The organism is Microbacterium paraoxydans (assembly GCF_900105335.1).
Lineage (GTDB): Bacteria > Actinomycetota > Actinomycetes > Actinomycetales > Microbacteriaceae > Microbacterium > Microbacterium paraoxydans.
In genome coordinates this window covers 1,889,200-1,943,738 of record NZ_LT629770.1, presented here as the reverse complement: position 1 = coordinate 1,943,738, position 54,539 = coordinate 1,889,200, and the positions used below count along the sequence as shown (strand labels likewise).

Genomic DNA, 54,539 nt, shown 5'->3' with positions numbered 1-54,539 from the left:
CGTTGGAGATGCTGCCGGCGCGCTCGCCGCGTCGTGCCGGCCTCGTGACGCGGATCGAGCGCCTCACCTGATTCGAATCGCCCGATTGGCCCCATTTCGGCCGCGGATGCAGCACAGTGCGCGATTCGAACGGGGTGCAACCGGCTGCAACGTTGCGCAGCGGGAGTGCAACGGGCGACGGCCTAGCGTCGAGGGAACACCGCGGCATCGACGCCGCGGCGCCCCCGTCGAAGGAGACCCCCATGACCATCGTCGAAGAAGACGTGTCCCTCGCCTACGCGGCCCCCGGGCAGCCCGGAGCGGTCGCGAACTATCGGCCCCGCTACGGCCACTACATCGGCGGCGAGTTCGTCGAGCCCGCGAAGGGCCAGTACTTCGAGAACATCAGTCCCGTCAACGGCAAGCCCTTCACCGAGGTCGGCCGCGGCACCGTGGAGGACATCGACCGCGCCGTCGACGTCGCCTGGAAGGCCTTCACCGCCTGGGGCAAGACCAGCCCCGCGGAGCGCTCCGTGATCCTGAACCGCATCGCCGACCGGATGGAGCAGCACCTGGAGGAGATCGCGGTCGCCGAGACCTGGGAGAACGGCAAGCCCGTGCGGGAGACCCTCGCCGCCGACATCCCGCTCGCGATCGACCACTTCCGCTACTTCGCCGGGGTGCTCCGCGCGCAGGAGGGCGGCATCAGCCAGCTCGACGAGAACACCGTCGCGTACCACTTCCACGAACCGCTCGGCGTCGTCGGGCAGATCATCCCCTGGAACTTCCCGATCCTCATGGCCGTGTGGAAGCTGGCGCCGGCGCTCGCCGCGGGCAACTGCATCGTCATCAAGCCCGCGGAGCAGACGCCCGCGTCGATCCTGTTCCTGTTCGACATCATCGGCGACCTGCTGCCGGCCGGAGTCGTCAACATCGTGAACGGTTTCGGCATCGAGGCCGGCGCCCCGCTCGCCCAGCACAAGCGCATCCGCAAGGTTGCCTTCACCGGGGAGACCACGACCGGCCGCCTCATCATGCAGTACGCCTCGCAGAACCTGATCCCCGTCACCCTGGAACTCGGCGGCAAGAGCCCGAACGTGTTCTTCGAGGACGTGGCCCGATCCACGAGCGACCCGTTCTACGACAAGGCGCTCGAGGGCTTCACGATGTTCGCGCTCAACCAGGGCGAGGTCTGCACCTGCCCGTCACGCGCCCTCATCCAGCGCTCGATCTACGACGGGTTCCTCGCCGACGGCCTCGAGCGTGTGAAGAAGGTCGTGCAGGGCAATCCGCTCGACCCCGCGACCATGATCGGCGCGCAGGCCTCGAACGATCAGCTGGAGAAGATCCTCAGCTACATCGACATTGGGAAGCAGGGCGGGGCCCGGCTGCTCACGGGAGGCGAGCGCGCCGACCTCGGCGGCGACCTCAGCGACGGCTTCTATGTGCAGCCGACCGTGTTCGAGGGGACGAACGACATGCGGATCTTCCAGGAGGAGATCTTCGGTCCGGTGCTCTCGGTCACCTCGTTCGACGACTTCGACGACGCGATCTCGATCGCGAACGACACCCTGTACGGCCTGGGGGCCGGGGTGTGGAGTCGCAGCGGCGACACCGCGTACCGCGCAGGCCGGGCGATCGAGGCGGGTCGCGTGTGGACGAACACGTACCACCAGTACCCGGCCCATGCCGCGTTCGGCGGGTACAAGCAGTCGGGGGTGGGGCGCGAGAACCACAAGATGATGCTCGACCACTACCAGCAGACGAAGAACCTCCTCGTCTCGTACGCGGAAGGCCCGATGGGCTTCTTCTGATCGTCGACGCTGGGGTGCGGGACGGCGGGCCGCAGCTGCCGTCCCGCACCCCGGCATTACGCAAGGAGTCTCATGGCCAGTCCGATCACGCCCGCCCGCGTCGCGGTGACCGACCCCGCCGCCGCGCTCGTCCGGCAGCTCACCGCGCAGCACGGGCCGCTCATGTTCCACCAGTCCGGCGGCTGCTGCGACGGCTCCGCGCCCATGTGCTACCCGGTGGGGATGTTCCTCACCGGCCCCGGCGACGTGCTCCTCGGTGCCCTTGACCTGGGACTCGATGGTCCGGTCGAGGTCTTCATGTCGGCCTCGCAGTTCGAGTACTGGAAGTTCACGCACCTGACGATCGATGTCGTGCCGGGACGCGGCGCCGGGTTCAGCGTCGAAGGTCCGACGGGGATGCGGTTCCTCATCCGCTCGCGGATGTTCGACCCCGCCGAGCTGGCGGGCCTCGGCCTGGCCTGACACGTCCCTGCCGGCCGGTTCGCCGGGGAGCGATGGGCGCGCGGTGTTGATCGGCGCCGATCCCGTTCCGTAGGCTCGGGGAGCCGTGCCGCGGAAGGCCGGCCACGACGCCGAGTCCGATCCGAGGTGCACATGAGCTCGTCCCGATCTCCCCGGAGACGACTGCCGAGCGTCCTGGCCCCGGCCGTGGTTCTGGCCCTGGTGTTGGTCGGTTGCATGCCTGCCGCCCCGCCGTCTCCGACGCCGTCGTCGACCGATGTCGAGCTCTTCTCGGCAGAGGACGGCGTACGCTCCTCCGTCGATTTCGTCTTCGCGCTCCTCGCCGCCGGGGACGAGGAGAGCGCAGCCGAGAACCTCTACCCGGCGGTGGCTTTCGAGCAGCCGCTCGCTCTACTGCTCACCAGGAGCGGCGTCTACACGCAGATCGAGGACCGGCCGAAGATCCTCTCCGTCGACGACGTGACGGCGACGGAGGACGGGAAGAGCGGCACTGCGACCGTCACCTACGAGATGGCGGGCGCCGAGCACACCGACACGGTCGAGCTCCGACGGACGAGCGCGAACGAACGGGGTGCGGACGACTACGCCATCGTGACCTCCGAGGAGGACTTCGGGCTGGACGCGAGCGGCGTCGAGCTCCTCCCCGCTGACACGGTATACCGCATCCACGATGTGGACGTCAGCGCCGCGTTCCTCGCGGCCCGGGCTCTCGCGGATGGCGATAAGGTGCCGCGGATCCCCGCGTTCGGCGGTACCTATCCGCTGGAGATCACCGTGCCGGGTCCGAACGGGTTCACCGAGACGGTGACGCTGCAGACCTCGACCTTCCTCGGCGGCGACGGCACCGACGGCGTCCTGCGCGACTTCGCCGTCGAGCACGGGTACTGACTTCGAATCGCCCGATTGGTCCCATTTCGGCCGGAGATGCAGCCAATCAGGCGATTCGAACGGGATACGCTGGCCCCGTGAACGCACCGCACCGACCCTCCGTCCTCTTCGTCTGCGTCCACAACGCGGGGCGCTCGCAGATGGCCGCCGGCTTCCTCCGGCACCTCGCCGGCGACCGCATCGAGGTGCGCTCCGCCGGGTCGATGCCCGCTGCGGAGATCAACCCCGTCGCGGTGGCGGCGATGGCGGAGGTCGGCATCGACATCATGGCCGAGCAGCCGAAGGTGCTCACGACTGAGGCCGTGCAGGCGTCGGACGTCGTGATCACGATGGGCTGCGGTGACGCCTGCCCGTTCTTCCCCGGCACGCGCTACGAGGACTGGGTGCTCGACGACCCTGCCGGCCAGGGGATCGACGCCGTCCGGCCGATCCGCGACGACATCCGCGGCCGCATCGAAACCCTCGTGTCCGAGCTGCTCTGACCGGCGCTCAGCCGGCCCCGTCGAGCATCGCCTTCGCGGCACGCGTGCGGGCACGCAGGGCCTCGGCGAGCGCCGCGACCGCGGGGAGCCGCAGCGACTCGGGCCGCGCGACCATGTAGTACGGGAGCTTCTCGGCGAAGACCTCGGGCAGCAGGCGCACAAGATCCGGGTGCCGGTCCGCGGCGAAGCAGGGGAGCAGGCCGATCCCGGCTCCCGCGCGGGTGGCCTCGACGTGCACGAAGACGTTGGTCGAGGTGAGGCCGTCCTGCATGCCGGGGACGAGGCGGCGCGGAAGGTCGAGCGCATCCACCTGAAGCATCGAGTCGACGAAGTACACGAGTCGGTGCTGCTCCACCTCGGCGCGCGATGCCGGGGTGCCGGTCCGGTCGAGGTAGTCCCGCGAGGCGTACATACCGAGGGTGTACGTGCCGAGCTTCACGGCCTGCGCGCGGCGGGTCTGGGGCGCGCCCACGACCACCTCCAGGTCGAGCCCGGCGCGGTGCTCGGCGGCCCTCCGCGTGGCCGCGACGATCTCGACCGTCAGCCGTGGGTGTGCTCGGCGCAGCTCTGCGATCGCGGGGGCGGCGATGTAGGCGCTGAAGCCGTCGGTGGCGGACATGCGCACGACGCCGGCGATCGGGTCAGGAGTCTCGCCGGGGGCGGAGTCGAGCTGGGACAGCGCGGCCTCGATGCGTCCACCGGTCTCGGCGGCGGTGCGCCCGAGGTCGGTAAGTTCCCACCCGGACGCGGATTGCGCGACGACCCGTCCGCCGAGCGCGTCCTCGAGGGCGGCGATGCGGCGCGCCACCGTCGTGTGATCGAGACCGAGGTGTGCGGCGGCGCTCGTGTACCGGCCGGTGCGGGCGACGGCGAGCAGCACGAGCAGATCGTCGGCACGAGGCCTCTTCGCCGCATCCATGCTGCAATTATGCACAGCCGCTGCGCGCCACTGGGCATTGCTGCAAGTCGAGCCGGTGCCGACACTGGAACGGATGTGTCACCGTCGACACCGAAGGAGAGAAATGACCGCCCCCACCCGCGCCTCCGGTCACCCCGCCGCCGCCCCGTCCTCCTCGAAGCTCAAGCGCGTCGTCGCCGCCTCCATGGCCGGCACCGTCGTCGAGTGGTACGAGTTCTTCCTCTATGCGACCGCCGCCAGCCTCGTCTTCGGCACCTACTTCTTCCCGGCCACCGGATCGCCGCTCGACGGCATCATCGCCGCTTTCGTGACGTATGCGGTCGGCTTCATCGCGCGGCCGCTCGGCGGCATCGTCTTCGGTCAGATCGGCGACCGTTTCGGCCGCAAGCCCACGCTGCAGGCCACGATCATCATCGTCGGCGCCGCGACCTTCCTCATGGGGTGCCTCCCCGGCTTCCAGAGCATCGGCTACTGGGCGCCCGCGATGCTCGTCGCGCTGCGCTTCATCCAGGGCTTCGCTGTCGGGGGCGAGTGGGGCGGGGCCGTCCTCCTGGTCGCGGAGCAGAGCCCCGACCGGTCGCGCGCGTTCTGGTCGAGCTGGCCCCAGGCCGCGGTTCCCGTCGGCAATCTGCTCGCCACGCTCGTGCTCCTCGTGAGCTCGTGGGCGATGAGCTCGGCGGCGTTCCTCGAGTGGGGCTGGCGCATCGCCTTCTGGCTCTCCGCGGTGATCGTGCTCGTCGGCTACTACATCCGCCGCAACGTCGAGGAGGCTCCGATCTTCCTGGAGGCGAAGGCGCAGGTCGAGGCGGAGAAGGCCACCTCCTACGGCGTCGTCGAGGTGCTGCGCCGGTATCCGATCGGGATCGTTCAGGCGATGGGCCTCCGTTTCGCCGAGAACATCGTCTACTACATCGTCGTCAGCTTCACGATCGTCTACCTGAAGACCGTCCACGAGTACGACACCAGTCAGCTGCTGCTCGCTCTGCTCATCGCGCATGTCGTGCACTTCGCGATCATCCCGCAGGCGGGGCGGCTCGCCGACCGCTGGGGCCGCAAGCCCGTGTACCTGACCGGCGCGATCCTCAGCGCGACCTGGGCCTTCTTCGCCTTCCCGATGTTCGACACCCTGAACCCCGGGCTCATCGTGCTCGCGGTCACCATCGGCCTCTGCTTCCACGCGTTCATGTACGCGCCGCAGCCGGCGGTCATGGCCGAACTGTTCCCGACGCGGATGCGGTACTCCGGCGTCTCGCTGGGGTCGCAGGTCACGGCGATCCTCGCCGGGTCGCTGGCGCCGATCCTGGCGATCCAGTGGCTCCGGGACTTCGGCTCCTGGCTGCCGATCGCGCTCTACATCGTGTTCGCCTGCATCGTCACGGCGATCGCGGTGCTCTCGCTGCGGGAGACGAAGGGCGTGTCCCTGCAGGCCATCGACGACGCGGATGCCGCCCGCACGAACGCACGCACCGCGGCTGCGAGTGCCGCATGACGGATCTGCACGGACGTCGTGCTCTCGTCACCGGGGGAGCGAGCGGGATCGGTGCCGCCTGCGCGAGAGCCTTCGCGCAGGCGGGCGCCCGCGTGACGATCGCCGACATCGACGGTGACGCGGCCGAAGCCCTCGCCGACGAGATCGGCGGGGAGGCGTGGCAGGTCGACCTCACCGACCGCGATGCACTGGCCGCACTCCGCCTCGACACCGACATCCTCGTCAACAACGCGGGCGTGCAGCACGTCAGCCCGATCGAGGAGTTCGACCCCGCCCGCTTCTCGCTTCTCCTGCAGCTGATGCTCGAGGCGCCCTTCCTGCTGACCCGGGCCGTACTCCCGGGGATGTACGAGCGGGGTTTCGGGCGCATCATCAACATGTCGAGCGTCCACGGTCTTCGCGCCTCGCCGTTCAAGGCGGCCTACGTGGCGGCCAAGCACGGCCTGGAAGGGCTGTCGAAGGTGACGGCGCTGGAGGGTGCCGCGCACGGCGTCACGAGCAACTGCATCAATCCCGGATACGTGCGCACGCCTCTCGTCGAGCGCCAGATCGCCGACCAGGCGCGGGTGCACGGCATTCCGGAGAGCGAGGTCCTGGAGAAGGTGCTCCTCACCGAAGCCGCGATCAAACGCCTCGTGGAGCCGGAGGAGGTCGCGGGCCTTGCCGTCTGGCTCGCCGCCGACGCCGCCGGGATGGTGACCGGCGCGAGCTACACGATGGACGGCGGCTGGTCCGCGCGGTGAGTCGTCATGCCGACGGAGAGGCCGCGGCGAGTACAGCGCTCCGCAGCCAGGAGCGGTAGCGGTGCGGCGACCAGCCGGACTGCACGACGAGCTGCTGGTGGCTCTCCGGCGAGAGCAGGAACGACAGCACGTCGGCGAGGGCGTCGCCGTCGTGGTCCGGGTCGACGATGCCCCGGCGCTGAAGTTCCGCCGCGAACCCCCGGTAGTCCGCAGCCCGGTTCTCGAGGATGCGCTGGAGGGTGGCGTCGACGACCGGGTCGGAGAGCGCCGCGCCCAGGAGGACCGTCCAGAGCGCATGCCCCCGCGCGTTCGCGGCGGCGATCTGCGTGATGACCGCGTCGAGGAAGACGTCGTCGGGAAGGGTGGTCAGCCCGGAGCCGGCCTCGGTGTCGGCGAGGGTCTCGGCGGCCTCCGAGCCGGAGAAGGTGACCTCGAAGGCGGCGATGAGCAGCTCCGCCTTCGCCGCCGTGGTCTTCACCGTCTCCGCGGAGACGCCGGCCTCCTTGGCGATCGCCGAGATCGTCGTCGCCTGGTATCCCTGCGCGGCGAACAGGCGGGCGGCTGCCGCGACGATGCGCGCACGGGTCTCCTCGGCCTGTCGGGTCCGCAGGGCGGAGCGGTAGGGGCGTGCACTCGACGTCATTGACTTTCCTCAAGGGGTGGTGAATACTTCGACGGTACAACCAACCCTATCGAGAGAGCCGCCATGTCCCGTTACCTCCTCACCTGCACCCCCGCCCACGGGCATGTGCTCCCGCTGCTGCAGGTCGCCAGGCACCTCGTCGCGGGCGGGCACGAGGTCCTCTTCCTCACGAGCACCCGTTACGAGGCGCAGGTGACCGCGGCGGGAGCGCGGTTCCGCCCGCTGCCGACGGAGGCCGACGTCGACCTCGACGACGCGAACGGCGCGTTCCCCGAGCGCGAAGGCCTCACCGGGGTGGCCGCCCTCCGCTTCGACATGAGCACTCTCTTCATCCGCCCGGGTCGGGCTCAGCTCGAGGCCGTGCGCGCCGAGCTGGCGCGGAACCGCATCGACGCCGTCCTCACCGAACCGCTGTTCGTCGGTGCGGCGCTGCTGCAGCGGCTGCCGAAGGCCGAGCGGCCCCCGGTCGTGGTCCTCGGGATCTTCCCGCTCGGCGCCCGCAGCGTCGACACGGCCCCGTTCGGGCTCGGAGTCACGCCGATGCGGGGGCCGTTCGGACGGGTGCGCAACGCCTTCCTGCGTCTGGTGGCGGAGCGCGTGATCTTCGGGGGCGTGCAGAAGGAGGCCGACGCCATGGCGCGCGAGGCGGTCGGCCGCGATCTCGGCGGATTCGTGCTCGACTGGGCGGCCCGCGCCGACGCGTACGTGCAGTTCTCGGTGCCGGCGTTCGAGTACCCGCGCTCCGACCTCCCGGCGTCCGTGCACTTCGCCGGACCCCTGCCCGCGGCGTCGTCGAGCGTGCCACTGCCCGAGTGGTGGTCCGACCTGGACGGACGGCGGCCCGTGATCCACGTCAGTCAGGGCACCATCGCCAACGCCGACTTCGGTCAGCTCGTGCTGCCGACCATCGCCGGGCTCGCCGCGACGGACGCGCTCGTGGTCGTCTCCACCGGTGGGCGCCCTGTCGACGCGCTCCCGGCGGAGCTGCCGGCCAACGTCCGCGTCGCCGAGTACCTGCCCTACGACCGGCTGCTGCCGGAGGTCGACGTGTTCGTCACCAACGGAGGCTTCGGCGGGGTGCAGCAGGCCCTGGCCCACGACGTCCCGCTGGTGGTCGCGGGGCAGACGGAGGACAAGGTCGAGGTCTCCGCCCGAGTCGGGTGGACCGGGGTGGGCATCAACCTGCGGACGAACGCGCCGAAGCCCGGGCAGGTGGCCGAAGCCGTGCGCCGGGTGCTGGCCGAGCCGACGTTCCGGGATCGCGCGCGGCAGGTCGGAGAGGCGATGCGCGCTGCGGACGCCTGGCAGACGCTCGACGCGGTCCTGGCCGCGGAGACCGCGAGCGGGGCCGCGGCCGACAGCTCGATGCACCGCTGAGCGCCGCGCGGGAAAGTGCATTCCCGCGCATGAACGCAACCGGGTGCAACGTCCGCCGGTATACCATCCGGGTATCGCCACGCAGCGTCAGTCCCCAGCTGACCACGGGCGGGACGGTCGAACCGTCAATGCGGAGGGAACGTCGAATTCCTTTCGATCCCGAGGGGGGATGGGGTGGGCGTCGGTTCCCCAGAACGGCACCCACCCCCACATCGGGTTCGTCGTCAGTTCCAGCGGCTGAGCATCCAGAAGACCGCGAATCCGATCACAACGAGGATCGGCACCCAGGTGCCCGTGCGCTTGAGGCGCCGACCCTGCGGCGCGACACCCGGCGGTGGAGTGATCATCCCGGCCGGCGGAGCGAACGGGAGCGCGTGGCCGCCGGGCGTCGTGGCGGTGGCGAGACGGTCGTCGCGCCACCGCGCCCACTGGTCGAGCTTGGTCAAGAGCGCCCCCACCGTCCCGAACAGCCACGCCCAGGTCGCCGGATCGAGCGTGGAGGCGCGGCGGGGCGTGTAGAGGAACAGCCAGTCGTCGACGATCTCGACGTCGAGCTGCGCGGCGTTGTCGATGAAACGCGCCATGATGTCGGGCGTGAAGAGGTAGAGCGCGTCCTGCTCGTAGCCGTCCGGGCAGTACAGGGTGAAGTGCTGGTCGAAGTCGCCCTCGAGCGACAGACGCTGCGCCCGCTGGAACGAGGCCGGCAGGTTGGAGCCGAAGCCGTTGTTGCCCTTCGCGTCGAGCACGATGTTCGGCAGGGGCACGTCCAGCTTCACGGCCACGTAGCCCCAGCGATACGTCGTCGAGTTCTTCCCGGATTGCACCGTGTACTGGTAGTTGCCGAACTCCACGAAGCGCGGGTTCGTCCCGCGGACCAGGTCGGTGGCCAGCCGCGAACGGCCGAGGTGGAAGATCATGCCGGGCAGCGGTGGATCGTCGACGCGCGGCTCGTAGGTCATGCCGTTGGCCTGGGCGAACCGGTGCAGGCGGTACCGGGCGGTGCGCGCGTTGCGGACGCCCATCCAGATGAGGACCCCCACTCCCGCGGCCACCAGCAAGAGGAGCACGAGCGGGATCGCCGCTGCGGCGGGAGAGCCGCTGCTCGCTGCCAGCGCCACCACCACGGAAGCGAGGATCGGGAGCAGCACGACCCCGGCGATCGCCACGGCCACGATGGCGATGATCGACGACACCGCCATGCCGGTCGTCCGCCGGGACCGGAGCTCCGCCGTGAAGGCGCGGACGGCGGCCGGGTCGACCGGGTCGGTGAGGGGCCGCGCATCGAACGACGCCGACGCCTGCGGAGACGTCATCGGTTGACCTCGTCGGCGTCCCACGTGAGGTCGGCGCCCTCGCGAAGTGCCTTCGCCTCCAGCCGCTCGTCCGTGCAGATCGCGCGGATGAGGTCGGGCGAGCCCGCCACGATGGTGGAGTCGTAGTCGATCTCCGAGACCATCACCCAGGCGCGATCGGCGGGCCACAGGATGTTCGGGCTCTGAGCGGCGGGCGGGAAGCCGTGCTCCTCGCCGACCCGGTCGCGCCACGGCACGCCGAGCACCCAGTCCGGATCCGCGAAGGCCTGGGCGCCCCCGGAGAACAGCACGTAGTCGCGCCCGGGGAGCTCCAGTCGGGGCCCTTCGGAGATCTCGCGCGAGAGGATGCCGTCCTGCCAGGTGGGCTTCCGGAAGACGTTGTTGAAGGGGTCGTGCGTGCTGCGGTCGAGCATCGCCTGATGGTGCGGGTCTTCGCTGAACGTGAGGAAGACACGGGACGGCCCGTCTCCGAAGAAGCCGACCAGACCGCCGAACCCCTCCCAGAGTGCGACGACCCCGTCGTCCGGTGTCGCGGTGTGGGCGGCGAGGTGCCCGGCCAGGACCGTCACGAGGTCGCTGTCGAGCGCGCCCTCCATCGGTGCCGTGAACTCGCGGCCGTCCGGAGCGATGCGGGTCCGCCAGTCGGCGTCGACGGGAGTGCGCACGATCCGGTGCCACTGCGCCTCCGCGTGCATCGTCGTGCCGAAGGCGGCGGCGGTGTCCGCCCAGCTGACGCGCACGTCGGGATCCGCCGCCGTGGGACTCTCCCGCACCGTGGCGGGATGGAAGATCCGGGCGTACGCGGGGAAGCCGCGGGGGACGACCGCGTGCATGCTGCCCAGACCGTCGTCGAGGGTCTCCCGCAGCCACGCGCCGACGCCGGGGTCTGCGATCCACTCCATGCGACCACGGTACCGGCCGCGTCCGACGACGCGAGCCGCGGCCGTCGATCCCCCATAATCGAGGGGTGACTGCCACCGCCACTCTCCCCTCCCTCGACGGCCGACGCTTCCGCATGGTCTCGTCCACGACATCGGCCGTCGATCCCGATGCCCCCAGCGTCTTCGAGTACTTCGAACGCGACGGCGCGATCTGGGGCGGCTACGAGGGCGACACGGTCACCTTCGGGAAGTTCGTGGGTACGCGTACCGGCGACACGATCTGGGTCTCGTTCGTCCATGTGCTCAGGGCCGACGGCACCGTGGTCACCGGTGACGGCGAGAGCGAGCTGGAGCTGACCGAGGACGGCCGCATCCGCCTGGTGGAGCACTACGAGATGCACGGCCTCCCGCAGCTCAGCGTCGTCGAGGAGATCCCGGCCGCCTGACTCAGCGCGGCGGGAGCGCGTCCCGCCCCGGCGAGGCGGGCGTCCATCGCGTCATCCCGAGCGGAACCTCCGTCTGCCGCTCCGGCAGGTCGCCGGGAAGCAGGTAGGGCCGCCGGATGACCTCGTCGAGCACGACGACGCTGACCACCGTCCGCACCTCGGGAAGCTGCGCGATGACCCCCGTCGAGAACTCGTGCACGCCGCTCACGTCGACCGCGCGGATGAGCAGCATCGCGTCGTGCTCCCCGGTCGTGATCGCGCACCACTCCACGTCCGGCATCTCGATGATCCGCTCCCGGAACGACGCCCAGGCCTGCGGCATGACCGTCACGAAGACGAGGGCCCCGATCGACAGCCCCGCCTTGGCCTGATCCACGCGTGCGCTGAATCCGGTGATGACGCCGTCGTGCACGAGCGACTCGACCCGCGTGTACGCGCTGGCCCGCGAGATGCCCACCTTCTCGGCCAGCGCGGCGATCGAGACGCGACCGTTATCGCGCAGCACATCGAGGATTCTGTACGCCGTCTCGTCCAAGGGGGCGGCACTTCGTCCAGATTGCTTCGACGGATCCGCGTCCTTGCTGGACATATTGCTCCTCACATCCGAGGTTCTCGACAATGCGTGCCTGTGTGACGCGCACTTGCTGGACACATCGTCGCATATGATGCGAATCTGATCCCCGGTCGTCCACATCGGTGGCGGCCGCACCCGAATGTACTCCTCGCCCTTGGAGGCCCTGATGTCGTCACGCCGTATCACGCCGGTCATCGCGCTCGGAGCCGTCGCGCTCCTGGCGCTCGCAGGTTGCTCGGGGGGGAACTCCGCGAACAACTCCGAGTCGTCCCAGGGGTCCGACTCCCTCGTCATCGACACCGCGTTCTCCATCGAGACCACCGACCCGGGTCACACGTACGACCCGACCGGCAACATGATCGCGAAGGCGCTGTACGAGACCCTCGTCGACTTCGAGGGCTCCGACGTGTCCACTCCGGTCCCCGGCCTGGCGTCGTGGGAGCAGAACGACGAGGCGACCGAGTTCACCTTCACGCTCGAAGGCGACCGCGTGTTCTCCGACGGCTCGCCCATCGAGGCGAAGGACGTTGTGTTCTCGCTGCAGCGCATCCAGGGGATGGAAGACGCCAAGCCCAACTTCCTGCTCGGCGGCCTGAGGATCGAAGAGGTCGACGACAAGACCATCCGGTTCACCTCGGAGACGCCGCTGCTGCAGCTCCCCGCGATCCTCGCGAACCCGGCGCTCGGCATCGTCAACGCCGACGTCGTCATGGAGAACGGCGGGAGCACCGACGGCTCCGACAGCGCCCAGGGCTTCCTCGACGGCGAGTCCGCCGGATCCGGCCCGTTCGTGTTGGACACCCTCGACCTCAGCTCGCAGGTCGTCCTCACGCGCAACGACGAGTACAACGGCGACGAGGAGTCGGCCTACAGCCGCGTCGTCGTGCGCAACGTCTCGGAGAGCGCGACCCAGCTCGCCAACCTCAAGGGCGGCGACTCGATGGTCGCGATGGACCTCAACGGCGACCAGGTCGCCGGTCTCGGCGACGACATCAGCGTCGACTCGGTGCCGTCCGGCCAGACCATCTTCCTGCTGCTCAACCAGGGCGAGGCCGGCGGTGAGCTCGCGAACGTGAAGATCGCGGAGGCCATCCGCTACGCGCTCGACTACGACGCGCTGCTCGAGCTCGCCGGTGCCGGTGCGGTCCAGGCGACCGGCGTCATCCCGCCCGGCTTCGAGGGTGCCCTCGACAGCGGCGTGGAGCAGGACCTCGACAAGGCGAAGGCCGCGCTGGAGGAGGCCGGATACACCGGTCAGACCCTCAAGCTCCAGTTCCCGAACGACTACCCGGTCGGCGGCGTGGAGTTCACCCCGCTCGCCGAGCGCATCCAGGCGCAGCTCGAGGACGCCGGCATCGCGGTCGACCTCGCTCCGGCACCGTTCGCGACCGAGCTCGACGCGTACGTCAACGGCACCGAGGGCTTCGGCCTGTGGTTCTGGGGTCCGGACTACGCCGACTCCGCGAACTTCCTGCCCTTCGCCCCGGGTCTGAAGGTCGGCCTCCGCGCCGGCTGGGCGGCCGAGGCCAACCCGGAGATCGCGGGCATCGCCGCCGGTGCGGCCGCCGCGACCGACGCCGAGCAGCGCACCGAGGCCTTCACCGAGTTCGCCGAGGCCATGCAGGCCGAGGGCCCGTTCGTGCCGCTGATCGTCCCCGGTCGCAACATCTCCTCCGCCTCCAGCGTGTCCGGCGCCGTCTACAACTCCGTGTGGGAGATGGACATCGCCGAGATCCAGCCGGCCGGCTGAACGGATCGTCATGACGACAGTGGCCGTGCAGAGGCAGGCGCAGCGGCGCCGCTCGCCTCTCGTCGGATACCTGCTGCGGCGGGCCGGGACCTCTCTGCTCCTGTTGGTGGGCGTGACCATCGTCACGTTCGCGCTCACCAACCTGGTGCCGGGAGACCCGGTCTCGGCCGCGCTCGGTGAGGGCGCGTCGCAGAACCCCGCGACCCGCGAGGCGTTCATCAAGGCGAACGGACTCGACCAGCCACTGTTCGTGCAGTACTTCATCTATATGGGGAACCTGCTCCGCGGGGACCTCGGCACGTCGCTGGTGACCGGACGCCCGGTCACCAGCGACCTCGCCACCGCCGTGCCCGCGACGATCGAGATCGCGATCGGCGCGATCATCGTCAGCCTCGCGGTCAGCATCGTGCTCGGCACCCTCGCCGCGTACCGCCGCGGACTCGTCACCGACCAGGTCATCCGCGTCGTCACGCTCGTCGGGCTCAGCGTCCCGACCTTCTGGCTCGCGCTGGTCAGCTTCTACGTGTTCTTCCTGGAGCTGCGCATCGCCCCGGGCTCCGGACGCATCTCGCCGTCGATCACCCCGCCTCCCCGCGTGACCGGGCTCTACACGGTCGACTACCTCCTGAACGGCGACGCGGTGGGCTTCTTCGACGCCCTCGCGCACCTCGCGCTGCCGGTCATGGTGCTCTCGCTCGTGACCATCGGACTGCTCACCCGCTTCATCCGGACCTCGGTGCTCGAGGTCCTCGGCAGCGACTACGTGCGCGCGGCCCGGGCCAAGGGCCTGCCGGCGATGCGCGTCATCCTCGACTACGTGCTCCGCGGTGCCTCGCTGCCGATCCTCACGGTGGTGGGTGTCGCGTTCGGGGCCCTGCTCTCCGGAACGGTGCTCGTCGAGTCGGTGTTCGCCTGGCCGGGGCTGGGCACCTACGCCTACAACTCCGCCGCGAACCTCGACCTGCCCGGCATCATGGGGGTCGGTCTCGTGGTCGGTGTCATCTACCTCCTCATCAACTTCATCGTGGACCTGCTCTACGGCGTGCTCGACCCGAGAGTGAGGATCGCATGAGCCGCATCGCCGCAGCGACCCCCGCCGGACGCTTCCGCTTCCGCTGGCCGCGCGCCTGGCGCACCCCGCTCGGCATCATCGGCACCGTCATCGCCGGTGCGTGGATCATCGTCGCCTTCACCGCGCAGTGGTGGGTGCCCTACCCGCCGAACGCGCAGGTGCTGCCCCGTCTGCAGCCGCCGGGAATCGACACGATCCTCGGCACCGACGGCAACGGCCGCGACATCTTCTCCCGGTTGATGACCGGCGCGACGGTGAGTCTGCCGCTCGCGCTCATGCTCGTGATCGCCGCCCTCATCATCGGCACCCTCGTCGGCGCGGTCGCCGGGTACTTCGGGCGCGCCGTCGACGAGACGCTCATGCGCATCACCGACCTCTTCATGGCGTTCCCGACCGTGATCCTCGCCATGGTGGTCGCGGCCTCGCTCGGCCCCTCGCTGTTCAACGCCGTCATCGCCGCGATCGTGGTCTCGTGGCCGCAGTACGCCCGCGTCACCCGCAGCATCGTGCTCGGTCTCCGCGGGCAGAACTATGTGATCGCGGGCCGCCTGCTCGGCCACTCGCCGCTGCGCACGCTCTTCGTCGACATCCTGCCGAACATCGCCGGCCCGGTCCTCGTGCTCGCGACACTCGACATCGGCGCGGCGATCCTGCTCCTCTCGGGACTCTCCTTCCTCGGTCTCGGCGCGCAGCCGCCGACGGCGGAGTGGGGGTCGATGATCTCCGGGGCGATGCAGAACTTCGACGCCTGGTGGCTCGGAGTCTTCCCCGGCCTCGCGATCCTCACCGTGGTGCTCGCGTTCAACTTCCTGGGCGACGCGATGCGCGACGTGCTCGACCCGACCGCCGAGATCACACACGAGAAGCAGGCGGAGCACACCGCCTCCGCGACGGGGGTGCCCGCATGACCGCGCAGAGCACGGCGACGCTGAGCATCCGCGACCTCACGATCGACATCGGCCGTCCGCTCGTGAAGGGCGTGTCCCTGGAGCTCGAACCAGGGCGCATCCACGGCCTCGCTGGGGAGTCCGGCTCCGGCAAGACGCTCACCTCCCTGGCGGTGCTCGGCCTCCTGCCGCGACAGGCGAAGACCGGCGGCTCGATCCTGCTCGCGGGGGAGGAGCTCGTCGGTCGTAACCGACGCGGTCTCAACCGCGTCCGCGGGAAGCGCATCGCGATGGTCTTCCAGGACCCGTCGGCCTCGCTGCACCCGCAACTGCCGGTCGGTCGGCAGCTCACCGATCACATGCGCGTGCACCTCGGCCTCAAGGGCGCCGCTGCGCGCGAACGGGCGGTAGAGCTGCTCCAGACCGTGCAGGTGCCGAACCCGGTCGAGGCGCTGAAGCGGTATCCGCACCAGTTCTCCGGCGGACAGCGGCAGCGCATCGCGATCGCCTGCGCCCTCGCGTGCGACCCGGAGGTGCTGCTCGCGGACGAGCCGACGACCGCCCTCGACGTGACGGTGCAGGCCGGCATCCTGAAGCTCCTGCGCGACCTCGCGATCGAGCGGAATCTCGCCGTCCTGCTCGTGACCCACGACCTGGGTGTGATGAGTGCGATCGCGGACACGGTCGCCGTCATGAAGGACGGCCGCATCGTCGAGCTCGCCGATCGGGAGACGCTCTTCCGCGCCCCGCAGCACGAGTACACCCGCATGCTGCTCGCGGCCCTCCCAGGGTCGCGCATCGACGAGAGCCCCGAGGAGGCCGCGGATGAGTGAGGTCAGCGTCCTCGACGCGCGTGACGTGGCGGTGCGGTACCCGGGCACCCCGCCCGTGATCGCGGTGAACGGCGTCTCGCTGAGTGTCGCGGCGGGAGAGACGGTCGCCCTCGTGGGCGAGTCCGGCAGCGGCAAGTCGAGCCTGGCCCGCGCCGTCGTCGGCATCGAGAAGGCCGCCGCCGGGACGGTGTCGTTCCGCGGCGCCCCCGTCGCGCCGCTGGGGATCCGTCGTCGTGACACGGCGCTCACGGGCATCCAGATGGTCTTCCAGGACCCGGCGACCTCGCTGAACCCGCGCCGGCGGATCGGCGACCAGATCTCCGACGGCATCGCGACCGCCCGTGCGCGCGGTGCCGCCGGTTCCACAGTGGAGGAGTGGCTGGAGCGGGTCGGACTGCCCGCCGAGGTGCGCACCCGCTTCCCGCATCAGTTCTCCGGCGGCCAGAAGCAGCGCATCGCGATCGCCCGAGCGCTCGCGGCGCGGCCGTCGCTGCTCGTCGCCGACGAGCCCATCTCCGCCCTCGACGCCTCCACCCAGACGAGTGTCGCGGGACTCATGCGCGATCTCGTGGCCGAGTCCGGTGCGGGGATGCTCTTCATCTCCCACGACCTCGCCGTCGTGCGCCGCATCGCCGACCGCACGTTCGTCATGTTCGGCGGGAGGGTGCTCGAATCGGGGCCGACCGACGAGCTCTGGGCGGCGCCGCGGCACCCCTACACGCAGGCGCTGCTCGCTGCGATCCCGGAGCCGGACGGCACAGGCCGCATCCCTGATGCCCCCTCCGCCGACGACCGCGCGGTCTGGGCCGAGGTGCCTCCCTTCGCCTACTAGACGGGCACGACGAAGCCGATCCGGTGCTCCGTCAGTCGGAGTGCGTGCGTGACCGCGACCGCCGGTGGCGTCGGATCGACATCGCGATCCCGACGGCGATGGCGATCGCCAGCAGCGCCGCCATCAGTACCGAACTGGCGGTGTCGCTGATGAGACCCTGCATACGCAGGATGAGCACAGCGATGGCCACGATCAGCAGGGTCGCGGAGGCGATCCATCGTCCTGAGTGGAGCGTCATGATCCAGTCCTCTCGTTCATTGGGAGTAGCATCCGGTGATGATGCCGGCCCACTGGCGGAGCCGGATGCCCTTCCCGCTACGCGAGCAGCCGATCAACTGAGACTGGCTCCTCCCACGAGTACCCGCCGCATTCGTGCGCTGTAATGTTACATTGCGGTCGAGGGCGCGGCGATCTACACCGTGGTGCGTCGGGCCCGATCGAGGTCTTCGGCCCGGAGGAGCTTCGACGCCTGGAGGATCTCGACGCCGAGAAGATGCCCGTCGGCGTCGAAATCGAGGATGATCTCCCCTGCTCCGTGCGGGTTGCGTATCTCCGGTACCTGCGCGACGGATTCACCCGCGTGGAGCTCGCGCCCGACCGGGAGGTAGGCGGCGTCCGCTTCTGGGTCATATCTGAGGTGCATCGACGGCCTCCGTTCGTTCCTCCGCTACCGTCGTGGTGACGGCGAAGGGCCGGAGCGTGCGCTCCGGCCCTTCGCGTGTCCCGTGCGATCAGAGCGGCGCGACGATGTCCTGCTTCACGTCCCACTCGGTGATCTCGAGGGCGACGTCGACCGACTGTCCCTGCACGGTCGCGGAGCTGGTCGAGGCGAGGTTGACGTAGTCGTCGGTGACCTCGAACACGACCTCGACCGGCGTGCCCGCCTGCTCGACGGTGCCGCTGACGAGGTAGACCTTCTGGCCGAGGCGCTCGCCGGTGCCGGTCACGGTGAACTCGCCCGTGATGGCCTTCGCCGTCTCGGCGGGGTCCATCGCGGTGACGTCCTTCGCGGTGGTGCTGAGGCCGGCGATGATGGGGTCGCTCGACGACGGGTCGGCGGTCTGCCAGTCGCTCGACGGCGACTTCACCCAGACGTCGTCGCCGATCGCGACGATCGAGCCCATCGGCGAGAGCGACTCCAGCGCCTTCTCGGACGGGTTGAAGCGCGTGGTGGACTCCATGCCCATCACGACGGTCTTGGCGGCATAGCCGGCGGTGTCGGTCATGGCCTCGGCGATGCAGGCGCCGAGGGCCGAGCCGTCGACGGTGGCGCCGTCGGCCAGTTCGGGGCAGTCGGAGGACGGCGCTTCGGCCTCCTGCGATGCGGCCCCGCTCGGCTTCGACTCGGCCGGCTTGTCCGACGCTCCCGCCGAGCATCCGGTGAGCATGACGGCGGCGGCGAGCACGACGCCGACCCCCCACTTGTTGACGCGCATGGCGCCCCCCTCCAGGTCAGTGCCGATGACCGTCATCAGGCACGCCCTCCAGCATGCCAAGGACGGAGCGGATGTGCGGGAGGCGGTTCCGAGGAAACTCCGCTAGACTGTCGAGGTTGTCTGCCTTGCGGCGTCCATTCGGGATTCCACGGGCGGGCACGTGCACACACCCTCCTGCTCCCGGGAAATCCCCGAGAGCCGTTCTAGTCCGAAGGAGGTGGGTAAGTGACGCACCAGTACGAACTCATGGTCATTCTGACCCCCGAGATCGACGAGCGCCAGGTCGCCCCGACGCTCGACAAGTTCCTGAAGGTCATCACCAACGATGGTGGCTCTATCGAGAACGTCGACATCTGGGGCAAGCGCCGTCTCGCCTACGAGATCCAGAAGAAGACCGAGGGCATCTACGCCGTCGTCAACTTCACCGCGACCAGCGCCGCCACGCAGGAGCTCGACCGTCAGCTCAAGCTGAACGAGCAGATCATGCGCACCAAGGTGCTCCGCGCCGAAGAGGCTCAGGCGATGATCGCTTCCGAGGCCAAGCGCTCCGAAGAGAAGGCTGCCCGCAAGGCCGCCAAGGCTGCGAAGGCCTAAGTCTCATGGCCGGCGAAACCGTCATCACCGTGGTGGGCAACCTCACCGCCGACCCCGAGCTGCGCTACACGCAGAACGGGCTGCCGGTGGCGAACTTCACCATCGCATCGACGCCTCGCAACTTCGACCGTGCCGCGAACGAGTGGAAGGACGGCGAAGCGCTGTTCCTCCGCGCCTCGGTGTGGCGTGAGTTCGCCGAGCACGTGGCGGGCTCGCTCACCAAGGGCATGCGCGTGATCGCGCAGGGTCGTCTGCGCCAGCGTTCCTACCAGGACCGCGAGGGCAACCAGCGCACCGCGATCGAGCTGGAGGTCGACGAGATCGGCCCCTCGCTCCGGTACGCGACCGCGCAGGTCACCCGTGCGGCCTCGGGCGGTGGCGGCGGGGGACAGTCCCGTCCCGCGCAGCAGCAGCAGGTGTCGGAGGAGCCGTGGTCCACTCCCGGCTCGTCGACCAGCGCCGACGCCTGGAGCACTCCGGGCAGCTTCGGCGACGACACCCCCTTCTGAAAACACTTCTTCACGGGTGGGTCCCTGAGCTTGTCGAAGGGCCGCACCCCGCTCATCACTAAGGAAAAGCAATGGCTGGAAAGTCGAGCGGCGACCGCCGCAAGCCGCGGAAGGGCGCGAAGAACGCCGCTCCCGCGAAGTCCATCCGGGTCGGCGTCATCGATTACAAGGATGTCGCCACCCTCCGCAAGTTCGTCTCGGAGCGCGGCAAGATCCGCGCCCGTCGCATCACCGGTGTGTCGGTGCAGGAGCAGCGTCTGATCGCCACCGCGATCAAGAACGCGCGCGAGATGGCGCTCCTGCCCTACGCTGGCGCCGGCCGGTAAGGGGTACTGAGATGGCAAAGCTGATTCTCACGAACGAGGTCGCCGGGCTGGGTAGCGCCGGTGACGTGGTCGAGGTCAAGAACGGGTACGCCCGCAACTACCTCATCCCCCAGGGCTTCGCTACGGCGTGGACCCGTGGTGGCGAAAAGCAGGTCGCTTCGATCCAGGCCGCGCGTCAGGCACGCGCGATCCACGACCGCGACGAGGCTGTGGCCCTGAAGAACACCCTCGAGGGCACCAAGGTGCGTCTCGCGGTGAAGGCCGGCAAGGAAGGCCGTCTGTTCGGCTCGGTGAAGACCGCCGACGTCGCAGAGGCCGTCACGGCTGCGGGCCTCGGCTCGATCGACAAGCGCAAGGTGCACATCACCTCGCCCATCAAGGCGACCGGTGAGTACGAGGCGACCGTGCGTCTGCACGAGGACGTCACTGCCGTCATCACGCTGCAGGTCGTCGCCGCCAAGTAAGGCACCCGACGGGCGTACGCCTGTCGAACGGAACGCCCCCTGTCCCGGAGGACAGGGGGCGTTCGTGCATCCGGACGCGGTGAGGATCAGGCGACATTTCTCATACGCCGACGCAACATGCTGTGCTGTTGGCTCGATTCCATGGCGACACCACCCCCCTTCCCGACATCCAGAGCGCCCTGGGGCGATGCCGCGAAGGGGCTGCTGATCGTCCTCGTGGTGTTCTGGCACGTCGTGCTGAAGACCTACCTGCAGGTCGACTGGCGGCTCGGCATCCCCCTTCCCGGGGCCTGGGGCCTCGCGAGCGACCTCATCTGGCCGTTCCTCATGCCGCTGTTCCTGTTCCTGTCGGGGTACTTCGCCTCGGCAGCCTTGGCCCGGCCCTGGGCCGTCGTGTTCCGTCCCCGCGTGGTCCGCTTCCTGTATCTGTATCTGCTGTGGAGCCTCATCCACGCCGCCGCGATGTGGGCATTCCCGGACTTCCCGACGTTCGTGCCGAGGAGCGTCTCCGCGTTCGTGGAGGGGGTGACGATCAGCCCGCCGAACACCTGGTACCTCTACGCGCTCGCGCTGTACTTCGTCGTCGCGAAGGGCCTGCACCGACTGCCGCGCGGCGTTCTGTTGGTGGGCTCCGGCATGCTCTCGGTGGCGGTGGCCGCCGGACTGGTCGACGTGGTGAGCAACCGCGGATCGCTCCTCTACAACCTCTTCTTCTTCCTCGGAGGTGCGTATCTCGCGCCGCGCATCCGCCGCTTCACCGCGAAACCACGACCGGCACTCGCCGGGGCGCTGACCCTCGGGTATCTCGCTGCCTACGCCGTCATGCGCGTGACGGGCACGGAGACCGTTCCGGGGGTGTGGCCGGCGGTGTCCGTCCTCGGGGTGGCGATGGGAATCGCGGTCGCTCCGATCCTCGCGGGCCTCCCTCTGGTCGGGCGGGGCCTGCAGGCGCTCGGCGTCCGGACCCTGCCGATCTACCTCCTGCACATGCCGCTGCTCGCGCTCGCCGACGCCGCGCTCGTGGGGGTGCTGTCCGACGCGGGGCAGGCCGCGCAGCTGCTCGCGGCCGTCCTGCTCCCGATCGTGCTCACGGCGGGTCTGGTCGCCGCGTGCATCGGCCTCGATCGCCTCACCGCTCGCGACGGACTCACCTGGCTGTGGGATCTGCCTCGTCGGCGGACCGCGGCCGGCGGTGCTCCTCGCAGAGTCCCCTGGCGGACACCGGTCGCGGTGCTGACCCTGGTGGGGGTCGGCCTCGCCGTCAGCGCGGCGGCGGCGATCCCCGCCCGCCCCGCCGCGATCGCCGACCGCGCCGGCACCCTCGCGGGAGAGGTCAGCATCGGCGCCGTGGGCGACATCCTGCTGTACGACGCGTCTCGCGGGATCCCGGCGGATCGCGGACGATCGACCTTCGACGAGGTGCGCCCCTGGTTCACCGAGGACATCGTCACCGGCAACCTGGAGCAGGTGATCGCGGCGGACACCGGCGTCGACAAGTGCGCCGGGAGCGACCACTGCCTCGCGTTCCGCAGCGAGCCGGATGCCGCTGCGGCGCTGCGCGGCTTCGACGTGCTCAATCAGGCGAACAACCACAGTCACGACTTCGGCCGGGAGGGCGTCGACGAGACGAGGGCCGTTCTGCGCGCGGAGGGCATGGACGCCGTCGGGGACCGGAACGAGGTCGTCGTGACGAGGGTGGGGGAGACCACCGTGGCCCTGGTCGGCTTCGCGCCGTATGGGGGATTCAACCGGGTCACCGACCTCCGTCACGTCGGTCAGGTCGTGCGTGCGGCGGCGGAACAGGCCGATCTCGTCGTCGTCCACGCGCACATGGGCGCCGAGGGACCGGAGGCCGACGCGGTCACCGGGGGGACCGAGCTCAGCTTCGGGGAGAACCGGGGCGATCCGCAGGCGTTCGCGCACGCGGCCGTCGACGCCGGCGCCGATCTGGTGGTCGGGCACGGCCCGCACGTCGTCCGGGGTGCGGAGTTCTACCGCGGCCGCCTCATCGCGTACAGCCTGGGCAACTTCGCGGGAGGGGGCATCTTCGGGGCGGAGGAGGAGACCCGTTTCGGCGCCTACCTGTCGGTCCGTCTCGGTGCGGACGGCACCTTCCTCGGCGGACAGATCCGGTCCGTCCGTCTTGACGCAGAAGTCGGTGCCCCGGCGCCCGATCCGACCGGTCGCGCCGGCGCCCTGATGGACGAGCGCGGGCGGCGGGACTTCCCGGGCAGTGCCGTCGTCGTCGACGCCGACGGGTCGATCGTCCTGCCGTGAGGATAGGCTGCTGGCCATGACGGACGACGTTCGCAATGTGCACGAGGCCCTGTCCACCATCCACGAGCACTGGCAGCCGCACCGGCTGACGAGCGTCAACGACTACGACGTCAAGGTCGTGAAGCTGCAGGGCGAGTTCGTCTGGCACACGCATCTCGAGACCGACGAACTGTTCTTCGTGGTGAGCGGACGCCTGACGATCCAGCTCCGCGACCGCGACGTCGTCCTGAACCCGAACGACGTGTTCGTGGTGCCCCGGGGCGTCGAGCACTGCCCGAAAGCCGAGGAAGAAGTGCACGCGATCCTCTTCGAGCCGAAGGGCACGGTCAACACCGGAGACGCAGGCGGCGACATGACGGCAGATCTCCAGGAGCTCGGCTAAGCCCCCGCATCGCGTCCCGTGCGTCCGCAGAACGGGCGCACGGATGCCCCGCGGTGGGGGGACCACGGGGCATCCGCCGTTTGCGCGGCGGTCACGCTCGGCAGAGGAAGCGCAGCGAGGGCTGCACCGCACGTGCGGACGCTGCCGCGCACCGGCGGGGGCGAGGATCGTCCATTGAGTCAGTCCTCGACCACCAGGCGGCGATCCCGAGTATCGGTAGGGTCCCGGTTGGTGCCCCGGCGGCTCTGACTTGCAGCAACAGATCGCCTTGGACGTTGCGATTGATGGCATCCAGGGTTGCGCGGCCAGGCGGACCGACCCCCGCCGCGCGCCCGTGAGCAGTATCGCGAGCTCAAGGCTTATAGGTGACGTGTACGTCGATCTCGCGGCCGAGTTCGAGTTCGATGCGTTTGGCGAGGCTGCGGCCTTCTCTCTCCCATGCGTCGCGGTGTTTCTCCAACTCGTCTTCTGGCATGCTCGAGTACAGAAACTCTTCCCAACGGGTGTTCCATGCGAGGAGCTCCTGTACGAGACCATCCGAGAGCCCTGAATCTTCGGGATCGAGGTCACCTGCCTCGAGACCTGGTGTCTCCTCCCAAACGGGGAGGATGTTTCCGTAGTCCGGCGATAGGCGCAGAAGGCGTCGAGACATCTTGGTGTCCTTTCGTTGGCGGGCTACTAGCGGACCAAGTTGATTCCTGAGCACTGTCGACCAGGGTTCGCGGTGATGATTCTCTGACCTGTTTTTCCGAGGAACAGCCGGACATTAGTCTGATAGACCTTCTGCCCAGTCTTCTTGTTGTAGACGAAAACTGTCCGGGAGTAACAGAAGTTGGGACCGCTGGCGACGACTCGGTCGGGGTCGTAGAGCATCCAGGCGATGGACCAGTCGGCCATGTCGCGCCACTGCACCCCCACCCGTCCGCCAACGTTGGTCCACTCCCCTTGATGGCGCGCCTGAACATGCCGAAAGCCATAATCCCTGGCCGTTCCGCACCGGAGGGTCGCGACGGAACCAGAGAAACTGTTCCTCAGTCGCTTGCGATCGTAGCTTTTGACGTATTGCTCGTTCTTGTCGAAGAGGCCGCAGCCGCGCCAGTTAGTGGGTGCGGGCGATTTCGGGGGGATGAAACCGAACGTTGTAATGCCCCCGCCGCCTTCTGTCACCTCTTGTGCATCGGCGGGGGTGAGTTCTTCCGTGGTGACGAGGAACTCTCCCGTCTCGTTCTCGATGACGAGGGTTTCCGGGGGTGCTTCCGGCTCGGTTCCGTCGGGATCTCCTTCCAGGAGTTCGTCTTGGCTGTCGTCGATGGGCTCGATGTGCTCGGATTCCTCAGTCTCATCAGCGGGGAGTATGCGTGAGGGCACCGTGGCGTATCCGAGCATGTAGAGCTTGAGTTCCATGGGAGAGGCGGAAAGGTTCCGGACCTGTATGGTGCCGTCGCTGCCGACCATTATGGGTGTGAACATGGAGTTCCAGTGGGTTGACGCGCTCTCGAGCATGGTCGCGTCGGGTTCGTCCAGATCGCTCGGCCACGCGCGGATCGAAGCGCCTTGTGTGGTGGTGCTACGGATGCTCACGTTGGCGACCACGGCATCGAGCCCGTCCGCAAACGACGGCATCCCGTACAGCCCTTCAACCGGAACCGTGACGGCTTCCCCGGCGGAGATCACGGTCGCGGGCACTGGGTAGAGGTCGCCAGCCTGCTCATGAAGTTCTCGCCCCTCGTCCATGGCCGGCATGGGTGTGGTGGTGAAGCTCCACGCACCGGTGGAGCGGAGAGTGGATTGTCCGAGGTGGCCATCCCAACCCGCGTCGCGCACGTAGGCGCGCCAGTAGTACTTCGTACCGGGCTTCAGCGTCCCATCGGGAACCCGATGAACAGCCGAGGTCGTTTCCGGTGATGTGTAGAAGGGTGTTCCGTTAGGGTCGGTGAAAATCCGGTAGGAGTATCGCAAGCTGGAACCGGTGACGGCAGTTGCTGTGGATCTGAAGGTGGGGGTCAACGTCACACCGGTGGCGCCGTTTGTGGGCGACCCGCCTGTGCCGGTCACGAATGTGGGGTTGACGTGGGCGTGATACTTGACCCAGAGGTCGGTGGTGACGCGTTTGTGACTATAGACGGTGCCCTCGGCGCCGCTGATCATGAAGGCCACGTTGGTGGCTGACGCCTTGCCGAAGCGGCTGGCGATGTAGGTGGGAAACGTAGTTCCGTTGGTCTGTGTCGTCCCGGCGCCCAGGGAATAGGAATCGAGCAGGGTGCTGTACCCGCCATACTCCCACGCTGTGCCAACGCGCACATTGCCGGAGTGGGTGGCGGTAGACCCAACTCCGGCGTAGGTGATGCCGAGGTCTGATGCTTCGATGAACTTTCCGACGGAGGCGCCGCCTGCGAAGTTGACGACGGCACGCCAGTAGCGGTCGCCCTCAGGCTGTTTTGTGTTTCCGATGTGCTGCTGGCCGAGATACTGACCGCCGTCGGACTTGTACGAGTTCTGGTTCGCGATCGTGCCCACCACTTCGGGATCGATGTAGACGGGGAACACCCGGTCGGCATCCTGTATCCAGGACTCCTCGATGGAGACGCGGTAGAACCAGTTCTCGTTCGAGCTGCGCAGCAGCGCGGCATCCAAGACGACTTCCTCGCGAGGGGTTGCAGTGCCGTCGGAGGCGGAGTCCCAGGCGATGGGCGTCGGGCTGGACATCACGACCGCCCCATCAGCGTCCACGAACTCGAGAACATCCTCTTCGGTCAGTGCGGGCGTCAAGTTTCCTGGGTCGATGCGCCAGGTCCACGAGTGCTTACCTGCAGCGGGCGCGGCGTGGAGCACCAGTGCTTCTTTCACGGACCCGGGAGTGATTGTGTACTCAAGGTCAGCATAGGGAAGCACATCACGATAAGCGAGGGAGCTGAAGTCGTCCGACGGCCACACCGGCGCCTCGGGGGAACCCTCGTCTGCTCCGACGAGAGACATGGCGACCTCGTGGCCGTCACGTGTCACGGTGACCGTGTTCTGGCCGTCGGCTGTGGGAGCGAACTCGGGGGCAAGCGGGTGCTGTTCGACAGTCCACCCATCGTTATCCCCAGACAAGCTCGGGTCGACATCAACCCACTTTCCGTCGACGCGCACGTTGAGAGGGTCGACGGAGAACTGAGCCACCTCACTCCCAGCGCTATCGACATAGCGGGTCTCGAACTCCGAACGTGACACCACATCAAGGTCATTGCGGTCAACATTCTCGACCGCAGGTACCGGCGGATCCTCGGGTGCGGGAGTGCTCGTGCTGTCCGCGGGCACCTGAGCAGCCGCCGACTCGAACGGAACGATCGCACTCACCAGGAGAACGCTCGAGAGAACTAGGGAGGACACGATTACACGCGTAGAACTCGCCAGAGCTCCTTCGACAGACAGGAGTCTGCGAAACGGTTCGCGGACTCATCAGACGATGAGACCGGCGACACCCGCCGGGCTACCGAATGCTATCGAGGCGCCAACGAGCAACGCAATAGACGGCGTCGAACGTTCAACGGCCGTCAGCCTGTTGACGGCGTCGACAGTCGCTGCGGGGTATACAAGGTTCTCAGTAATGGATGGGACTCCGAGGACCCGCGCGTCATCGGGGCTCTCCTAGGAAGAGCTTGAAGAACCCCACCTCGATTTTGAAGAAGCCTCGGATGGGGAGTGGAGTGTCGAGCCGAGCGGGATCGTCGTTCCGTTCCGCTCTGGCGCCATCCGTTTCCATGACCCGGATGACGTCCTGGGTATCGAGTATCGACTCGTGGAGGAGAAGCCGCACTAGACGGACGTAGGTGCCGGGCGGATAGCGGCTGCTATCTCGTTTCCCACAAGGACGACGTGACGAAGCTGCGCCTCGTCGAACGGGCGCACGGATGCCCCGCGGTGGGGGGACCACGGGGCATCCGCCGTTTGCGCGGCGGTCACGCTCGGCAGAGGAAGCGCAGCGAGGGCTGCACCGCACGTGCGGACGCTGCCGCGCACCGGCGGGGGCGAGTCTCCTCCCCCGAGGACATCGCCGCCGCCGGGGCTCAGCACCTACGCCGTGCGACGGCGCAGCAGGCCCGCACCTCCCAGCAGCAGGAGAGCGGCGAGGGCCCACAGCCACGGGGCCGAGGCGCCACCGGTCATCGCGAGGCCGGTGGCCTCACCCGTCGCGGCGGCACCCGCAGCCCAGGGCATGCTGGTCATGCCGGCTCCGGTGCTCGGCGTCATTCCCGGGTTCACTCCGGGGTCGGTTCCGGGGTTGGTGCCGGGGTCCGTTCCGGGGTCGGTGCCCGGGTCCGTTCCGGGATCAGTGCCCGGGTCCGTGCCCGGATCGGTGCCCGGGTTCGTGCCGGGATCGGTCACCGTGCTCTCGCCGACGACGGAGATCGCGTTCCCGCCGATCGTGATGGGAAGCGTCACGGGGAGCTCCAGCTGAGTCCCGCCGAGGATGCTGTCGTCGCCGCCGGTGGTGCTGCCGCCGGCCGCGGGTGCGGTCGGGGACGTGCCGCCGGTGGTGCCGGTGACGGTGGCGTCGTCGGTGACGGAGATGGCGTTGCCAGTGACGCCGATGGGGGCGGTCACGGGTGCGACCACCTGGGTGCCGCCGAGGGTGCTGTCGTCGCCGCCGGTGGTGCTGCCTCCGGTCGCGGGTGCGGTCGGGGACGTGGTGCCGTCGGTGGTGCCGGTGACGGTGGCGTCGTCGGTGACGGAGATGGCGTTGCCGGTGACGCCGATGGGGGCGGTCACGGGTGCGACCACCTGGGTGCCGCCGAGGGTGCTGTCCTCGCCGCCGGTGGTGCTGCCTCCGGTCGCGGGTGCGGTCGGGGCCGCGGTGCCGCCGGAGGTGCCGGAGGCCTCGCTGTCGCCGAGGAGCGAGATGGCGTTGCCGCCGACGCTGACCGGGGCCGTCACCGGGGCGACGACCTGGGTGCCGCTCGCGGTGCCGTCCTCGCCCGAGGTGCTTGACCCGGTCGCGGGTGCGGTCGGGGTCGCAGTGCCGCCGGTGGTGCCGGAGGCCTCGCTGTCGCCGAGGAGCGAGATGGCGTTGCCGCCGACGGTGACAGGCGCCGTCACGGGTGCCACGGCCTGCGTGCCCCCGAGGATGCTGTCCTCACCGCCGGTGGTGCTCCCGCCGGCCGCGGGTGCGGTCGGGGTCGCGGTGCCGCCGGTGGTGCCGGAGGCCTCGCTGTCGCCGAGGAGCGAGATGGCGTTGCCGCCGACGCTGACCGGGGCCGTCACCGGGGCGACGACCTGGGTGCCGCTCGCGGTGCCGTCCTCGCCCGAGGTGCTCGACCCGGTCGCCGGGGCAGGCGCCGGTGCTGCGGCGCTCTCTCCCTCGGCGGCCGACTCGGAGTCACCGAGCAGCGAGATGGCGTTGTCGGACACGGTCACCGGGGCGTTGACCGCCACGAGAGCCTGGGTGCCCGAGAGCACACCATCCAGGCCGTCCGTGTCGAGGGAAAGCACCCCGGCCGCGTCAGGGGCCTGGGGAGCCGCGCTCTGGGGAGGAGCGGCGGCCGGGGTGCTGGTCGTGGAGTCTTCGGTGAGACTGATCGCGTTGTCCGTCACCGTGACGGGAAGGTTCACGGTCACCACGGCTTGGGTGCCGGATGCCGTGCCCTCCGCGCCGTTCGTCTGCGGAGCGGGGGCGGGCGCGGCTGCGGGAGCCGGGGCGGGAGCGGGAGCCGGGGCCGGAGCGGGAGCCGGTGTGGTGGATGCCGCGTCGCCGAGCACGGAGATCGCGTTGTCGACGACCGTGATCGGGGCGGTGATGGGCGCTACGGCCTGGGTGCCGGAGAGCAAGCCGTCGTCTCCGGATGTCTCGGCCGCATTGGCGGCCGTCGCGCCGAGCAGGGTGATCCCGCCGGCGATGAGCGTGCCCCAGAGGACGCGCTTCGCGTAGGTACGCATGATGGTTCTCCTGACGTGACTGGTCTGTCTGATGGGATGCACGCGAGGAAGTGCGCGCGCAGCACGGCATCTGTCATCCGGGTGGGATGACGCGACAGTCCGTCAGTCAGGCGAGACGTCGGTGTCGGCGACGGGGGCGCCCGGAAGGGCGTCGTCCCGTGCGCCGGCGGCCCGCTCCCAGGCACGGAGCGGGGTCGCGCCGATCTCGCTGAGGCGAGCGGGGGCGCTGGTGGAACCTCCGGCCGAGGCGGCGGAGGAAGAGGCGGGGGCGGCCGGGGCGCCCGCGGGGGCACCGAACGGCACCGGAGCGGTGTCACCGGCACCGGCGTCCGAGGAGTCAGGCGCGGAGACCGGGCCTGCGAAGGAAGCCACGGTACGGAGCGCAGAGTCCTGGCCCGTGCTCGGCGGGGCCGACGGTGCGGAAGCACGCTCGGGAAGCGCGGCGATGTCGTCGCGCACAGGGGGGACGCCCGCGGGGACGGAGCCCTCCGGGGTCTGCGGTGCGGCCGGCTCTTGTGGCGTGAGCACCTCGACGACCGGCGGAACGGTCTCGTCGACGACGCCGCCGATCAGACCGGTCGTGCCGTCGACGACACCGACGACGTTCTCGACCAGGTCGATGGCGCCGGAGTCGACGACGATGCCGCCGACCAGCGGAAGGCCGCCGACGAGGTCGAGCACGGGCGCGGTGATCTGCGAGACCGGTGCAGAGCCGAGCACGTCGGTGACGGGCTCGACGACCGTCTCGGTGGTCTCGGCGACCGCCTCCAGCACGGGAGCCGCAGTGTCTCCGACGACCGGGACCTGCGTCACCGTCTCGGTCACCGTCTCGACGACGGCGGGAGCGGCCTCCTGCACGGGAGCGACGGTGTGAGTCACGACCGGAGCGACGACCTCGTGCACCACGGGCGCGACGACCTCCTGGACCACAGGCGTCGCCACCTGGTTCACCACCGGAGCGACGACGTTGTTCACGACCGGCTTCGTCACGGCGGTGACGGTCTCGGACACGACAGAGGTGAGGCCGTCGAGCGGACCCTTGGGCTGCTCGTCCGCGTGTGCAGAGCTGCCGCCGGTGAGGACGGTCAGAGCCGCCCAGGCGAGCGCGCCGATGCCACCCCAGAGGACGGCGTGGGGTACGCCGCGTCGGGTGCTCCGAGCGTCCACGTCGTCCTCCCCCTCCGAAGGTCCACGGGTGTGTCGATGGGAGGCAGAATACTCGCGGAGTCCCTCTCTGTCCAGGGGCGTTTACATCCGATTCGTCTCGTGTCAGATCGTGACGCGCCCGGCGGATTTCCGGCTTGACTTTCCCCAGGTTCTACACATGCCCCCTCCGGAGGGGAAACCTTCAACGCGCAATTTAAACTCGTTTTCATCCACAGGGTGGGGAAACGATAAAACCCCGTTCAGGGCAGATAAAAAAGTTCGGTGTTCACACCGTCCACCGGGTTATCCACACCCGTTCTGCACAGACACTCCGAGATTGTCCGCACGCTGTCCACATGGTTATCCACAGGCCGTGTTGCACCGTGTGGAGACCGCTCATAGCGTGGTCGAGCGACCGAATGTCGGGGGCACCTGCTTGTCTGGGGATGGCCGCCGCGCGGCCGCGGTCCCCCGCACCGGCATCCGCAGATGCGCGCGCGGGGCCCGCCTCAGAACCGTCGCATCGAAGGGAACACAGTGTCGATCGCCGACATCTCCGAGGAGCGCCTGGGAGGGCAGCGTCCGCCCGAGCGCACCCCTCCGCACGACCTCCTCGCCGAGCAGAGCGCCCTGGGTGGCATGCTCCTGTCGAAGGACGCGGTCGCCGACGTGATCGAGACGCTCAAGGGCGCCGACTTCTACATCCCCAAGCACGAGCTCATCTTCGAGGCGATCCTCTCGCTGTACTCCCACGGTGAGCCCACCGACGTCGTCGCGGTCACCGACGAGCTGATCAAGACCGGTGAGCTGAACAAGGCCGGCGGCGCCGACTACCTGCACACCCTCACGTCGATCGTCCCGACCGCGGCCAACGCCGGCTACTACGCCGGCATCGTCTCCGAGCGCGCGATCCTCCGCCGCCTCGTCGATGCCGGGACGCGCATCGTCCAGCTCGGCTACGACGGCCAGGGCGACGCGACCGACATCGTCAACAACGCGCAGGCCGAGATCTACTCGGTGACCGGCTCGGAGACGGCCGAGGACTACGTGCCGCTCACGGTCGCCGTCGACGCCGCGGTCGAGGAGATCGAGGCGGCCAACGGCCGCGACGGCTCCATGACCGGCATCCCCACCGGCTTCCGCGAGCTCGACGAGCTCACCAACGGCCTGCACGGCGGGCAGATGATCGTCGTCGCCGCGCGACCCGCGATGGGAAAGTCCACGCTCGCCCTCGACTTCGCCCGTGCGGCCTCGATCGGGCACGACTTCCCCTCGATCTTCTTCTCCCTCGAGATGGGCAAGAGCGAGATCGCGATGCGTCTGCTCAGCGCCGAGGGGGCGATCCCGCTGCAGAACATGCGCAAGGGAACGCTCGACCCGCGGGACTGGACGACGGTCGCCGCCACCCGCGGCCGCATCAACGACGCCCCGCTCTACATCGACGACAGCCCGAACATGACGCTCGTCGAGATCCGGGCGAAGTGCCGACGGCTGAAGCAGCGGGCGGGTCTGCGCATGGTCATCATCGACTACCTCCAGCTCATGACGTCGGGTAAGCGCGTCGAGTCCCGTCAGCAGGAGGTCTCGGAGTTCTCCCGAAGCCTCAAGCTCATCGCCAAGGAGCTGCAGGTGCCGGTCATCGCGCTGTCGCAGCTGAACCGTGGTCCCGAGCAGCGACAGGACAAGAAGCCAGCCATCAGCGACCTGCGAGAGTCCGGATCGATCGAGCAGGACGCCGACATGGTCATCTTGCTGCACCGCGACTCGGTCTACGACAAGGACGTCCGTCCCGGCGAGGCCGACCTGATCGTGGCCAAGCACCGTAACGGACCGACCGCGACCATCACCGTCGCCTTCCAGGGGCACTACTCCCGGTTCGCCGACATGGCGCCGGGCGGCGACTTCAACTGAGCCTGGGCGTCACCGTCCCGTGTCGGACGCCGACTCCTCGCGGAGGCTGAGCCGGACGTGGCAGGAGTGGGACGTCGTGAACGGGATCACGCGTTCGATCTCCACGGGGCCGCCCGCTCTCGCCAGCACCGACTTCATGAGCTCCTCGTGCACCCGGCAGACCACGGTCTGGTCATCGGTCAGAAGCGTGTGGAAGCGGCAGGGGGAGAGGTCGACGGTCATCGCCTTCTCGTCGATGTCCGGCTGCAGGCCCACGTCGTCGAGGTGGTGGAACAGCGCGTCGAGCTGATGCGTCGCGGCCTCCGGGAGCCCGGATCGCGTCGCTGGGAGCACCGCGCGCATGAGGTCGCCGTGACGGATCGCCTCCTGGACCCGCCGTTCCTCGATCTCGTTCGGCTCGCTGGGCAGCACGGGGGAGAAGCGCAGCCGCGGTCTTCCTCGCCGACCGGTGTGCTCGACCTCGGACCGGGCGAGGCCCTCACCCTCGAGCACGCGGAGGTGGTCGCGCAGCGTGTTCACGTGGAGGCCCATGCGGAGGGAGAGCTCGGCGAGGCCGATTCCCGGAGTGTCCATCAAGGCGGCGAGGACCCGCAGCCGACTGCTCTGCATAAGCCCGCGATAGGCGTCGGTAGGACGTGGCATGTTACCCATTATCCCCTGAACGCGGAGTGAGGCGCTATTTCCACGGTCACCCGCCGCTGGGGGTGCGGACCGGCCGGTTAGCCTGAGGCCATGACGGGTGGACGCGCGGTGACGGCGCTGCGCCTGCTGCTGCCGGCTTTCCTGCTCGGGGCGATCGTCGCGATCTCGTTCCTGGAGGCGCCGCTGAAGTTCCTGGCTCCCGGAATCACGATCCCCCTAGGGCTCGGCATCGGTCGTCTCGTGTTCACCGCCCTCAACGTCCTCGCGGGAGCGGTGCTCCTCGTGCTGACGGCGGTCAGCGTCCGTGCCCGTGCCGGGCGTTCCTCGGCTCTGCTGCTCGGCGGGCTGTGGCTGGTGTTCCTCGCCGAGGTGGTCGTCATCCGCCCGATCCTCAACCGGCGGAGCGACCTGGTCATCGCAGGGCGGGAGGCGCCGGGAACCGATGGCGCGCACTACGCCTACATCGTCGCTGACGTGACGATGGTGGTGCTGCTCGTGGCGTTCCTCGTGGTCACGGTGCGGGCGGTGCTCCCGCCGCGCGCGTCCTCTTCGACGACCGACGTCTAGGACGCGTCGGACGCAGTGGACTCCAGCAGTCGGCGCGCGCTGTCCCGAGCGGTCGCGAACGGCTCCGCGAACGTCCCCATGCCGACGGTGACGATCGCACCTTCATAGAGGAGCATGAGCGTCTCGGCGAGCCGGTCCGGGTCGTGGAACCCGGCCTCACCGCAGAGCTCCGCGAAGACCGCGAGCAGCCACTCCTTCTCGCGACGGGCCTCGGCGAGCACCAGCGGGGCGTCCCCGGGGCCGTCGATCTCGGCGCGCGCGTTGATGGCGCTGCATCCCTTGGTGCTGTGGTCCGGCACCCAGGAGATGGCGGCATCGAAGATCGCGAGCACGCGGGCGGGCCCCGGGGCCGGGACCCGTGCGAGGTGAACCGCGACGTGATCGCGCCAGCGGGCGTCCCGGTGCTGCAGGTAGGACACGACGAGCGCTTCCTTCGATCCGAAGCGGTCGTAGAGAGTCTTCTTCGTCACCCCGGCGGCGGCGGCGATGGTGTCGACCCCGACGGCGTGGATGCCGCGTTCGTAGAAGAGGTCGGAGGCGGCGTCGAGCACGCGGCGCGCCCCGGGGGTCAGCGGCGGGAGCTCCGGCACGGTTGTCGACATGCGGCGAGTATACCAACCTGTATAGTGACGGGATGAGTAAACAGATCGGTATACTCTCTCGGGTCGTGACCGTGGGTGCGGCGGTGGCCTTCGTCCTCACGTGGAGCTCGGGCTTCCTCATCCCCGCGGTCGCCACCGCGGACGTCGACCCGCTGACGCTCCTGGTCTGGCGGTTCACGCCGCTCGCCGTCCTGCTCGTGGTCCTCGCCGCGACGTCCGGAGCGACGAAGGGGATGACCGCGCGGGAACTCGGCGTCCAGGCGGTCATCGGCGCGCTCGCCCAGTTCGGATACTGCGCTGCCGTGTACGCCGCCGTCGCGACGGGGATCGCCACCGGCACCGTCGCGCTGATCGACGCCGTCCAGCCGCTGCTCGTCGCCGTGCTGGTCGGGCCGGTGCTGGGCCTCCGCGTGCGCGGCGCCCAGGTGGCGGGGCTGGTGATCGGGGCGGTGGGGGTGCTGCTCGTCGTGCAGTCGCAGTTCGGTGCCGGCTCCGCGCCGCTCGTCGCCTACCTGCTTCCGGCGGCGGCGATGGTCTGCCTCGTGATCGGCACGCTGGTGCAGCGGCGGACGGCCGTGCGCACCGGGGTGCTGCTGACCCTGACCATCCACGTGAGCGTGACCGCCGTGCTGCTCCTCGTCATCGCCGCGCTCGCCGGGGCACTCGTGCCGCCGGCGCGACCCTCGTTCTGGATCGCCGTGGTCCTGACCGCCGTCTTCCCCACGCTCGGCGCCTATGGACTGTACTGGTGGCTGCTGCGCCGGGTCGGCATCACCGCGTTGCAGGCGCTGCTCTTCCTCGTCGCCCCGGCGACCGCGATCGGCGGGGCGCTGCTGCTCGGTGAACCCCTCACGGCGATCACGGTCGGCGGGTTCGCGCTGTGCGGCGCCGGGGTGACCGCGGTGCTCGTGAGCGAGGCGCGGAACCGCGGACCGGAGGCGGCGGAAGGCTCCGCGACGCCGGGTCAGGGCCGGACGCGGACCGCCCGGCCCTCGAAGGTGACCACATCGCCGTCGCGGAGCTGACGCCCGCGGCGCCGGTCCACCTCGCCGTTCACGGTGACGTAGCCGTCGATGATGACCTCTTTCGCGTCGCCGCCCGAATCGAGCAGTCCCGCGAACTTGAGGAACTGCCCGAGGCGGATGACCTCGCCGCCGATGGAGACCTCGTCGATCGGATCGGAGTTCGTCATCCTTGCATGCTAGCCGTCAGGGACGCGGTCACTCGTCGACGTCGGTGCCGACGACCGCGAACGAGGCGTCGAAGGAGATGTCGATCGAGCGGTTGTCCGTCGTGAGGACGGAGGCGTCGTAGGGGCTCACGTCGTCGGAGTCCACATCGAGGTCGGTGATCATCCCCTCGGCCTCGGCGAGGGCGGCGTCGACGAGAGTGCGGATGGTCTCCTCGTCGAGCGTGAGCGTCGGTCCCTTGTCGTCGTCTGCCGCATCCGTCGACACCACGGTCGCGGCGAGGTCGTCGTCCACGCGCACCTCGGTCTCGTCCCCGGCGGACGTGGTCAGCTGCACTTCCCACGTTCCGTCGCGCTTCGCGTCGATCGAGGTGACCTCGCCCTCGGCGGCGTCCTGGGCGGCGGCGGCGATCGCGAGGAGCTCGTCGATGTCGTCGGTGCCGATGCCGGTGACAGGGCCGCGGTCGCCCCGGTCTCCGCTCGGGCGGGCATCCTCGTCGCCGCGGTGGTCTCCGCGCGGGCCGCGGTCGCCCTCGTGTCGGGGGCCCTCCATGGCGGGGCGGTCGTCGTCGTCACCGAACTCGTCGCCGATCGCGGCACCCACCGCGACGCCACCGCCGGCGAGCAGCACCGCGGCCGCGATCCCGCCGCCGATCAGGAGCGCGCGCTTACGTCCGGGCTTGGCGGGGGTCGCGGCGACCGGTGCCTCCGGGGCGGCGGCAGGGCCGGGGGCCGGCGCGACCGGCACCGTCGGGGCGTCGGCGTTCGCGTCGTGGCCGGCGGGGGAGTCCTGTCCGGCGTGCTGGTCCTGGCCTGCATTCGGGACGGCGGGGGCCGAGTTCTGACCCGCGGTGTCGTTCTCGTCCGGCGTGGGGTTCTGGTCGGGAGCAGGAGTCTTGTCGTTCATGTCTCGATGGTCTCCCGACGCCGCTGAAGCCACCCTGAAGCCTCCTGAAGCCCCGTTCAGGAACCGATATCTCGGGCACGACTTCGGAGCTCGGGACGACACGCCGCCGTGCGGCGGCCACGACCGGGGTGTCGTCGGGGATCTCCGAAACTCTGCCCGGGCGGTCGGTCAGGAGAGAGGGCCGGCGAAAGGGAGGGTCACGGTGAAGCGGGCGCCGCCCCACCGGGACGTGTCCACCGTGATCGCGCCGTGGGCGGCGGTGGCGATGCCGTGAGCGATCGCGAGACCGAGCCCGCTGCCGCCAGCGTCGCGACTGCGGGCCTCATCGAGCCGGACGAAGCGCTCGAAGATGCGGTCCCTCTCCTCCGGCGGGATGCCGGCGCCGTCGTCTTCGACCGTGAGCACGACGTGCGCCGCCTGCGGTTCCACCCCGATCGCCACCCGGCCGTTGCTGTGCCGCGCGGCGTTGTCCGCGAGGTTCCGCAGCAGCTGGCCCAGCAGCCGGGGGTCGCCGACGGTGCGGGCCGCACGGATCCCGGAGCCGTCGACGTCGAGCCCGGTGGCCCGCAGCCGACGCACCTCCGCGAGGGCGAGGTCGTCCAGGTCCACCGGTTCGGTGCTCCCGGTGACACCCTCGTCGAGGCGGGCGAGGAGCAGCAGCGACTCCACGATGCCCTGCAACCGCAGCCCCTCCTCGGACACCACCTCCGCGAGCTCGTCGATGCTGGTCACCTCCGGGTGCGCCTGGGCGAGCTCCGCGTGCTGACGGATCGTCGCCAGGGGGGAGCGGAGCTCGTGCGAGGCATCGGACACGAAGCGGCGCTGCGCGGTCGCCGCTGCGTCGAGCCGGTCGAGCATCCCGTTCATGGTCACGGCGAGGGAGTGGATCTCGTCCGCGGTGTCGGGAACGGGCACCCGGTGATCGAGGCGCTCGGCGGTGATGCCCTCGACCTCCTGGCGGATGCGGGTGACCGGGCGCAGCGCGCGCCCCGTGACGAGCCAGGTCGTGACGGCCACGAGCAGCAGCAGCGCGGGGACGGCGATCACGAGCAGCGTCGCCACCGTCGACAGGGTCTCCGCATCCTCGTCCAACGGCACCGCGAGGACGAGGGTCTGGTCGCCCTCGACGTCTTCCGACACCACGACCATCGGCTCGCCGTCGATCCGGACCACCTGCGGATCGTCGTCGACGGGCAGCGGGGTGGCGCCGAGCGCATCGGCGGCCTCCTCGCTGGCGGCGCGCACCGCTCCGTCCCGCCCGAGCAGCTGCACGAGGTCATCGTCGAGCTGGTCGGGTCCGCGGCGTCCCGGACCGTCGAATCGGCTGACGAGCTCCTCCAGCCGCTGCTCCGCCGCGCGTTCGGTGCTGCCGTGGATACTCGCGCTCAGCACGCCGTAGAAGGAGAAGGCCCCGAGGAGCAGCGCGACCGCGACGACGAGGGTGGCACCCAGGGTCGTCCGGCCGCGGACCGACCGCCAGAGCCGCCTAGCCACCGTTCGCCGCCAGCCGGTAGCCCGCCCCGCGGATGGTCTCGATCGCCTCACGTCCGAACGGCTTGTCGACCTTGCGGCGGAGGTGGCCGATGTACACCTCGACGATGTTCGGGTCGCCGTCGAAGTCGTCGTCCCAGACGCCGGCCAGGAGGTCGCGCTTCGACAGCACCTGCCCGCGGTGGCGCATCAGATGCTCGAGCACCGCGAACTCGCGGGCCGTGAGGGAGATCGGGGTCTCGCCGCGCCACACGTGGTGTCCGGCGGGATCCAGTCGCAGGTCGCCGGCCTCCAGGATCGTCGGTCGCGCCACGGCACCGCGGCGCACGAGCGCCCGGAGCCGGGCCACGAGGATCGCGAACGAGAAGGGCTTGGTGACGTAGTCGTCGGCGCCGCTCTCCAGCGCCTCCACCTGATCCCATTCGCCGTCCTTGGCGGTGAGCATCAGCACGGGAGTCCAGTTCTCCTCGGCGCGCAGGGCCTCGCACACCTTCCACCCGCTCATGCCGGGCATCATCAGGTCGAGCACGATGGCGTCGTACCGGGTCTCGCGGGCCCGCCAGAGGCCGTCGATGCCGTTGTGGGCGACGTCGACCGCGAAGCCCTCCGCCTCGAGTCCGCGGCGCACGCCCTCGGCCAGACGCACCTCGTCGTCCACCACCAGGATCCGCATCCCCCCAGTGTGGCGCGTCGTCGCTGAATCGGGGCTGAAGCGGTCGGGCCGCTTCGAATCGCGCACCTGGTTCCATTCCGGGCTCAGATACAGCCAGTTGCGCGATTCGAAGAGGGACCTACGACGAGAGGTGTGCCTGGATCCCGCGGATCACCTCGCCGAGGGGGCCGGAGGAGAGAAGCCCGGGGCCGAGGGGGCCGGCGGGGTCGGTGCCGAGGAGTGGGAGGGTGCGCAGGGCTGCAGCGGCCTCGGGCGAGAGCTGCGCGAGTTGCCAGCGCACTTCGGCGGCGCGGGCGTCGGGAGCGTCCGGGTGTGCCAGCTCGATGGCTCGCGCGGCGTAGGCGGCTGCCCCGAGAGCATGCGCTCCCATATGCGCGACCCCGGCAGCCTGTGCCGCGGAGCGAGAGGCCGCGGTGCCGGCAGGGGTCACGGCACTGCGGGCGGCCCTGCCGGCCACGAAACGACGACGGATCTCGCCCGCAGCCGTGAGCTCGCCCCGGGCGAAGGCGCGCGTCCTGGCGATGGCATCGCGCGCTCGGTCGTCGTCCGGGGCCTCGCTCTCGAACAGCGGCAGCACGCGCGCGGCGCAGTCGGCTGCCCACACCGCGACGATCCGGCGGTCGGCCTCGGTCATGCCCTGAGGAGTCGACATGGGACTCACCTCGCCCGTCGTCCGGTGCGCGCACGTGCCGCCTCGTGCGCCTCGCGAAGAAGGGCGAGCACGGTACCCGCCGTCGCCTCTGCGGGATCGATCACGCACACCCAGCCGGCGTCGCCGTACAGGGGATGAGGGCGGAAGACGTCGACCGCCGTCGGGTCGGTGTCGCCGCCCGTGAGAGACCCCGCCGCGATGATCGACTCCGCGCGCTCACGTCCGACGTGGATGTTCACCCGGAAGCGCCCTGGAGCATCCAGCGCGGAGGACGTGTCGTCGGGATAGTCCTTGGTGATGATCGTCCCGTACGGCTGCGTGCGCTCCGGCATCCGGCCGTCGGGCGCGTGGTAGAAGTACGCGTCTCCCCATGACAGTTCGGGGAAGTCGCTGCCCGCCTCCGGGGCGACGACGAGCGCGCCGTCGAACGAGCGGATCTCTGCGATGATCTCCTGCATCTCCATCTTTCAATGCTGAGGCTGACCTGCTTATGTGGACTCAAGGACCGGAAAGACGAGGAAACACGTGCACAACCCTCAAGAGCAGGTGATGACGACGGCGGCGCTCGGACGGCTGGTCGACTACTCGACGCAGCAGGTGCGCGACCTCGAGCGCCTCGGTGTCCTCCCCGCCGCCGAGCGCGGTGCGAACGGGTACCGGCGGTATCGGACGTCGCATGCCCTGGCGCTGCGCGCCTATCGCGCGTTGGCGACGGCGCTCGGTCCGGTGCCCGCGCGTCGACTGATGCCCGCTCTCATCGGCGGATCGGTCGAGCATGCGGCGGAGCGGATCGATGACCTGCACGCGGATCTCGCCCTCGAACGCTCACGGGTGCGCGCGGCCCTGCGCGGACTCGAGGATGCGGTGGCGGAGGCCGACGATCCGTTCGTCGAGGACGATGCGATGGCCATCGGCGAACTCGCCCAGGCGCTCGGCGTCCGTTCCTCCGCACTGCGGCACTGGGAGCGAGAAGGGCTCGTGCGCCCCCTTCGTCGTGCGGGATCGGTCCGCTCCTATGACTCCCTCGCGATCACCGAGGCGCGGATCGCCGCCGCCCTGCGCTCGGGCGGCTACGGCATCCCCACCGTTTCGCGGATCATCGACGAGGTGCGCGCGCACGGTGACACCGAGCAGGTGCAGCGCATGCTCGCGGAGCGGCTGGCCGACCTCACGCGCCGCAGCGTCGCGCTTCTCGCGGCGGCAGGTCACCTGCACGCCCTGCTCGCGGAACGCCTCGCGGGAGAAGACGGATCGTCGCTCACGCCCGTCCCGGGATCTGCGCCAGCACCTCCGGGATCAGCGGATTCTCGTCGAGCGGGTCGGTGATGACCGCGGCGATCGCCTCGAACGGCAGTACCGGGTAGCGCGAGGCGGCGCCGATCTTCTCGTCGCTCGCGAGGACGACGGTCGCGGCGCATCGGGAAGAGATCGCCCGCTTGGTGACGGCGTCGTCGAGCTCGCCCGTCGTGAGGCCGTGGCCCGGGTCGACGCCCGTGACGCCGACGAAGAACACGTCCGCGGCGAGGTGTTGGATCGCCTCCATCGCGAGTCCTCCGCCGGCGACGAGGGAGTGCCGGGTGAGCTCGCCGCCGATCATGATCACGCGCGCATCCGAGTGCTCGGCGACGGCGAGGGCGACGGCGGGGCTCGGGGTGATGACCGTGATGTCGGTGCCAATGGGCAGCAGCCGCGCCATCGCGAGCGTGGTGGTTCCGGCATCCAGCACGATCGTCGATCCGGGGAGGATGGTCGTGACCGCCTGGCGGGCGACCCGCTCCTTGCTCTCGGTCGCCAGATCGTGGCGCTCCCGCACCGGGCGATCGGCCGCGGCGATGGGCAGCGCGCCGCCGTACACGCGCTGGAGCCTGCCCTCCTCGGCGAGCTCGCGGAGGTCGCGGCGGATGGCGTCTTCCGAGACTCCGAGATCTGCGGCGACGTCCTTCGCCACGACGCGCCCCTCGCGGTCGAGGAGGGCGAGCAGGTGGTCTTTGCGCTGAGCAGCAAGCATACGTTTCCTCACGAAGTTGCAGGTTTATGCATGATTCAGACTACAGTCATGTCCATGATGAAGCCACTCCTGATCCTGATCGCCGGCCCCTACCGTTCCGGCACCAACGGCGACCCCGCCCTGATCGCTCGCAATCTCGCGCGCCTGGAGGAGGCGTCCGGTCCGATCTTCCGGCTCGGTCACGTGCCGATGATCGGGGAGTGGGTCGCATTGCCGGTCCTGCGCACCCTCGAACCGGCCGACTCCGGCGAGGGCGACGTCATGTACGAGACCGCCCGGCGACTGCTCCTGCACTGCGACGCGGTGCTGCGGCTGCCGGGGGAATCGGCGGGCGCGGACCAGGACGTCGCCATTGCCCACGAGCGCGGGTTGCCTGTCTACCGGTCGCTCGGCGAGATCCCCGCAGCGTCGACTCCGTAGGCTGGAGGCATGACCAAGAACATCTGGACCGTCCTCGGCGTCATCCTCGCCGTCGTGATCGCGTGGTGGATCGTCAGCGCGCTGTTCTCGGTGCTCTGGTTCATCGCGAAGCTCGCCATCGTCGCGGTCGTCGCCGTGGTGGTCTTCCTCGTGCTTCGGAGTCTCTTCACCCGCGACGCCGACTGACCTGCCTTCGAATCGCTCACTTTGCGGCAAAACCGGCCGTTTTGCAGCAAAGTGGGCGATTCGAACGGGGTCAGAGGCGGTACTGGGCGGCGCGGTGCGTGGGCTGGACCCGGTCGCCGCGGCCGTGCAGCTTGTGGCGGAGCGTGCCGGGCACGTACTCCTCGGGGTAGGCGCCGCGCTCTCGCAGCACCGGGATGACGTGCTCGATGACGTCCTGCCACGTGCCGGGGGTGACCGCATACGCGAGGTTGAAGCCGTCGATGTCGGTCTCCTCGACCCAGGACTGCAGCTCGTCGGCGATCTCGACCCCGGAGCCGACGATCGTGGGGCCGAGCCCGCCGATCGCGTTATGGCGGCCGAAGTCGCCCACGGTCCACTCGCGCCCGAGGTCGGCCTCCTCCTTGAGGTGCTGCAGCACGGACTGGATCGCGTTCGACTCGACGTTCCCGACCGGCTCGTCCTCGGCGTACTGCGAGAGATCGACGCCCATCCACCCCGACATGAAGGTGAGTGCGCCCTCCGGACTCGCGTAGGAGAGGTACTCGGCATGCTTCGCGGCCGCCTCCTCGCTCGTCGCCGCGGTGATCACCGTCAGCAGCGTGTAGATGCGGGCGTCATGACGGTCGCGCCCCGCCGCCTCGAGGGCGTCGCGGATGCGCTTCACGGTCCCGGCGAGCACCTCCTTCGACGGCGCGGCGACGAAGATGGCCTCGGCGTTCTCCGCCGCGAACCGCACCCCGCGCGGGCTGGCGCCGGCCTGGTAGATCACGGGAGTCCGCTGCGGCGAGGGCTCCGAGATGTGGATGCCGGGCACGGAGAAGTGCTTCCCCTCGTGCCGGATCGGATGCACCTTCGACGGGTCGGTGAAGATCCCGCGCTCGCGGTCCTCCACCACCGCGTCGTCCTCCCACGACCCCTCCCAGAGCTTGTAGAGCACCTCGACGTACTCGTCTGCGTGGTCGTAGCGGTCGTCGTGGGCGAGCTGGTCCTCCTGGCCCATGTTCCGCGCGGCGCTGGGCAGATACCCGGTCACGACGTTCCAGCCGACGCGGCCCTGCGTGAGGTGGTCGAGCGTGCTGAGTCGCCGAGCGAACGGGTAGGGGTGCTCGAACGCGGTGCCGGCCGTGACGCCGAACCCCAGATGCTCGGTCACCGCGGCCATCGCGCTGACCAGGAGGATCGGGTCGTTCACCGGTACCTGGGCGCCGTTGCGGATGGCGGCCTCGTTCGTACCGCCGTAGACGTCGTAGGTGCCCAGGACATCGGCGATGAAGATCCCGTCGAAGGTCGCGCTCTCCAGCAGCTTCGCCAGGTCGGTCCAGTACGAGATGGTGTTGTACTGCCGCGACCGGTCGTCGGGGTGCCGCCACAGGCCGGACGACTGGTGGGCGACGCAGTTCATGTCGAAGGCGTTGAAGCGGATCTGCCGGGTCATGCCCCCATGAAACGGGACCGGACGGGGCCGGGGCGAGCGACGGCGACACGCACGGAAACAATCCGCGGTGCGGCTCAGGCCTCCTCGTCCGGACGGCGGGGGCTCGGGTCGGGAGGGAGGATCTCGATCGGGCGCGCGGCCTGTCGCTGCGCTCGCCACCAGATCACGAACCCGACCGCCGTGAAGACGCCGTAGAACACGTACATGAGGCCGGTCGCGTAGTAGCCGGAGCTGAACAGCAGCGGCACCCCCACCACGTCCACGGCGATCCAGATGAGCCAGAACTCGGTCCAGCCCTTGGCCATGCCGTAGGTCGCGAGCAGTGACCCGACGAAGGTCCAGGCGTCGGCCCAGACCGGCTCCCACGAACCCAGGGCGCGGAACAGGGGGGTGAGCGCCACGGTTCCGACGACGAGGACCACGACCAGACCGATGCGGGCCCCGGTCGGCGCCCACCGCGGCACGATGCGACCGCCGTCGGCATTCCGCCAGCGGATCCACCCGTAGATCGCGACGGCGATGAACATGATCTGCCGCCCGGCCTGACCGAGGAGATGCGGCAGCGACGGGTCGGGGCTCAGGGCGGATCCGAGGAACACCGTGAGCAGCAGGACGTTGCCGACGATGCCGACCGGCCACGCCCAGACCTTGCGCCGCATGCCCCCGAGGGCGCTCGCGAGTCCGAACGCGTTCCCGACGACCTCACGCACCAGGAGGGTCTGCCCACCGGGAAGCACCCAGGACGAGGAGAAGGCGTCGACGAGCCACTGCAGGAAGTCCATCGCTAGAGCGCCGCGTCGGGGGTGGGGCGCTCGTCGAGCACGAGCTGCAGCATGCTGAGGTCGAGCCACCGGCCGAACTTCGCGCCGACCTGGGGCATGCGGCCCACCTCCCGGAATCCGAGGCGCTCGTGGAGGGTGAGGGAGGCGGTGTTGCCGCTCTCGACACCGCCGATCATCACGTGCATCCCGGCTGCCCGGGCCCGGACGATGAGCTCCGTCATGAGGAGCGTGCCGATGCCGCGTCCGCGCTGATCGCCGCGCACGTAGACGGAATGCTCCACGGTGAGGCGGTAACCGCTGTGCGGGCGCCACTGGGCATAGGACGCATAGCCCACGACGCCGCTCTCGTCAGCGGCGACGATGACGGGACAGCCGCGCGCGGTCCGGTCGGCGAGCCACGCCTCCCGGTCGGCGCGATCCACCGCCTCCTCGTTCCAGATCGCGGTCGTGTGCAGGACGGCGTGGTTGTGGATCTCGGTGATCGTGTCGAGGTCGGCGCTCTCGGCGGGCCTGAGGTGCACGGCGGTCATCGCAGGTTCTTCCTTCTTCGCGCTTCGGGTGCGCACGCCGACGTTAGCAGGATCGACGGGGGCGGCACCTGACGTCAGCGTGCGCCGCGGCGTCCGAGCTCGTCGCGCACGAGGATGGCGCGATGCATGTCGGCCATGATCGGGTCGAAGAAGCGCTCGCGGTACCGCGCCTCGCTCACGGCCGAGAAGACGAAGGGCAGCGCCGCGATCACCGCCAGCAGCGTGGCCGCCTTGAGGAGGTTCACTGTGAGCGGGAGCTTCTGCCCGAAGAACTCCAGCGGCTGCACGGCGAGCGGTTGCGCGGCGCTGCCGGAACCGAGCCAGATCCCGATGATGCCCGACGGCACGGCGATCCCGCCGATCACGATGAGCAGGGCCGCGATGAGGCCGGTGAAGAAGAGTGCCTGCACGAGCTGGGCGACGGTCATGGCGAGCAGGATGTTGATGCGCTGGGGTGCGCGGAGCGGGAGGCGGCCGCCGTCGGCTGCCGTTGCGCCCTCCGCCGGCGTGCCGACGAGGAGTGCGGTGCGCTGCTCCGCGGTCGGGGGTGGGGATCCGTCGTCGATCTCCGAAGCACTCACCCGCAGCACGACGATGCCGGCGAGGACGGCGACGACGAGCCCGACCTGTGCGATCGACCCCCAGGAGAGGGCGGACGCCATCTGCCACACCTCCGCCGAGAAGAACGCGAAGACGACGAGCATCAGGATCACCGGCAGAGCGATGGAGGCCATGTGTCCGATCGCGGAGGCGTTGCGCACGGCGAGTCGGGAGGCCCAGCCGAGCAGGGCGCCGCCGCCCATGCCGGTGACGAGCACGCAGACGGCGAGCACGAGGAGCGCGCGGAGGACGGGCCCCACGGTGGCGCCCGGGTGATCGACGTAGCCGGAGGCCACCAGGAAGGCGAGTGCCCCCGCGATGACGAGAAGCGCGAGCGTCGTGCCGGCCGGCGGACGCAGCCGGCGCAGCACCGTGCGCACGAGGTAGTACGCCCCCCACGCCAGGCTCACCGCGATCACGAAGATGACGAAGGCGAAGACGGCCACGAAGGCGGCGTCCTCGGCCGCATCGTCGAGCGCGACCTCGTACACCGCCTCGATGCCGTCCTGGAAGAGGTAGGCGGCGACGGCGACCCAGGCGATGAGCGGGGCCACGCGGCGCGGCAGATCGGTGAACCACCGGCGCAGCGGTACGAAGGTGGGAAGGCCCTGCTCGCGGAACCATCGATCCGCGTCACGCGTCGAACGGTGCAGGGTGCGACTCGCAGGCATGGCGTCGAGACTACGTCACCCCCGCCGCGACGGACTCAGACGTGGATGTCGGCGGGAGAGGCCTCGCCCTCGTGGAAGCTCGGCTTCCTGCCGAAGAGCTTCGCGACGCCCAGGACGACCCCGACGATCACGAGGCCCCAGACGAGACCGGCGATCGCGGAGATGATCGTGTCGACCACCCACACCACGAAGCCGCCGAGGGGCTCCAGCGCGTGCTCGACCGCATGGAGAACGTCGGCCGGGGCGTGCAGCCCGACCTCGCCGAGGTTGATGAGGACGAGGTGCCCGCCGACCCACAGCATGGCGACGGTGCCGAGCACGCTGATGAAGCGGAAGACCGCGGGCATGGACCGGACGATGCGGGTGCCGGTGTGCCGGACGCGCTGCGCCGGGTTCTTCGCCATCTTCAGGCCGATGTCGTCGATCTTCACCAGGAGCGCTACGGCCCCGTACACCGCGACGGTCATGACCAGCGCGATCACCGCGAGGATCGCGAGGGTGGACCAGATGCCGAGTCCCTTGTCGAGGCTGGCGAGGGAGATGAGCATGATCTCCGTCGAGAGGATGAGGTCGGTGCGGACGGCGCCGAGCACGAGCTTCCTCTCGTCGCGGGCGCCTTCGTCGGCGTGGCCGTGCTGCACGCCGAACCACTCGAGCACCTTCTCCGCGCCCTCGAAGCACAGGTACGAGCCGCCGAGGATGAGCAGGTAGGGCAGCACCCACGGCGCGAAGGCCGTGAGCAGCAGCGCGATCGGGATGATGATGACGAACTTGTTCACCAGCGACCCGAGGGCGATCTTGCCGACCACGGGGAGCTCGCGGGCCGGGGTGAGGCCCTGCACGTACTGCGGGGTCACGGCGGCGTCGTCGATGACGACTCCGGCGGCCTTCGCCGACGCCTTCATCGCGGCGCTCAGGATGTCGTCGACGACGGCGAGCAGTCCAACGGACATGCGGGTCCTCTTTCCGTGGTGGGAAAGTCAGACTACCGACTCCTCAGCTCAGGCCCGCACGTCCTCCGCGGTCGCCAGCACCCGCTGCAGCGGCTGGTAGTGCTCGATGACGGCCTGGCGGTAGCGCTCGACGTCGCCGGAGCGCGCGGCGTCCAGCATGTCACCGTGCGCCTTGGCGGTCTTGTGGATGTCGTCGGGCTGCGCGATGCCGAGCTGCGGGAGCACGGCGGTGTGCACGTCCCAGAAGGCTCCGACGAGCTGGCCGACGAGACGGTTGTCGATGGCGCCGAAGAGGCGGGTGTGGAACGCCCTGTCCTCGTCGAGGAAGTACTCGCCGCGGCCGGCCTTGTCGACCATCTCGGCGACGAGCTCGTCGAGCTCCGGGTCCGCCTGCGCCTGAGCGGCCTCGACCACGCGCTCGGCCATGGAGAGGTCGAGCGCGAGGCGCACCTCGACGACCTCGCGCAGGGCCTGCAGCGACCCCTCGGGGGACAGCACACCCCGGAAGACGAGCGCCTCGACCATCGGGTCCAGCGACATCGGGCCCACGTAGGTGCCGTGTCCGTGCCGGACGTCGACGATGTCGAGGGTGGAGAGCGTACGGATCGCCTCGCGGACCGAGGAGCGCGACACGTCGAGCTCCTCGCAGAGCTCGGCCTCGGTCGGCAGGGGATCGCCGGGAGTGAGTCCGCGCGTGAGGATGAGCTGCTTGATCTGATCCGCCGTCGTGGCTCGCCGCATCCGCGACGCCCTCCCCGTGGTGGACTTCATAGGGTCCCTCTCCTGCCTGCCGGAAACGCTCCGATCCTCTCACTCTTGTGATCCGGTCGAACGTGTGTTTAGAGTACATCAGACGTCTGATGTCCTCAAGGCGTCGCCCCCCACCACCTGGAGCACACATGAACCGACACAGCACCCGCCGCCGCGCGGGTCGTCTCGCGATGGCGGTCGCCGGCACGGTCGCCGCGTCCCTCGCCCTCGCCGGCTGCGGCGGCGCCGCCGGCACCGCCGAGAGCCCCGCCGCGAGCGACATCGACCCGGACGGCATCATCGAAGCCGGGATCTCGTACACCCTGAACGGCAGCTTCGACCCGATGGTCGCCTCAGGCGCCGTGACGGTCTCGGCGAACTGGCACATCTTCGAGGGACTCATCGACCTCGACCCCGTCACGCAGGAGCCCGCCCCCGCCCTCGCCGCCGACTTCCCGACGCAGGTCGACGAGACGACCTACGACATCGACCTCCGCGAAGGCGCGACGTTCCAGAACGGAGACCCGGTCACCGCCGACGACGTGGTCTTCAGCTACGAGCGCGTCCTCGACCCGGCGAACAACTCCCTGTTCCGCTCGTTCGTCGACTTCATCGACACGGTCACGGCCGTCGACGAGGACACCGTCCGGATCACCACCGATTACCCGTTCTCCCTCATCGACGATCGACTCGGCGTCGTCAAGATCGTGCCGAAGGCCGTGGTCGAGGCCGATCCCGAGGAGTTCGGCGCGAACCCGGTCGGCTCCGGTCCCTACGCCCTCGTCTCCGCCGTGCCCGAGGACAAGATCGTCTTCGAGCGGTACGACGACTACAACGGCCCGCGTCCCGCGCTCGCCGCAGGCATGAACTGGAACCTCCTCGCCGACGCCTCGGCCCGCGTCACCGCGATGTCGACCGGCACGGTGCAGGCGATCGAGGACGTGCCGTACATCGACGCCGACGGACTGGCCGCCTCGTCCGAGGTCGAGAGCGTGCAGTCGTTCGGCCTCCTCTTCATGATGTTCAATACGAAGGCCGAGCCGTTCGACGACGTCCGCGTCCGCCAGGCGCTGCACTACGCGCTCGACATGGACAAGATCATCGAGACCGGCATGCTCGGCAACGCCACCCCGGCCACGTCGTTCCTGCCCGAGGACTACCCGAACTACCACGAGGCCTCCACGGTCTACTCGTACTACCCGGAGAAGGCGGAGGAGCTGCTGGCGGAGGCCGGGGTCTCCGACCTCGCGATCACGTTGCGCATGACCGACACCGGATGGGTGAAGGAGGTGGCCCCGCTCATCAAGGGGTCCCTCGACGCGATCGGCATCGACACCACCCTCGACATCAGCCAGTCGGCGTCGATGTACGAGAAGGTCGACTCCGGCGACTACACCGTCGCCATCGCCCCCGGAGACCCGTCGGTGTTCGGCGTGGACCCCGACCTGCTCATGAACTGGTGGTACGGCGAGAACGTCTGGACCCAGACGCGCACCGCCTGGGCCGACTCCCCGGAGTACGCCGAGCTGCGCACGCTGCTCGACACCGCCGTCACCCAGGAGGGCGAGGAGCAGCAGGAGTCCTGGAACCAGGCGTACGACCTGATCTCCGACCAGGCCGTGCTGTACCCGCTGTTCCACCGCAAGCTGCCCACCGCCTGGAGCTCGCAGGAGCTGGTCGGCTTCCAGCCGGTCCCCACGACCGGACTGTCGTTCCTCGACGTCGGCGTGGCCGCGAAGTAGCACCTGCCCGACCGGGCGGGGGCGCGCTCGCCCGAAGAGCGCGCCCCCGCCACCCCACCCCCGGAAGGAGCGGCACGTGTCCCACACGCTCCGCCTCGTCGGCCGGCGACTGCTGCAGTTGCCGCTGATGATCCTCGGCATCACGTTCCTGGTCTTCTTCGTGATGTCCTTCTCGCCCGTCGACCCGGCACGCACCGCGCTCGGCGAGACCGCCTCCCCCGAAGCGCTGGAGGCGTACCGCGAAGACCACGGGCTGAACCTCCCGCTGTTCGTCCGCTACGTGAACTTCCTGATCGGCCTCGTCCAGGGCGACCTGGGCACGTACTCCGCCCGCAGCCTGCCGGTGGTCGACGAGGTCGCCAGGGCCTTCCCGGTGACGCTGGCCCTGACCTTCCTGGGTCTGGTGATCGCGGTCCTCGTCGCGTTCGTGATCGGCGTCCTCGCCGCCGTCTACCGCGACCGCTGGCCCGACCAGGTCATCCGCGTCTTCGGCGTCGCCGCGTTGTCCACGCCCTCCTTCTGGCTCGCGATCCTGCTCATCCAGGTGTTCACCCTGGCGCTCGGGGTGCTGCCGGCCTCGGGCCCGCTGCCGGCCTTCGCCGACGACCCGTCCGGGTGGCTCGCCCGGATGACCCTTCCCGCGGTCGCACTCGCCGTGCCCGTGATCGGGCAGCTCTCCCGGGTCGTGCGCACCTCGATGGTCGAGGAGCTCGATCGCGACTACGTGCGCACCGCCCTCGGCGCCGGAATCCCGCGGGTGATCGTCGTCGGCCGCAACGTGCTGCGCAACGCGCTCATCACCCCCGTGACGGTGCTCGGTCTCCGCATCGGGTACCTGCTCGGCGGCGCCGTGGTGATCGAGATCATCTTCGCGATCCCGGGGATGGGCACCCTCATCCTCAACGGGGTCACCAACAACGAACCCAACCTCGTGCAGGGCGTGACGCTCGCGGTCGCGCTCGCGTTCGTCGTGATCAACATCATCGTCGACCTCCTGTACGTGCTCATCAATCCTCGAATCCGGGCGGTGTGACATGCGACGCAGACTCACGGAACGGCTCTCCGTCCCCGGCCTCCGCTGGGGCCGTCTCTCCCTCGGCTCGATCATCTGCCTCGCCGTGCTCGCGATCATCGCGCTCGCCGCGATCCTCGCTCCGCTGATCTCGCCGTACGACCCGCTCGCCTCCGGCTCCCCGGTGCAGCCGCCGAGTGCGGAGCATTGGTTCGGCACCGACCGGCAGGGTCGCGACATCTTCTCCCGACTGGTCTACGGGGCCCGCTACTCCCTCGTTATCGGGCTCGGGGCCACCCTCGTCGCCCTCGCCGTCGCCTGCGTGCTGGGCACGATCGCCGCGACCGCGCCGAAGTGGATCTCCGAGACCCTCATGCGGGTCATGGACGTGATCATGTCGTTCCCCGGCATCGCGCTCGCCGCGGTGTTCGTGGCGGTGTTCGGCAAGTCGCTGCCGGTGCTCGTGCTCACGATCGCATTCCTCTACGTGCCGCAGCTGACCCGCATCGTCCGGGCGAACATCCTCGACCAGTACGGCGAGGACTACGTCTCGGCCGTCCGCGTAATGGGCGCGGGGACGCCGCGGATCATCGTGCGGCACGTCGCCCGCAACGCCATGGCACCCGTGCTCGTCTTCGCCACGGTGCTCGTCGCCGACGCGATCGTGTTCGAGGCCTCGCTGTCGTTCCTTCAGGCCGGTGTGCCCGATCCTGAGCCGTCCTGGGGCAACGTCATCGCCGCGGGCCGGAACCTGCTCATGAGCGGGGCGTGGTGGGCGACGTTCTTCCCCGGCATCCTCATCATGATCACCGTGCTGTGCCTCAACATCCTGTCCGAGGGGATGACCGACGCCATGGTCTCGCCGCGCGCCAGGAAGATCACCGCCGACGCCGCGAACACGGAGGAGTCGACGCACGACCTGGAGGAGGCCGCCGCCCCGGACGACACCCACGTCATCCCGACGGTCGACACCGCGGTCAACCTCTCGGTGCCCAGCGGCGTGCCCGACGTGCTCGTGCCCACCGCGGAGACGGTGCCGCTGGCGGAGCGCCTCGCCGAGCTGCGTGTCCGCGAACTCTCCCGCACTGACCGCCTGGTCTACACGGGAGACGCCGCGCCGCTGCTCGAGGTGCAGGATCTCTGCATCTCCTTCCCGCGCCACGGCGACGTCGACGTGGTCGACCACGTCAGCTTCACCGTGCGCCCCGGCGAGACCATGTCGCTCGTGGGGGAGTCGGGGTGCGGCAAGTCCATCACCTCGCTGGCGATCATGGGGCTGCTCGATCCGAAGGCCGACGTCCGCGGGCGCATCCTGTTCGACGGGAAGGATCTGCTGCGGATGACGCCGAAGGAGCGCAACGCGCTGCGCGGCCACGACATCGCGATGATCTACCAGGACGCCCTGAGCTCGCTGAACCCCGCGATGCTGATCCGCGCGCAGATGAAGCAGCTCACCTCCCGCGGCGGCACCCGCACGGCCGAGGAGCTGCTGGAGCTCGTCGGTCTCGATCCGAAGCGCACGCTCGCCTCGTACCCGCACGAGCTCTCGGGCGGCCAGCGGCAGCGCGTGCTCATCGCGATGGCCCTGACCCGCGACCCGCGGCTGGTGATCGCCGACGAGCCCACCACGGCCCTCGACGTGACGGTGCAGGCGCAGGTCGTGGAGCTGCTGATGCGGCTGCAGCGGGAGCTCGGGTTCGCACTGGTGTTCGTCTCGCACGACCTCGCCCTCGTCGCCGAGCTCTCGCACCGGATCACGGTGATGTACGCGGGCCAGGTCGTGGAGCAGGGCACCACACGCGAGGTGCTCACGCAGCCCGTCCACGAGTACACCCAGGGCCTGCTCGGGGCGGTGCTCTCGATCGAGGCCGGTTCCGACCGCCTGCACCAGGTGTCCGGTGTCGTCCCCTCCCCGCGGGACTTCCCGCAGGGCGACCGCTTCGCGCCGCGCTCGACGGACCCCGCCCGGTACGCCGGCGTGGAACCCGTGCGGCGGCACATCGACGGCACCGAGCACTACTACTCCGCGCATCCTGCCGATGCGCCCGTCGAACCGATCGGAGCAGGACGATGAGCGAACCCGTCATCCAGCTGCAGGACGTGCACGTCCGCTACCGGGCCCGCAGCTCGTCGTTGTTCCGCCCGCACTACGTCGACGCCCTCGCCGGGGTCTCGCTCACGGTCCGCCGCGGACAGACGCTGGGCATCGTGGGCGAGTCCGGCTCGGGCAAGTCCACCTCCGCGAAGGTGCTGATCGGCCTCGAGAAGCCCACGAGCGGTCAGGTCGTCTTCGACGGTGAGACCGTGCGCTCCTTCACCCCCGCGGTGCGCAAGCGCCTGGGACGCATCCTCTCCGTGGTCTTCCAGGACCCGGCGACGGCTCTGAACGCCCGCATGACCGTGCGGGACGCGCTCCTGGATCCGCTGCAGGTGCATCGCCTCGGCTCCCCGGCGAGCCGGGAGCGCAAGGTGCGCGACCTCGTCGGGCTCGTGGGGCTGCCGTCGTCGGCGCTGGAGGCGCTGCCCAGTCAGCTCTCCGGCGGCCAGCGGCAGCGCGTCGCGATCGCCAGGGCCCTCGTCCTCGACCCGCAGGTCATCGTCGCCGATGAGCCGACCTCGGCCCTCGACGTCTCGGTGCGCGCGCAGATCCTGAACCTGCTGACCGACCTGAAGCAGCAGCTCGGGCTCGGCATGGTCTTCATCTCCCACGACATCCAGACCGTCCGCTACCTCTCCGACGAGATCGCCGTGATGAACAAGGGCCGCGTCGTCGAGCACGGCGACGCCGCCCGGGTCTTCGACGACCCCGCCGACCCCTACACCCGCACGCTGCTGGGCGCCGCGCCCTCGCTGCTCGAACCCCACCACTGAAAAGACGGAACCCCTATGCCTTCCCCCGCTCCCGCCCTGTCGTTCTCCGGCGTCGTCCCGCCGGTCGCCACCCCGCTGCTCCCCGACGGGGCGATCGACCACGCGTCGCTCACCCGCCTGGTCGAGCGCCTGATCGGGGAGGGCGTCTCCGGACTGTTCGCGCTCGGCTCCACCGGCGAGACCGCCTACTTCACCGACGACCAGCGCGTCGAGCTGCTGCAGACGATCGTCGCCGCGAACGCGGGACGCGTGCCCGTCATCGCCGGCGCCATCGAGCTCACGGCCCCGCGCATCATCGAGACGGCCCGTCGGCTCGCGGCCGCGGGCGCGCAGGCGATCGTGACCACCGCGCCGCTGTACACGTTGAACTCGCCGGCCGAGGTCGCCGCGCACTTCCGGACGATCGCCGCCGCGATCGACGTGCCGCTCTGGGCCTACGACGTGCCGGTGCGGGTGCACTCCAAGCTCGGCATCGACCTGCTCGTGCAGCTCGGCCGGGAGGGCGTGATCCAGGGGGTGAAGGACTCGTCCGGCGACGACGTCGGGTTCCGCCGACTGATCGCGGCGAACGAGGCCGCCGGTCGCCCGCTGCAGCTGCTCACCGGGCACGAGGTCGTCGTCGACGCGATGGCCCTCGTCGGTGCCGCGGGTGTCGTCCCGGGCCTGGCGAACGTCGAGGCCGCGGGCTACGTGCGCCTCTGGGAGGCCGCGCAGAGCGGTGACTGGACGGCCGCCCGGGCCGAGCAGGAGCGCATCAACCGGCTCTTCGACATCGTGTTCCAGCCGCAGGGGCTGTCCGGCGACGCCACCGGCGTCGGGGCGTTCAAGGCGGCGATGCACGCGCGCGGCATCATCGACCACGCGACGATGGCCGACACGGTGGAGCCGCTCACGCCGGAGGCCGTCGCCGGCATCCGCACGATCCTCGACGAGCTCGGTCTGCTTCCGGTCGCCGTCTGATGCGCGAGGTCGTCCTCGCCGTCGACATCGGCGGCACCAAGACGGCCGCGGCGCTCGCCGACCGGGCGGACGCGCTGCTGCGCACCGCCGCGGCGCCGACCCCCGCGAGCGCGGGACCCGCCGCCGTCGTGGCGACCGTCGCCGCGCTCGCGCAGGAACTGCTCGACGAGGAGTCCGCGCTCGTCGGCGTCGGCATCGGCACCGCGGGCGTGGTCGACGCACGGACGGGGACGATCGTGTCGGCCACCGACACCTTCGCCGACTGGCCGGGCACTCCGCTGGCCGCCCTGATCCGGGGAGCCCTCGCGGACCGCCTCCCCGCCGATGCGCCGGTGGCCGTGCAGAACGACGTCGACGCGCACGCCACGGGGGAGTACCTCCACGGGACCGCCGCCGGAGCCTCGAGCGCCCTCGTCGTCGCCGTCGGCACCGGGGTCGGCGCGGGCGTCATCCTCGACGGCCGTCCGGTGCGCGGTGCCCACCACGTGGCGGGCGAGCTCGCGCACCTCCCCATCCCGGGCGCCGCGCACCTCCGCTGCCCCTGTGGCCGC

59 protein-coding genes (2 of these 59 only partly in view) are annotated in these 54,539 nt (G+C 69.8%); 32 read left to right on the top strand and 27 right to left on the bottom strand.

The features are described 5' to 3' along the window. From BLU02_RS09750 to BLU02_RS09730, 5 genes are all read left to right on the top strand, one after another. Positions 1–71, top strand: partial view of a GAF domain-containing protein gene (locus tag BLU02_RS09750; RefSeq protein ID WP_060922068.1) — the 3' portion only. The gene continues 1,252 nt to the left of window position 1, outside the view; 71 of the gene's 1,323 nt are visible here — the last part of the coding sequence; the start codon falls outside the window, past its left edge; its stop codon occupies positions 69–71. A 171-nt stretch (positions 72–242) separates the two neighbouring features. After that, complete coding sequence (gene exaC / locus BLU02_RS09745) at positions 243–1,793, top strand: acetaldehyde dehydrogenase ExaC (RefSeq protein ID WP_060922067.1); 1,551 nt, start codon at positions 243–245, stop codon at positions 1,791–1,793. 72 nt (positions 1,794–1,865) lie between these two features. Then, positions 1,866–2,255 (top strand): DUF779 domain-containing protein, encoded by a 390-nt coding sequence (locus tag BLU02_RS09740; protein ID WP_060922066.1) that lies wholly within the window; start codon positions 1,866–1,868, stop codon positions 2,253–2,255. A 216-nt stretch (positions 2,256–2,471) separates the two neighbouring features. Further along, the gene (locus BLU02_RS09735) at positions 2,472–3,143 is read left to right on the top strand and encodes a hypothetical protein (RefSeq protein WP_105950692.1); all 672 of its coding nucleotides are present in this window, start codon (positions 2,472–2,474) and stop codon (positions 3,141–3,143) included. Positions 3,144–3,220: 77 nt separating this feature from the next. After that, positions 3,221–3,625 carry an arsenate reductase ArsC gene (locus BLU02_RS09730; RefSeq protein ID WP_060922064.1) on the top strand — a complete coding sequence of 135 codons (405 nt, stop codon included), beginning with the start codon at positions 3,221–3,223 and terminating at the stop codon, positions 3,623–3,625. A gap of 7 nt (positions 3,626–3,632) precedes the next feature. Here the strand turns inward: BLU02_RS09730 and BLU02_RS09725 are convergent, their stop codons facing one another. Further along, the gene (locus BLU02_RS09725) at positions 3,633–4,544 is read right to left on the bottom strand and encodes a LysR family transcriptional regulator (RefSeq protein ID WP_060922063.1); all 912 of its coding nucleotides are present in this window, start codon (positions 4,542–4,544) and stop codon (positions 3,633–3,635) included. A 103-nt stretch (positions 4,545–4,647) separates the two neighbouring features. On the opposite strand from BLU02_RS09725, the gene BLU02_RS09720 reads away from it, so the two are divergent. Continuing rightward, positions 4,648–6,033, top strand: coding sequence for an MFS transporter (locus BLU02_RS09720; RefSeq protein ID WP_060922062.1), 1,386 nt, complete (start codon positions 4,648–4,650; stop codon positions 6,031–6,033). Then, positions 6,030–6,776 carry a 3-hydroxybutyrate dehydrogenase gene (locus tag BLU02_RS09715; protein ID WP_060922061.1) on the top strand — a complete coding sequence of 249 codons (747 nt, stop codon included), beginning with the start codon at positions 6,030–6,032 and terminating at the stop codon, positions 6,774–6,776. The genes BLU02_RS09720 and BLU02_RS09715 overlap by 4 nt, the downstream gene beginning before the upstream one ends. Before the next feature lie 4 nt (positions 6,777–6,780). On the opposite strand, the gene BLU02_RS09710 is transcribed toward BLU02_RS09715, so the two are convergent. Next, positions 6,781–7,419, bottom strand: coding sequence for a TetR/AcrR family transcriptional regulator (locus BLU02_RS09710; protein WP_060922060.1), 639 nt, complete (start codon positions 7,417–7,419; stop codon positions 6,781–6,783). A gap of 63 nt (positions 7,420–7,482) precedes the next feature. Here BLU02_RS09710 and BLU02_RS09705 point away from each other — a divergent pair, with 63 nt between their 5' ends. Next, a complete protein-coding gene (locus BLU02_RS09705) occupies positions 7,483–8,796 on the top strand; it encodes a glycosyltransferase (protein ID WP_060922059.1) in 1,314 nt (437 codons plus the stop codon). Between the two features lie 224 nt (positions 8,797–9,020). On the opposite strand, the gene BLU02_RS09700 is transcribed toward BLU02_RS09705, so the two are convergent. Beyond that, a complete protein-coding gene (locus BLU02_RS09700) occupies positions 9,021–10,109 on the bottom strand; it encodes a hypothetical protein (protein WP_060922058.1) in 1,089 nt (362 codons plus the stop codon). After that, positions 10,106–11,011 (bottom strand): hypothetical protein, encoded by a 906-nt coding sequence (locus tag BLU02_RS09695; RefSeq protein ID WP_060922057.1) that lies wholly within the window; start codon positions 11,009–11,011, stop codon positions 10,106–10,108. Before BLU02_RS09695 ends, BLU02_RS09700 begins: the two co-directional genes overlap by 4 nt. 65 nt (positions 11,012–11,076) lie before the next feature. Here BLU02_RS09695 and BLU02_RS09690 point away from each other — a divergent pair, with 65 nt between their 5' ends. Continuing rightward, complete coding sequence (locus BLU02_RS09690; RefSeq protein ID WP_231919542.1) at positions 11,077–11,436, top strand: avidin-fold protein; 360 nt, start codon at positions 11,077–11,079, stop codon at positions 11,434–11,436. 1 nt (position 11,437) lies between these two features. Here the strand turns inward: BLU02_RS09690 and BLU02_RS09685 are convergent, their stop codons facing one another. Further along, on the bottom strand, positions 11,438–12,025 hold the full coding sequence (locus tag BLU02_RS09685) for an Lrp/AsnC family transcriptional regulator (protein WP_234024180.1): 588 nt from the start codon (positions 12,023–12,025) through the stop codon (positions 11,438–11,440). A gap of 151 nt (positions 12,026–12,176) precedes the next feature. Here BLU02_RS09685 and BLU02_RS09680 point away from each other — a divergent pair, with 151 nt between their 5' ends. From BLU02_RS09680 to BLU02_RS09660, 5 genes are read left to right on the top strand one after another with little or no spacing between them, the layout of a single operon-like run. Then, a complete protein-coding gene (locus BLU02_RS09680; RefSeq protein ID WP_060922056.1) occupies positions 12,177–13,760 on the top strand; it encodes an ABC transporter substrate-binding protein in 1,584 nt (527 codons plus the stop codon). 10 nt (positions 13,761–13,770) lie between these two features. Then, the gene (locus BLU02_RS09675) at positions 13,771–14,832 is read left to right on the top strand and encodes an ABC transporter permease (RefSeq protein WP_058631931.1); all 1,062 of its coding nucleotides are present in this window, start codon (positions 13,771–13,773) and stop codon (positions 14,830–14,832) included. Beyond that, entirely contained in the window at positions 14,829–15,740 is a 912-nt protein-coding gene (locus BLU02_RS09670) for an ABC transporter permease (RefSeq protein WP_025102819.1), read from the top strand. The genes BLU02_RS09675 and BLU02_RS09670 overlap by 4 nt, the downstream gene beginning before the upstream one ends. After that, complete coding sequence (locus BLU02_RS09665) at positions 15,737–16,552, top strand: ABC transporter ATP-binding protein (protein ID WP_060922055.1); 816 nt, start codon at positions 15,737–15,739, stop codon at positions 16,550–16,552. The genes BLU02_RS09670 and BLU02_RS09665 overlap by 4 nt, the downstream gene beginning before the upstream one ends. After that, entirely contained in the window at positions 16,545–17,384 is an 840-nt protein-coding gene (locus tag BLU02_RS09660; RefSeq protein ID WP_060922054.1) for an ABC transporter ATP-binding protein, read from the top strand. Before BLU02_RS09665 ends, BLU02_RS09660 begins: the two co-directional genes overlap by 8 nt. 31 nt (positions 17,385–17,415) lie before the next feature. On the opposite strand, the gene BLU02_RS09655 is transcribed toward BLU02_RS09660, so the two are convergent. The 3 genes from BLU02_RS09655 to BLU02_RS09645 form a co-directional block, all read right to left on the bottom strand. Then, the gene (locus tag BLU02_RS09655) at positions 17,416–17,622 is read right to left on the bottom strand and encodes a hypothetical protein (RefSeq protein WP_060922053.1); all 207 of its coding nucleotides are present in this window, start codon (positions 17,620–17,622) and stop codon (positions 17,416–17,418) included. A 174-nt stretch (positions 17,623–17,796) separates the two neighbouring features. Beyond that, positions 17,797–18,027 carry a DUF2283 domain-containing protein gene (locus BLU02_RS09650; protein WP_060922052.1) on the bottom strand — a complete coding sequence of 77 codons (231 nt, stop codon included), beginning with the start codon at positions 18,025–18,027 and terminating at the stop codon, positions 17,797–17,799. An 88-nt stretch (positions 18,028–18,115) separates the two neighbouring features. Further along, positions 18,116–18,820, bottom strand: a complete 705-nt coding sequence (locus BLU02_RS09645; RefSeq protein ID WP_231919541.1) for a hypothetical protein — start codon at positions 18,818–18,820, stop codon at positions 18,116–18,118. 225 nt (positions 18,821–19,045) lie between these two features. Between BLU02_RS09645 and rpsF the strand changes: the two genes are divergently transcribed. From rpsF to BLU02_RS09615, 6 genes are all read left to right on the top strand, one after another. Then, positions 19,046–19,414 carry a 30S ribosomal protein S6 gene (rpsF, locus tag BLU02_RS09640; RefSeq protein ID WP_021201450.1) on the top strand — a complete coding sequence of 123 codons (369 nt, stop codon included), beginning with the start codon at positions 19,046–19,048 and terminating at the stop codon, positions 19,412–19,414. A 5-nt stretch (positions 19,415–19,419) separates the two neighbouring features. Next, positions 19,420–19,923, top strand: coding sequence for a single-stranded DNA-binding protein (locus tag BLU02_RS09635; protein ID WP_025102815.1), 504 nt, complete (start codon positions 19,420–19,422; stop codon positions 19,921–19,923). Between the two features lie 71 nt (positions 19,924–19,994). Then, entirely contained in the window at positions 19,995–20,249 is a 255-nt protein-coding gene (gene rpsR / locus BLU02_RS09630) for a 30S ribosomal protein S18 (RefSeq protein WP_017203799.1), read from the top strand. A gap of 11 nt (positions 20,250–20,260) precedes the next feature. Then, positions 20,261–20,713, top strand: a complete 453-nt coding sequence (rplI, locus tag BLU02_RS09625) for a 50S ribosomal protein L9 (protein WP_060922050.1) — start codon at positions 20,261–20,263, stop codon at positions 20,711–20,713. Positions 20,714–20,854: 141 nt separating this feature from the next. After that, positions 20,855–22,990, top strand: a complete 2,136-nt coding sequence (locus BLU02_RS09620) for a CapA family protein (RefSeq protein ID WP_167627841.1) — start codon at positions 20,855–20,857, stop codon at positions 22,988–22,990. A gap of 16 nt (positions 22,991–23,006) precedes the next feature. After that, positions 23,007–23,372 (top strand): cupin domain-containing protein, encoded by a 366-nt coding sequence (locus tag BLU02_RS09615; protein WP_060923667.1) that lies wholly within the window; start codon positions 23,007–23,009, stop codon positions 23,370–23,372. A gap of 352 nt (positions 23,373–23,724) precedes the next feature. Here the strand turns inward: BLU02_RS09615 and BLU02_RS17430 are convergent, their stop codons facing one another. The 4 genes from BLU02_RS17430 to BLU02_RS09595 all read right to left on the bottom strand — a co-directional run bounded on the left by BLU02_RS17430 (position 23,725) and on the right by BLU02_RS09595 (position 30,455). After that, on the bottom strand, positions 23,725–24,024 hold the full coding sequence (locus BLU02_RS17430) for an immunity protein CdiI family protein (protein ID WP_144881674.1): 300 nt from the start codon (positions 24,022–24,024) through the stop codon (positions 23,725–23,727). Positions 24,025–24,050: 26 nt separating this feature from the next. Then, positions 24,051–26,711 (bottom strand): hypothetical protein, encoded by a 2,661-nt coding sequence (locus BLU02_RS09605; RefSeq protein WP_157547041.1) that lies wholly within the window; start codon positions 26,709–26,711, stop codon positions 24,051–24,053. Positions 26,712–27,428: 717 nt separating this feature from the next. Further along, a complete protein-coding gene (locus tag BLU02_RS17765; RefSeq protein WP_231919540.1) occupies positions 27,429–29,288 on the bottom strand; it encodes a beta strand repeat-containing protein in 1,860 nt (619 codons plus the stop codon). A 102-nt stretch (positions 29,289–29,390) separates the two neighbouring features. Continuing rightward, on the bottom strand, positions 29,391–30,455 hold the full coding sequence (locus BLU02_RS09595; RefSeq protein ID WP_060923359.1) for a hypothetical protein: 1,065 nt from the start codon (positions 30,453–30,455) through the stop codon (positions 29,391–29,393). Positions 30,456–30,971: 516 nt separating this feature from the next. Between BLU02_RS09595 and dnaB the strand changes: the two genes are divergently transcribed. Continuing rightward, positions 30,972–32,345: a replicative DNA helicase gene (gene dnaB / locus BLU02_RS09590; RefSeq protein ID WP_025102810.1), complete on the top strand. Its 1,374-nt coding sequence runs from the start codon at positions 30,972–30,974 to the stop codon at positions 32,343–32,345. Between the two features lie 9 nt (positions 32,346–32,354). Here dnaB and BLU02_RS09585 read toward each other — a convergent pair whose 3' ends face one another. Beyond that, positions 32,355–32,987: a winged helix-turn-helix transcriptional regulator gene (locus BLU02_RS09585; protein WP_144881676.1), complete on the bottom strand. Its 633-nt coding sequence runs from the start codon at positions 32,985–32,987 to the stop codon at positions 32,355–32,357. 90 nt (positions 32,988–33,077) lie between these two features. On the opposite strand from BLU02_RS09585, the gene BLU02_RS09580 reads away from it, so the two are divergent. Beyond that, positions 33,078–33,554 carry a hypothetical protein gene (locus BLU02_RS09580; RefSeq protein ID WP_060923357.1) on the top strand — a complete coding sequence of 159 codons (477 nt, stop codon included), beginning with the start codon at positions 33,078–33,080 and terminating at the stop codon, positions 33,552–33,554. Here BLU02_RS09580 and BLU02_RS09575 read toward each other — a convergent pair. Continuing rightward, positions 33,551–34,156, bottom strand: coding sequence for a TetR/AcrR family transcriptional regulator (locus BLU02_RS09575; RefSeq protein ID WP_060923356.1), 606 nt, complete (start codon positions 34,154–34,156; stop codon positions 33,551–33,553). The genes BLU02_RS09580 and BLU02_RS09575 overlap by 4 nt on opposite strands. Before the next feature lie 32 nt (positions 34,157–34,188). Between BLU02_RS09575 and BLU02_RS09570 the strand changes: the two genes are divergently transcribed. Further along, positions 34,189–35,181: a DMT family transporter gene (locus tag BLU02_RS09570; RefSeq protein ID WP_231919539.1), complete on the top strand. Its 993-nt coding sequence runs from the start codon at positions 34,189–34,191 to the stop codon at positions 35,179–35,181. On the opposite strand, the gene BLU02_RS09565 is transcribed toward BLU02_RS09570, so the two are convergent. From BLU02_RS09565 to BLU02_RS09540, 6 genes are all read right to left on the bottom strand, one after another. Beyond that, entirely contained in the window at positions 35,121–35,348 is a 228-nt protein-coding gene (locus BLU02_RS09565; protein WP_025102805.1) for an RNA-binding S4 domain-containing protein, read from the bottom strand. The two genes, BLU02_RS09570 and BLU02_RS09565, sit on opposite strands and share 61 nt — an antisense overlap. Before the next feature lie 28 nt (positions 35,349–35,376). Further along, the gene (locus tag BLU02_RS09560) at positions 35,377–36,252 is read right to left on the bottom strand and encodes a hypothetical protein (RefSeq protein WP_231919538.1); all 876 of its coding nucleotides are present in this window, start codon (positions 36,250–36,252) and stop codon (positions 35,377–35,379) included. A 168-nt stretch (positions 36,253–36,420) separates the two neighbouring features. After that, complete coding sequence (locus BLU02_RS09555; protein ID WP_060923442.1) at positions 36,421–37,746, bottom strand: sensor histidine kinase; 1,326 nt, start codon at positions 37,744–37,746, stop codon at positions 36,421–36,423. After that, on the bottom strand, positions 37,739–38,416 hold the full coding sequence (locus BLU02_RS09550) for a response regulator transcription factor (protein ID WP_025102802.1): 678 nt from the start codon (positions 38,414–38,416) through the stop codon (positions 37,739–37,741). The genes BLU02_RS09555 and BLU02_RS09550 overlap by 8 nt, the downstream gene beginning before the upstream one ends. Positions 38,417–38,534: 118 nt before the next feature. Continuing rightward, the gene (locus tag BLU02_RS09545) at positions 38,535–39,068 is read right to left on the bottom strand and encodes a putative immunity protein (RefSeq protein WP_060923441.1); all 534 of its coding nucleotides are present in this window, start codon (positions 39,066–39,068) and stop codon (positions 38,535–38,537) included. Positions 39,069–39,073: 5 nt separating this feature from the next. After that, positions 39,074–39,532, bottom strand: coding sequence for a DUF6194 family protein (locus BLU02_RS09540; RefSeq protein WP_060923440.1), 459 nt, complete (start codon positions 39,530–39,532; stop codon positions 39,074–39,076). 61 nt (positions 39,533–39,593) lie between these two features. On the opposite strand from BLU02_RS09540, the gene BLU02_RS09535 reads away from it, so the two are divergent. Then, entirely contained in the window at positions 39,594–40,394 is an 801-nt protein-coding gene (locus tag BLU02_RS09535) for a MerR family transcriptional regulator (RefSeq protein ID WP_231919537.1), read from the top strand. On the opposite strand, the gene BLU02_RS09530 is transcribed toward BLU02_RS09535, so the two are convergent. After that, the gene (locus BLU02_RS09530) at positions 40,327–41,076 is read right to left on the bottom strand and encodes a DeoR/GlpR family DNA-binding transcription regulator (protein WP_060923439.1); all 750 of its coding nucleotides are present in this window, start codon (positions 41,074–41,076) and stop codon (positions 40,327–40,329) included. The two genes, BLU02_RS09535 and BLU02_RS09530, sit on opposite strands and share 68 nt — an antisense overlap. 54 nt (positions 41,077–41,130) lie before the next feature. On the opposite strand from BLU02_RS09530, the gene BLU02_RS09525 reads away from it, so the two are divergent. Then, positions 41,131–41,496, top strand: a complete 366-nt coding sequence (locus BLU02_RS09525) for a hypothetical protein (RefSeq protein WP_060923443.1) — start codon at positions 41,131–41,133, stop codon at positions 41,494–41,496. Positions 41,497–41,505: 9 nt separating this feature from the next. After that, on the top strand, positions 41,506–41,682 hold the full coding sequence (locus tag BLU02_RS17590) for a hypothetical protein (RefSeq protein WP_025102796.1): 177 nt from the start codon (positions 41,506–41,508) through the stop codon (positions 41,680–41,682). A 70-nt stretch (positions 41,683–41,752) separates the two neighbouring features. Here BLU02_RS17590 and BLU02_RS09520 read toward each other — a convergent pair whose 3' ends face one another. From BLU02_RS09520 to BLU02_RS09495, 6 genes are all read right to left on the bottom strand, one after another. After that, entirely contained in the window at positions 41,753–43,117 is a 1,365-nt protein-coding gene (locus tag BLU02_RS09520) for an LLM class flavin-dependent oxidoreductase (RefSeq protein WP_083370955.1), read from the bottom strand. Between the two features lie 74 nt (positions 43,118–43,191). Then, on the bottom strand, positions 43,192–43,899 hold the full coding sequence (gene pnuC, locus BLU02_RS09515) for a nicotinamide riboside transporter PnuC (protein WP_060923478.1): 708 nt from the start codon (positions 43,897–43,899) through the stop codon (positions 43,192–43,194). A 2-nt stretch (positions 43,900–43,901) separates the two neighbouring features. After that, positions 43,902–44,429 carry a GNAT family N-acetyltransferase gene (locus tag BLU02_RS09510; protein ID WP_105950663.1) on the bottom strand — a complete coding sequence of 176 codons (528 nt, stop codon included), beginning with the start codon at positions 44,427–44,429 and terminating at the stop codon, positions 43,902–43,904. 74 nt (positions 44,430–44,503) lie between these two features. After that, entirely contained in the window at positions 44,504–45,700 is a 1,197-nt protein-coding gene (locus tag BLU02_RS09505) for a hypothetical protein (protein WP_060923477.1), read from the bottom strand. A gap of 35 nt (positions 45,701–45,735) precedes the next feature. Beyond that, positions 45,736–46,653 carry a DUF808 domain-containing protein gene (locus tag BLU02_RS09500; protein ID WP_060923476.1) on the bottom strand — a complete coding sequence of 306 codons (918 nt, stop codon included), beginning with the start codon at positions 46,651–46,653 and terminating at the stop codon, positions 45,736–45,738. A 48-nt stretch (positions 46,654–46,701) separates the two neighbouring features. Further along, a complete protein-coding gene (locus BLU02_RS09495; RefSeq protein ID WP_060923475.1) occupies positions 46,702–47,424 on the bottom strand; it encodes a FadR/GntR family transcriptional regulator in 723 nt (240 codons plus the stop codon). Between the two features lie 128 nt (positions 47,425–47,552). Here BLU02_RS09495 and BLU02_RS09490 point away from each other — a divergent pair, with 128 nt between their 5' ends. From BLU02_RS09490 to BLU02_RS09465, 6 genes are all read left to right on the top strand, one after another. Next, positions 47,553–49,145, top strand: coding sequence for an ABC transporter substrate-binding protein (locus BLU02_RS09490; RefSeq protein WP_083370954.1), 1,593 nt, complete (start codon positions 47,553–47,555; stop codon positions 49,143–49,145). Between the two features lie 76 nt (positions 49,146–49,221). Beyond that, on the top strand, positions 49,222–50,178 hold the full coding sequence (locus BLU02_RS09485; protein WP_060923409.1) for an ABC transporter permease: 957 nt from the start codon (positions 49,222–49,224) through the stop codon (positions 50,176–50,178). A gap of 1 nt (position 50,179) precedes the next feature. Further along, a complete protein-coding gene (locus BLU02_RS09480; RefSeq protein ID WP_060923410.1) occupies positions 50,180–52,231 on the top strand; it encodes a dipeptide/oligopeptide/nickel ABC transporter permease/ATP-binding protein in 2,052 nt (683 codons plus the stop codon). After that, positions 52,228–53,028, top strand: a complete 801-nt coding sequence (locus tag BLU02_RS09475; protein ID WP_060923411.1) for an ABC transporter ATP-binding protein — start codon at positions 52,228–52,230, stop codon at positions 53,026–53,028. The genes BLU02_RS09480 and BLU02_RS09475 overlap by 4 nt, the downstream gene beginning before the upstream one ends. A gap of 15 nt (positions 53,029–53,043) precedes the next feature. Continuing rightward, the gene (locus tag BLU02_RS09470; RefSeq protein WP_060923412.1) at positions 53,044–53,988 is read left to right on the top strand and encodes a dihydrodipicolinate synthase family protein; all 945 of its coding nucleotides are present in this window, start codon (positions 53,044–53,046) and stop codon (positions 53,986–53,988) included. Continuing rightward, positions 53,988–54,539 carry the 5' portion of an ROK family protein gene (locus BLU02_RS09465; protein ID WP_083370953.1) on the top strand. 381 nt of this gene lie beyond the right edge of the window, so only the first 552 of its 933 coding nucleotides appear in the window; it begins with the start codon at positions 53,988–53,990; the stop codon falls past the right edge of the window. Before BLU02_RS09470 ends, BLU02_RS09465 begins: the two co-directional genes overlap by 1 nt.

Coding starts and splice junctions, on each gene's coding strand:
- exaC (WP_060922067.1), top strand. CDS start 243: ATGACCATCGTCGAAGAAGACGTGTCCCTCGCCTACGCGGCCCCCGGG.
- BLU02_RS09740 (WP_060922066.1), top strand. CDS start 1,866: ATGGCCAGTCCGATCACGCCCGCCCGCGTCGCGGTGACCGACCCCGCC.
- BLU02_RS09735 (WP_105950692.1), top strand. CDS start 2,472: ATGCCTGCCGCCCCGCCGTCTCCGACGCCGTCGTCGACCGATGTCGAG.
- BLU02_RS09725 (WP_060922063.1), bottom strand. CDS start 4,544: ATGGATGCGGCGAAGAGGCCTCGTGCCGACGATCTGCTCGTGCTGCTC.
- BLU02_RS09720 (WP_060922062.1), top strand. CDS start 4,648: ATGACCGCCCCCACCCGCGCCTCCGGTCACCCCGCCGCCGCCCCGTCC.
- BLU02_RS09715 (WP_060922061.1), top strand. CDS start 6,030: ATGACGGATCTGCACGGACGTCGTGCTCTCGTCACCGGGGGAGCGAGC.
- BLU02_RS09710 (WP_060922060.1), bottom strand. CDS start 7,419: ATGACGTCGAGTGCACGCCCCTACCGCTCCGCCCTGCGGACCCGACAG.
- BLU02_RS09705 (WP_060922059.1), top strand. CDS start 7,483: ATGTCCCGTTACCTCCTCACCTGCACCCCCGCCCACGGGCATGTGCTC.
- BLU02_RS09700 (WP_060922058.1), bottom strand. CDS start 10,109: ATGACGTCTCCGCAGGCGTCGGCGTCGTTCGATGCGCGGCCCCTCACC.
- BLU02_RS09695 (WP_060922057.1), bottom strand. CDS start 11,011: ATGGAGTGGATCGCAGACCCCGGCGTCGGCGCGTGGCTGCGGGAGACC.
- BLU02_RS09685 (WP_234024180.1), bottom strand. CDS start 12,025: ATGTCCAGCAAGGACGCGGATCCGTCGAAGCAATCTGGACGAAGTGCC.
- BLU02_RS09680 (WP_060922056.1), top strand. CDS start 12,177: ATGTCGTCACGCCGTATCACGCCGGTCATCGCGCTCGGAGCCGTCGCG.
- BLU02_RS09675 (WP_058631931.1), top strand. CDS start 13,771: ATGACGACAGTGGCCGTGCAGAGGCAGGCGCAGCGGCGCCGCTCGCCT.
- BLU02_RS09670 (WP_025102819.1), top strand. CDS start 14,829: ATGAGCCGCATCGCCGCAGCGACCCCCGCCGGACGCTTCCGCTTCCGC.
- BLU02_RS09665 (WP_060922055.1), top strand. CDS start 15,737: ATGACCGCGCAGAGCACGGCGACGCTGAGCATCCGCGACCTCACGATC.
- BLU02_RS09660 (WP_060922054.1), top strand. CDS start 16,545: ATGAGTGAGGTCAGCGTCCTCGACGCGCGTGACGTGGCGGTGCGGTAC.
- BLU02_RS09655 (WP_060922053.1), bottom strand. CDS start 17,622: ATGACGCTCCACTCAGGACGATGGATCGCCTCCGCGACCCTGCTGATC.
- BLU02_RS09650 (WP_060922052.1), bottom strand. CDS start 18,027: ATGCACCTCAGATATGACCCAGAAGCGGACGCCGCCTACCTCCCGGTC.
- BLU02_RS09645 (WP_231919541.1), bottom strand. CDS start 18,820: ATGCGCGTCAACAAGTGGGGGGTCGGCGTCGTGCTCGCCGCCGCCGTC.
- BLU02_RS09635 (WP_025102815.1), top strand. CDS start 19,420: ATGGCCGGCGAAACCGTCATCACCGTGGTGGGCAACCTCACCGCCGAC.
- rpsR (WP_017203799.1), top strand. CDS start 19,995: ATGGCTGGAAAGTCGAGCGGCGACCGCCGCAAGCCGCGGAAGGGCGCG.
- rplI (WP_060922050.1), top strand. CDS start 20,261: ATGGCAAAGCTGATTCTCACGAACGAGGTCGCCGGGCTGGGTAGCGCC.
- BLU02_RS09620 (WP_167627841.1), top strand. CDS start 20,855: ATGGCGACACCACCCCCCTTCCCGACATCCAGAGCGCCCTGGGGCGAT.
- BLU02_RS09615 (WP_060923667.1), top strand. CDS start 23,007: ATGACGGACGACGTTCGCAATGTGCACGAGGCCCTGTCCACCATCCAC.
- BLU02_RS17430 (WP_144881674.1), bottom strand. CDS start 24,024: ATGTCTCGACGCCTTCTGCGCCTATCGCCGGACTACGGAAACATCCTC.
- BLU02_RS17765 (WP_231919540.1), bottom strand. CDS start 29,288: ATGCGTACCTACGCGAAGCGCGTCCTCTGGGGCACGCTCATCGCCGGC.
- BLU02_RS09585 (WP_144881676.1), bottom strand. CDS start 32,987: ATGCCACGTCCTACCGACGCCTATCGCGGGCTTATGCAGAGCAGTCGG.
- BLU02_RS09580 (WP_060923357.1), top strand. CDS start 33,078: ATGACGGGTGGACGCGCGGTGACGGCGCTGCGCCTGCTGCTGCCGGCT.
- BLU02_RS09575 (WP_060923356.1), bottom strand. CDS start 34,156: ATGTCGACAACCGTGCCGGAGCTCCCGCCGCTGACCCCCGGGGCGCGC.
- BLU02_RS09570 (WP_231919539.1), top strand. CDS start 34,189: ATGAGTAAACAGATCGGTATACTCTCTCGGGTCGTGACCGTGGGTGCG.
- BLU02_RS09565 (WP_025102805.1), bottom strand. CDS start 35,348: ATGACGAACTCCGATCCGATCGACGAGGTCTCCATCGGCGGCGAGGTC.
- BLU02_RS09560 (WP_231919538.1), bottom strand. CDS start 36,252: ATGAACGACAAGACTCCTGCTCCCGACCAGAACCCCACGCCGGACGAG.
- BLU02_RS09550 (WP_025102802.1), bottom strand. CDS start 38,416: ATGCGGATCCTGGTGGTGGACGACGAGGTGCGTCTGGCCGAGGGCGTG.
- BLU02_RS09545 (WP_060923441.1), bottom strand. CDS start 39,068: ATGTCGACTCCTCAGGGCATGACCGAGGCCGACCGCCGGATCGTCGCG.
- BLU02_RS09540 (WP_060923440.1), bottom strand. CDS start 39,532: ATGGAGATGCAGGAGATCATCGCAGAGATCCGCTCGTTCGACGGCGCG.
- BLU02_RS09530 (WP_060923439.1), bottom strand. CDS start 41,076: ATGCTTGCTGCTCAGCGCAAAGACCACCTGCTCGCCCTCCTCGACCGC.
- BLU02_RS09525 (WP_060923443.1), top strand. CDS start 41,131: ATGATGAAGCCACTCCTGATCCTGATCGCCGGCCCCTACCGTTCCGGC.
- BLU02_RS17590 (WP_025102796.1), top strand. CDS start 41,506: ATGACCAAGAACATCTGGACCGTCCTCGGCGTCATCCTCGCCGTCGTG.
- BLU02_RS09520 (WP_083370955.1), bottom strand. CDS start 43,117: ATGACCCGGCAGATCCGCTTCAACGCCTTCGACATGAACTGCGTCGCC.
- pnuC (WP_060923478.1), bottom strand. CDS start 43,899: ATGGACTTCCTGCAGTGGCTCGTCGACGCCTTCTCCTCGTCCTGGGTG.
- BLU02_RS09510 (WP_105950663.1), bottom strand. CDS start 44,429: ATGACCGCCGTGCACCTCAGGCCCGCCGAGAGCGCCGACCTCGACACG.
- BLU02_RS09505 (WP_060923477.1), bottom strand. CDS start 45,700: ATGCCTGCGAGTCGCACCCTGCACCGTTCGACGCGTGACGCGGATCGA.
- BLU02_RS09500 (WP_060923476.1), bottom strand. CDS start 46,653: ATGTCCGTTGGACTGCTCGCCGTCGTCGACGACATCCTGAGCGCCGCG.
- BLU02_RS09495 (WP_060923475.1), bottom strand. CDS start 47,424: ATGAAGTCCACCACGGGGAGGGCGTCGCGGATGCGGCGAGCCACGACG.
- BLU02_RS09490 (WP_083370954.1), top strand. CDS start 47,553: ATGAACCGACACAGCACCCGCCGCCGCGCGGGTCGTCTCGCGATGGCG.
- BLU02_RS09480 (WP_060923410.1), top strand. CDS start 50,180: ATGCGACGCAGACTCACGGAACGGCTCTCCGTCCCCGGCCTCCGCTGG.
- BLU02_RS09475 (WP_060923411.1), top strand. CDS start 52,228: ATGAGCGAACCCGTCATCCAGCTGCAGGACGTGCACGTCCGCTACCGG.
- BLU02_RS09470 (WP_060923412.1), top strand. CDS start 53,044: ATGCCTTCCCCCGCTCCCGCCCTGTCGTTCTCCGGCGTCGTCCCGCCG.